The following is a 57,671-nucleotide window of genomic DNA, read 5'->3' on the forward strand; positions in this document are numbered from 1 at the left end:
CTATGGCGACCATGGCGGCGCCTGGGTCGACGAGACGGCGCAATGCCGGCCGGTGTCGAAACGCTCGGCGATGCGGGTGGCGGCCGAGCAGGATTGGCTGCGGCTTGGCCGCGAGATCGGCCGGCCGGTGGCGGTGCTGCGGCTCTCCGGCATCTACGGCCCCGGCCGCAACGCCCTGGTCAACCTGGAAAACGGCACCGCGCGGCGGCTGGTCAAGCCCGGCCAGGTGTTCAACCGCATCCACTGCGACGATATAGCCGGCGCGCTGTGGCATCTCGTCGGGGGCAACACAGCCGGCATCTTCAACGTCACCGACGATGAGCCGGCGCCGCCGCAGGACGTCGTGGCGTATGCCGCCGCGCTGATGGGCATCACACCGCCGCCTGAAATTCCCTTCGAGGCCGCCCAACTTTCGCCCATGGCGCGGTCCTTCTATGGCGAGAACAAGCGCGTCGCCAACGCGGCGCTCAAGGCGGCGGGCTACCGGTTCCGCTTCCCGGACTACCGCGCCGCCTTCGACCATATGTGGGCAAGTGGCGACTGGCGCGACGGCGCGCCGCGCAGCCCGATGAAGCGCTGACGCATGCCGTGACACGGTTTCGGGCCGGAATGCGTCGGAAAAGAAAACAGGGCGGTTGACCGGTTTGTGAAAAACGGAACCGCTCCGGCGATCGAAGCAACGTCCATTGCGTGCTATGATTCGGGCTTGGGTTTGCGGCGGGGGTTCATGGAGACAGCGATGCGGCTCGGCAAGCGTTCACAGCTGGCGGCTTTTGGCCTGCTCGCCCTCACAAGTCTCGCCGTGCGGCCGGCAATGGCCGAGGAACGGGCAAAGGACCTCTTCGGCGCCGAGAAACTGCCGGCTGCGACCGCCCCGCAATCCTTCGGCTTCTACTCCAAGGGCTGCTTTGCCGGCGGCGTCGCCATCCCCATGGACGGCCCGACCTGGCAGGTGATGCGGCCGTCGCGCAATCGCCGCTGGGGCCATCCGGCGATGATCGCGCTGGTCGAGAAACTGTCGCGCGATGCCGTCGCCGACGGCTGGCCGGGCCTTTTGATCGGCGACATCGCGCAGCCGCGCGGCGGCCCGATGCTGACGGGCCATGCCTCGCACCAGATCGGGCTCGATGCCGACATCTGGCTGACGCCGATGCCCAGCCGGCCGTTGTCGATGGCGCGGCGCGAGACGATGAGCGCGACCTTGATGGTCGACGAAAAGACGCATCTGGTGAAGGACGCGCTGTGGACGTCGGCGCATACGCGGCTTTTGAAGCGCGCGGCGAGCTATCCCGAGGTCGAGCGCATCCTGGTCAATCCCGGCATCAAGAAGAAGCTCTGCGACACCGTCAGGGGCGACCGCTCCTGGCTGCGCAAGATCAGGCCGTTCTGGGGCCACGACTATCATTTCCACATGCGCATCGGCTGCCAGCCGGGCTCGCCCAACTGCAAGGCGCAGGAAGCGACCCCTGCCGACGACGGCTGCGGCAAGCCGCTGGCCTGGTGGTTCACGCAGGAACCGTGGCGGCCCAACAAGAACCCGGATGCGCCCAAGGCGCGCGACCTGATGACCATGGCGAACCTGCCGAGAGAATGCCGCGCCGTGCTCGACGCGCCCGGGCCGGCTTCGGTCGAGGCCGCCACCTATCACGGCGGCGCCGTACCGGTCGCGGTCGCCGCGCCCGAACCCGAGGCGCCGTCGCTGCCCGCCACCGCGGCCAGCGGCACGGCCGGCCTGCCGGGCATGGTGAACGCCTTCACCGCGACGCCCGAGATCGGCGTACCGGTGCCGCGGCCACGGCCGGGAAACTGACCGCGTCAGTTGACGCCCCGGCGCTTCGCCGCCGTTCATTCGTCACCCCGCGAGCAGGAGGGCCGGCATTGCAAACGCAGGATATAGGCCTTCGCCGCGTCGTCCGGTGGGTGGCCCTTCTGAACCTGGGCTACTTCATCGTCGAGTTCGCCGTGGCATCTGCGATCGGCTCCGTGTCGCTGTTCGCGGACAGCGTCGATTTCCTGGAAGATGCCTCGCTCAATTTGCTTATTCTCGTTGCCCTTGGCTGGGGCGCACGCAGCCGCGCAAGGGTCGGCATGGCTCTGGCGGCGATTCTTCTGGTGCCTGCCTTGGCAACGCTCTGGACGGCTTGGGTCAAGTTCAACCTGCCGGTCGCGCCGTCGCCGCTGCCGCTGTCGCTTGCGGGCGCCGGGGCTTTGGCCGTGAACCTGTCTTGCGCGTTCATGCTGGCGCGCTTCCGCCATCACGGCGGCAGCCTGACAAAGGCCGCGTTCCTCTCCGCGCGGAACGACGCCTTTGCCAACGTCGCCATAATCGCCGCGGGCCTTCTCACCGCGGTGATCTGGCATTCTGCGTGGCCCGACCTGATTGTCGGCCTGGGAATTGCCGCCATGAACGCCGATGCGGCCCGCGAGGTCTGGTCCGCTGCCCGCGAGGAGCACAAGGCGGCAGCCTAGTCGCGGCCGTTCGACTTCATAAATCGGTCGTGCGCACCATCGGTTTCGAAAACCGTTTCCCTTTTCAAACTCATGCGCTAGTCAACGGGAGAACGGCAATGGGCCGTCGGGCGCCGGGGACGGACGAGAAAGCATGCCAAACACAGGCGACGACGACACGGCGCTGCGGTTCCCGATCCTGATCGGCGACATCGGCGGCACCAATGCGCGCTTCTCGGTCGTGCTCGACGCCAATTCGGAAGCCGGCGAGCCGGCGATCGTCCAGACCGCCAGCTACAACACAATCGACGAGGCGATCCAAGCGGCGGTGCTCGACCGCTCCTCGGTCCGCCCCAATTCGGCGGTGCTGGCGGTGGCCGGCCCGGTCGACGGCGACGAGATCGAGCTCACCAATTGCCCGTGGATCGTCAAGCCCCGGCAGATGTTCGCCAGCCTCGGCCTCAGCGACATCGTCGTGCTCAACGATTTCGAGGCGCAGGCGCTGGCCGTCGTGGCGCTCGGCGAAGAGCACATGGAAAAGATCGGCGGCGGCGCGCCGGAGCCCAATGCAGGCCGCGTGGTGCTCGGTCCCGGAACCGGGCTCGGCGTCGCCGGGCTGGTGCACGCGCTGCGCCACTGGATCCCGGTGCCCGGCGAGGGCGGCCATATGGACATCGGCCCGCGTTCTAGCAGGGATTTCGAGGTTTTCCCGCACATCGAGAAGATCGAGGGCCGCATTTCGGGCGAGCAGATCCTGTGCGGACGCGGTCTGGTCAACGTCTACCGGGCGGTAGCCAAGGCGGACGGCAAGCCGTCGCCCTTCACCACGCCGGCCGAGATCACCGCAGCGGCACTTGCCAGGACCGATCCGGTTGCGCAGGAAGCGCTGGAGATCTTCGTCACCTGCCTTGGGCGCACCGCCGGCGATCTCGCCTTGGTGTTCATGAGCCGTGGCGGCGTCTTTCTCACCGGCGGCATCGCGCAGAAGATCGTGCCGGCGCTGAAACAGGGCAATTTCCGCGCCGCCTTCGAGGACAAGGCCCCGCACAGCGAACTGATGCGCACCATGCCCGTCTATGTCATCACCCATCCGCTGGCGGCCCTTCTGGGCCTCGCCGCCTACGCCAGGAACCCTTCGCTGTTCGGTGTGCAGACCGCGGGCCGCCGCTGGCAGGCCTAGGCTGGGTCGCATGACGGACCAGGCGTCCGTCCGGTCCCGCGACGAAGTTAATCAGCCGCAGGCATAGGCAAGCCGGCCGCTTGGCGCTAAGAGGGGCGCCAGAAGGGATGCCGTGTGCAGCCCGTCCCACCAAGCGGAAACCACGAAGCGCTCCCGATTTGACACTCCAGGCTCCACATAAGCAGAAAGCCACCCCTGGCGAGGTCTGGGCGGTGCTGCGCCGCATCATCGCCGAGAACGGCCGCGACTATTTGTGGTCCTACATCTTTGCCGGGGCCTGCCTGCTGGCGGTGTCCGCCACGACCGCTTTCACCGCCTGGATCATGAGCCCGGTCGTCAACCAGATCTTCTATGAGCGGCGCGGCGATCTGATCGTGTGGATTTGCGCCGGCGTCATGGGCGCCTTTCTCGTGCGCGGTTTCGCCGGCTACGGCCAGGCGGTGACGCTGGCGACCGTCGGCAACAATCTGGTTGCGCGCTACCAGCGCCGCATCTTCGATCACCTGATGAAGCTCGGCGTCGGTTTCTTCAACGACACGAGATCGGGCCGGCTGGCGGCGCAGGTCAACGAGAACGTCAACGGCATTCGCGACCTGCTGTCGATGACGCTGACGTCGATCGCGCGCGACGGGGTGACGCTGTTCGGGCTGCTCGGCGTCATGATCTACCAGGATCCGGTCCTGTCGCTCAGCTCGCTGGTGATCGGGCCGCCGCTCATCTACACCGTTGTCTACCTGATGCGCCGGGTGCGCCGCATCACCCGCGAATCGGTGCAGATCAACTCCCGGCTGATCGGCGCCATGCAGGAAGCCACGCAAGGCATCGCCATCGTCAAGGCCTTCACCATGGAGGACGAGCTATCGCGACGCATCAGCCAGCTCGCCAACAGCGCCGAGCACCGCGGCAACAAGATCGCCCGGGTTTCGGAACGGCTGTCGCCGATTTCCGACATGCTGGCCGGTCTCGCCGTCACCGGCGTCATCGCCTATTCCGGCTATCGTGCGCTCGTCCTCGGGCAGCCGCCGGGCGCCGTCTTCTCCTTCATCACCGCGCTGATGCTGGCCTACGACCCGGCAAGGCGGCTGGCGCGCATGCAGGTCGGCATGGAGCGCGCTTTGGTCAATGCGCGCATGATCTACGAAATCCTCGATCTCGAGCCGCAGCAGGGCGATGCGCCGGGAGCCGCCGAGGCCAATTTCACCACGGGCGAAGTGCGGTTCAACAATGTGAGCTTCCGCTATGTCGAGGAGGCACCGGTCCTGCAGGACCTCAGTTTCGTCGCCGCCGCCGGCAAGATGACGGCCATCGTCGGCGCCTCCGGCGCCGGCAAGACGACGCTGGTGGCGCTGCTGCAGCGTTTCTACGACGTCGAGTCGGGCACGATCGAGATCGACGGCCAGGACATTTCCAAGATCACCAAGCAATCGCTGCGCAGCTCCATCGCCTATGTTTCGCAGCAGCCCTATCTGTTCGAAGGCACCATCCGCGATAACATCCGCTATGGCCGGCTCTCCGCCACAGATGCCGAGATCGAGCAGGCCGCGCGACTGGCCCAGGCCGACGGCTTCATCCGCCAGCAGCCGCTGGGCTACGACACGCCCGTCGGCGAAAACGGCGCGTCGCTGTCGGGCGGCCAGCGCCAGCGTGTGTCGATCGCCCGCGCCATCGTCCGCCAGGCGCCGATCCTGCTGCTCGACGAGGCGACCTCGGCGCTTGACAATGAGGCGGAAGCCAAGGTCCAGGAAGCGCTGACCCACGTCATGGAGGGGCGCACCACCATCGTCATCGCCCACCGGCTGTCGACGGTGGTCAATGCCGACCACATCATCGTGCTGGAACAGGGCCATCTGGTCGAACAGGGCACCCATGCCTCGCTGATGGCCGACCCGCACAGCGTCTATTCCCGCTTCCACCGGGTGCAGGGCAGGAAGGGCCTGGGGCTTGTCGATGACGGCGCGCCGATCCAAACTCCGGCGCCAGGGCCGACGCAACCTATCGAGACGCAGGGCATCGCCGGGAGCGCGAGATGAGTGAAACGCCGACAGCCGACAGACCCGCGGGCGATATGGGCCTGGTGGTGGTGGGCGCCGCCGGCCGCATGGGCCAGACGCTGATCCGCGCCATCCACACAATGCCGGGCGCACGCGTCGCCGGCGCGATCGAGCGGCAAGGATCGCCCTATCTCGGCAAGGATGCGGGCGAGCTTGCCGGCATCGGCATCATCAATGTGCCGATATCGGACGATCCGCTGCCGGCCTTCGCCGGGGCGGACGGCGTGCTCGATTTCACCGCCCCGGCTGCGACCGTCGAATTCGCCGGCTATGCGGCGCAGGCGCGCATCGTCCATGTCATCGGCACGACCGGCTGCTCGGTCGACGACAATGCCAGGATCGCCGCCGCGGCGCGCCATGCGACGATCGTCAAGTCGGGCAATATGAGCCTCGGCGTCAATCTCCTGGCGGTGCTGGTCGAACAGGCCGCGCGCGCCCTCGACGCCGGGGATTTCGACATCGAGATCCTCGAAATGCATCACAGGCACAAGGTCGACGCGCCGTCCGGCACCGCTCTGCTGCTGGGCGAAGCCGCCGCCGCGGGGCGTGGCGTGCCGCTTGCCGGCAACGATGTGCGCGTCCGCGACGGCCACACCGGCGTGCGCAAGCCGGGCTCGATAGGCTTCGCAACCCTGCGCGGCGGCTCGGTGGTCGGCGACCACAGCGTGATCCTGGCCGGCACCGGCGAACGTATCACGCTGGCCCACCATGCCGAGGACCGCACCATCTTCGCCCGCGGCGCCGTCAAGGCAGCCCTGTGGGCGCATGGCAGGAAGCCCGGCCTTTACTCGATGCGGGACGTGCTCGGGCTTGCCTGAAACGACCCCGGACCATCTTCATCCACATGCAATTCCGGACAGAAAACCGCTTCCCACTTCTGCTGGAATTGCTCAGATCCCAGAGGAGCAAAAATGTCGAGAACCCTCGTGCTCGTGCGCCATGGCCAGAGCGAATGGAATTTGAAGAACCTGTTCACCGGCTGGCGTGACGTCGACCTGACCGAACAGGGCCACGCCGAGGCCAAGGCAGCCGGGCAGAAGCTCAAGGCACGCGGCCTGAAGTTCGACATCGCCTTCACCTCGGCGCTGGTCCGGGCGCAAAAAACCTGCCAGCACATTCTTGACGCCGTCGGCCAGAGCGACCTGGAAACCGTCCGCGACCAGGCGCTGAACGAGCGCGACTATGGCGACCTCTCCGGCCTCAACAAGGACGACGCGCGCAAGAAATGGGGCGAGGAGCAGGTGCATGTCTGGCGCCGCTCCTACGACGTGCCGCCCCCCGGTGGCGAAAGCCTGAAGGACACCGGCGCCCGCGTCTGGCCTTATTACCTGCACGACCTCCAGCCGCATGTGCTGCGCGGCGGCACGGTCCTGGTCGCCGCCCACGGAAATTCGCTGCGTGCGCTGATCATGGCGCTGGACGGCAAGTCGGGCGAGGAGATCGTCAAGCTGGAGCTCGGCACCGGCGTGCCGGTCATCTACACGCTCAACGCCGATTCCACCGTGGCGTCGAAGGAAGTGCTGGAGGGCTGACCGGCAAGCGTCCCGGTCACCAAATTGTCAAAGTCGGCGCCGCCCCCCATTGTCCTGCCGGACATTTCTCCCCGTATAGTGACGGGGAGAAAGGGCTGGCCGCAACGCTGGTGATTGGCGAAACCGTTGATGAAAGCGCCCCTCTCCCCGTCACTATACGGGGAGAGGATGCCGGCAGGCAGGTGAGGGGCGGCGCCAACGCCCGAAACTGAGCCGGCGCGCGGCAGCCCTCGAAAAAAAACCGCGTTGACACACACCGCTCGCCCGCTTATTGAGCCCGCACCAGCCCAGATGGCGGAATTGGTAGACGCGCACGGTTCAGGTCCGTGTTCCGCAAGGAGTGGAGGTTCGAGTCCTCTTCTGGGCACCAAATTCCCGTCTCTGAACCGTTCGACGGTTCAGAGACTCGCAGAAAAAGCCCGGCTCGTCCGGGCTTTTTTGTTGCCTGTGCGACCGATCGCCTGGTCATTCCCGCCGACAGAAAGCCGCAGGGATTTGCCCGACATCATGCGCACGCCCGGCGGGAAACGTGCGCTGTCGATGACCGTGCCCTTATCGCACGGACCCTGTCACCGTCCGGTCGACGGCGGGAACGGATTTGCGGTCGTTGCCGGCAAGTGCGGCGATGATCAGCAGGCTGGCGACGACCGGGACGAACAGGACCGCCACGCGGGCTTGCACGTAAAGAATGGCGCGCCATTCATTGCGCTTGTCAGGGCTGTCGCTCATCATACACTCTCTGTCATGCCCCTCCCGGGCGCTGACATAGCGACGAACGGTTAAACAACCCCTTCCGAAATCGTTAATCGGCGGGAATTGCGCTGGTTCAGTTCAATCCGATCCGCTTTGCGCCTTGCCGGAACAATGCCTCCGCGTCCGCCTCGAAACGGAACGTGCCGATGAAATCGTCGGCGCGGTAGTCCGGCAGCGCCTTGCGAAGGGCGGCGGCGAAATTGCGTGCCTCGTCGAGCCGCCCGGCCAGCGCCAGGCAGTGTGCTGCGATCGCCAGGATGATGGCATGGGCATTGGGCCGCGCCGCCGCCTTCAGCGCCCATTCTGCCGCTTCCTCGAACTGGCCGAGCCGCACATGCGACATGGCGCGCGCGCCCAGCATGCCGAACAGCAGCGGGTCGAAAGGGCTGAGATGGCGCGAATGGTCGGAAGAGCCGATCGCCGCCTGCGGATCGCCTGACTGCGAGTGGACGAAGGACAGCGCATAGTGGCCGAGCGCGAAATTGGGGCTGAGCTCCACTGCCCGTTCCAATTCGAAGAGCGATCCGTCCTGTTCGCCGCGCAGCCACAGCGCCCGGCCCATCGCCCAGTGCGCGGCAGGGTTCTGTTCGTCAACCAGGAGACTGTGCCCCGCTGTCTCGTAGGCTAGCGCGCTTTCGTGGTCGCGGTCGCCCCAGCGCTGGAAAGCGCTTTGCCAATGGGTGAAGGACAGGCCGGCATGGGCGCGGGCGAAGGTCGGGTCGAGCGCCGTCGCCACGCTGAAGAAATGCTGCGCCAACTCGTTTTCCGGCTGGGTGAAGCGATACATGTGCCAGAGGCCGCGGTGATAGGCCTCCCAGGCGTTGAGCGAGTTGGGCGCCTTCAGCATGGCGCGGTTGCGCTCGACCGTCTCGATCTCGGCCGAGATAGACGAGACGATCGCGTTGCCGATATCGTCGAGCACGCCGAAGAGATCGTCGGCCCGGCGCTCGAAGCTCTCGGCCCAGACGATCCTGGCCGTGCGAACCTCGATGAGCTCGACGGCGATGATGACGCGGCCGGCCACGGTGCCCACCGTGCCGGTGGCGACATAGTCCACATTCAGCTGCCGCCCCGCTTCCTGCGGCGCGATGTTTTTCTCGGCGAGCGCGAAGACCGAGCCGCGCGCGATGACGAAGAAATCCCTGAGCTTGGCCAGACGCGTGATGATGTCATGGGTCAGGCCGTCGGCGATCCCGCCGCGCGTGCCGCAAGGGCCGGCAGTCTCGACGAACGGCATCACCGCCAGCGAGGCGTGGCTGGGCTCCACGCCCGCCGGAGCGGGCGACGGCGGCGATGCCGCGATGCCGGCGGGCTGCGCCGCAAGCCGATCTACCGCCGGCCGATCTACCGACGGCCGATCCGACGGCCGATCTTCCGCTGGCCGATCTTCCGCTGGCTTGTCGCGCAGCGCCTGCCAAGCCGCGCGCACCGGTCCGAAGTCGAGCCCTTCCGATTGGAACAATTGCGCCGTCGCCGTCAGGTGCTGCTCGGCCGCGCCGATGGCGCCGCGCCCGGCCAGATGCGTGAGCAGCGCCAGATGCGCGCGGCCGTCGAACGGCGCCAGCTCCACCCATCGGTCAAGACCGGCTGCTGCCGCCTCCGAACCGGGCGGAACCGCCGCGACAAGGTGCTCCAGCACGGCGGCGTGAGACGACTGGAAGCGGCGGCGCTGCGCGATCAGCCAACTCTCGAAAAACGGACTGCGGTCGAGCTCCAGACCGTCGAGAAAGTCGCCGGCGAACAGCTCCGACAGCGATCGCAGGCGCTCCGCGTCGAGGGAGGCGATCCCTTGCGCGGCGGCGGCGCTAACCTCCAGCGCGTCGACGAAACAGCCGTCGAGGCGCAATGCGACCGTGTCGTCCTGTGTCTCGACCCGACGGTGCCCCGGCTCGTCGAGGACGGTGCGAAGCTTGCTGAGGCACCAACGCAACTCGCCCCTGGGGTCGTTCGGAACATCCCACAAGAGCTCGCACAGCCGAGCGCGTCCCACCGGATGCGGCGCCAGCGCCAGATAGGCAAGCAGCGCGCGCAGCTTGCGCGATGCCGGCAATTCGGCCCGCACGCCATCGCGCACGACCGCGAACGGCCCGAGCAGGCGCACGGCAAGAGCGGGCTTGCCGCGATCCAGGCTCGGTCGAGCGGATTCCACGTGCATTTCCACGCTTGCTCCCACGCTTCCTCCCACGTTGGCCGGTCGGCCCTCGTTTATCACCGAACACGGCATGAACGCACCCGGTTGCGAGTTGCGCGCCGGGATGCGGGCAGCCGCATTGCCGGCACGTCGAGCGACCCTAGCGCGGCAAGGTCTCGAAACCTCGCCGCCCAAGCCGCCGGTTTGTAACCGGCCCGTGACCGCAAGGTACCAACACAGACGAGGAGACAGATATGTTGCAGCAAGCAAGAATCAGAACCACGGCCGGCCGCGGCCGCCTGTTCGACAGCATTTTGGACACGGTCGGCGACACGCCGGTCATCCGCATCAACAATCTTGGCCCGGCCCACGCGACGATCTACGTCAAGGCCGAGTTCTTCAACCCGGCTGCCTCGGTGAAGGACCGGCTGGCGCTCAACATCATCGAGGAGGGCGAGCGCAGCGGCGCGTTGAAGCCGGGCCAGACCATCGTCGAGGCGACCAGCGGCAACACCGGCATCGGGCTCGCCATGGTCTGCGCGCAGAAAGCCTATCCGCTGGTCGTCACCATGGCCGACAGTTTTTCCGTCGAGCGCCGCAAGCTGATGCGCATGCTGGGTGCCAAGGTGGTGCTGACGCCGCGCGCCGAAAAGGGGTTCGGCATGTACAAGAAGGCCGTGGAGCTGGCCGAGGCCAATGGCTGGTTCCTGGCGCGACAGTTCGAAACCAGGGCCAACGCCGCCATCCACGAGGCGACGACGGCGCGCGAGATCATCAATGATTTCGCCGGCTCGCGGCTCGATTGCTTCGTCACCGGCTACGGCACTGGCGGCACCGTGGTCGGCGTGGCGCGCGTGCTGCGCCGTGAGCGGCCGGATGTCCGTATCATCCTGTCCGAGCCGGCCAACGCCCAGCTCATCGGCAGCGGCAAGGCGCAGCAGCGCGGTGTCGACGGGGCGCCCGCCGCCAGCCACCCGGCCTTCGAGCCGCATCCGATCCAGGGCTGGACGCCTGATTTCATCCCCAACGTGCTGCAGGAAGCGGTCGATGCCGGTCTCTATGACGAGGTGATGCCGATCGCCGGGCCCGAGGGCATCAAATGGGCCAAGGCGTTGGCGCAGAAGGAAGGCATCTTCACCGGCATTTCCGGCGGCGCCACCTTCGCCGTGGCGCGGCAGGTCGCCGAGAAGGCGCCGGCCGGATCGGTGATCCTGTGCATGCTGCCCGACACAGGCGAACGCTACATGACGACGCCGCTGTTCGACGGCATCGATGCCGAGATGGACGCCGACGAGACGGCGCTGTCGCGCTCGACGCCCGGCTGCCAGTTCCCGGCGACTTGACGGGAGGCTGTCATGGACGTCGCGCAGGAAACCCCTGGCACTGTGGCCGAGGAGACGCTTGACCCCCTGGACTGGGCCGATGTGCAGGCCCTGTCGCACCGGGTCATCGACGATGCCGTCGACTATCTGCGCGACGTGCGCGACCGTCCGGTCTGGCGGGAGGTGCCGGCTGACGTGAGGGAGGTCTTCGCCGCACCCCTGCCGCGAACGCCGGCGCGGCTGGCCGCCGTCTATGGCGAGGTCTCCCGCACCGTGATGTCATACCCGATGGGCAACATCCATCCTCGCTTCTGGGCCTGGTACATGGGCTCGAGCAACTTCACCGGCGCGCTCGGCGATTTCCTGGCGGCGATCCAGGGTTCCAACCTCGGCGGCGGCAACCATGCCGCCGGGCTGATGGACTGCCAGGTCGTCAACTGGTGCAAGCAAATGCTGGGGTTTCCCGTCTCGGCCAGCGGCACGCTGGTCAGCGGCGGTTCGATGGCCAACATGATCGGGCTGACGGTGGCGCGTAACGTCAAGGCCGGCATCGACGTGCGCGAGCATGGCGTTGCCGCCATCGAGAAGCCCCTGCGCTATTATGGCTCGGACCAGCTCCATTCCTGTCACCGCAAGGCCATGGAGGCGCTCGGCCTCGGCAACCGGGCCTTGCGGCGAATACCGACCGATGCCGGGCTGCGCATCGACATCGCTGCCTTGCGGGCGGCAATTGCCGAGGACCGCCAGGCGGGCTTCAAACCGGCCTGCGTCATCGGCAATGCCGGCACCGTCAACACCGGAGCGATCGACGACCTGCGGGCGCTTGCCAAGCTGGCGCATGAGGAAGAGCTCTGGTTCCATGTCGATGGCTGCATCGGCGCCCTGGTCGCCATCGCTCCGCAGAACGCCCATCGCGTCGCCGGCATCGAATGGGCCGATTCGATCGCGCTCGATCCGCACAAATGGCTGCACGCGCCGTTCGAGGCCGGCTGCGCCCTGGTCAGGGACGCCCTCGCGCATCGCCGTACCTTCGCCGTGACGCCCGAATATCTGGAATCGACGCCGCGTGGTCTCGCCTCCGGCGAATGGCTGCACGACTATGGTTTGCAGACGTCGCGCGGCTTTCGCGCGCTCAAAGTATGGATGGCGCTGAAGGAGCATGGCATCGACAAATTCGGCCGCCTGATCGACCAGAACATCGCGCAAGCGGCCTATCTCGCCGGACTGATCGAGGACGAGCCGTCGCTGGTGCTGATGGCGCCGACCACGATCAACATCGTCTGCTTCCGGCATCGGCTTGCCGGGGCGTCCGGCGAGGAGCTTAAGCGGTTCAACACTGAGATCATGCTGCGTTTGCAGGAACAAGGCATTGCGGCACTGTCGGACACGACGGTGCAAGGCCAGCATTGCCTGCGCGTGGCGATCACCAACCACCGGACCCGGCGCGACGATCTTCACCTGCTGGTGCGGGAAACGCTGCGGCTGGGACGCCAGATCGCGGCGGAGGCGGCTTCCTAGTTCGCGGCGGCCATGCCAGTCTGCTGGCATGATTCGAAAGGTCCAATCGTGACGCTCTTTCGCGCGGCCACACTCGCGGCATTGGTCTTCGCCACCTCGGCCGGGGCGGCCGACATGGCTTTCTTCGTCAAGAACCAGCGCGGGCAGGCCGTTGCGGTCGAACTGTTCAGCCGCGACCGCGAAACGGTCTGGCCGGGCGACGACAAGGTGTTCCTGATCGATCCCGGCTCACGCAAATCGGTGCCGATTTCGTGCAATGAGGGCGAACGCATCTGCTACGGCGCGTGGGTCAACGGCAACGACGCCGTCTCGGCCGGCGTCGGCCCGGACAACGACCGGCCCTGCGACGATTGCTGTTTCATCTGCGTGCACCATTCGACCGAGACCGTCGACCTGGTCGAGTAGCGCCAATCTCCCCAAAATTAGTCCGGGATTGTCGCGGTCGACCCCTTTAGCGATCGCTCGCCCCGTGCAATGCCCGCAAGGCGGCCGGGTGGGCCGTTTATTTTTGGGGGATACCATGTTCTACGCCTATGCGCGCCGCTCGCTGGCCGCGCTGTCTCTTGCCATGCTGCTGGTGCCGTCGGCCCATGCCGGCGACGTCACCTTCGCCATCAAGAACAGCCATCCCAATGCCATGCGCCTCGAGCTCTACAGCCAGGACCGCGACTATGTGTGGCCGGGCAACGGCAAGGATTTCTACCTCGATGACGGCGAGACCAGGCAACTGCCGGTCTCTTGCGACGAGGGCGAATCGATCTGCTACGGCGCCTGGGTCGACGGCGACGAAGGCACCTATTGGGGCGTCGGCCCCGGCGACAAGGAAAAATGCGACGATTGCTGCTATACCTGCAGCGGCGGCGAGACCGAGGAGATCGAACTGGTTCCCTGACCGGCTTGCCAGCTTGACGCTTTTCCTGCCTGGGGCATAGCCTGCAAGAACAGCACCCAAAGCACGCCGCATCCAGGCGGCGTGCGTCAGGCAACAGGAGCAAGGCGATGGCAGGTCCGGTCGAGGGCGAGAAGATAGACGTCGGCTTTGCCGGCCGGCGCTGCATCCATTCGCGCAATTGCGTGCTGGGCGATCCGCATGTCTTCGTGCCGAACGCGCCGGGAGAGTGGATCCATCCCGACGCGGCCAGCGTCGAGAAGATCGTCGCCATTGCCGAAAGCTGCCCGTCAGGCGCCATTACCTATGTCAGGAAGGATGGCGGGCCGCAGGAAAGGCCGCCGGTGGTCAACACCGTGCGCATCAGGGAAAACGGCCCGCTGGCCGTCCACGCCGAGATTATGCTCGACGGCGAGACGTTACACCGCGCCACGCTCTGCCGCTGCGGCGCGTCGCAGAACAAGCCGTTCTGCGACGGCAGCCACAACAAATCAGGGTTTGCCGCCACCGGCGAGCCGGCGCTGAAGGACACGCCGGCGCTGGACGCGCGCGACGGGCCACTCAAGGTTACGCCGACGAAAGACGGGCCGCTCAAGCTCGAAGGCAATGTCGAAATCGTCACCGGCACCGGCCACACGGTCGACCGCACGCAACGCGCCTTCCTATGCCGCTGCGGCCATTCGGCGAACAAGCCGTATTGCGATGGGTCGCATAAAAAGGTTGGGTTCGTGGGGTAGGTTGACCCTGCCATTGAAGCTGCCAATCTCCCCCCTCGTGGGGGAGATCGAACCCCTCCCGTGGCCCAGCGCTCTCAGCTTTATCGTCCGGCCGCTATAGGTTAAGGGCGAGAAGCATTTTCCTATCTGCTCGGGCCATCATCAGACATGACCAAGACCAAGCCAAAACCTCTTTTCCTCGGCATCGACACCGGCGGCACCTACACCGATGCCGTGCTGTGGTCCGAAACCGAAGGCCCGCAGAGCGGGCCGAACAAGGGAAAGGTGCTGGCCAAGGCCAAGGCTCTGACCACCAGGCACGATCTCGCCGTTGGCATTTCCGGCGCCGTCGACGCGGTTCTGGAAAAAGCGGTCACCGATCCGGCCGCCATCAAGCTTGTCTCCATGTCGACGACGCTTGCCACCAACGCGCTGGTCGAGGGCCAGGGTGGCCGCGTCGCGCTGGTGATGATCGGCTTTTCCGAGGCGGACCTTGCCCGCGATGGGCTGAAGGCGGCATTGGGCACCGATCCGGTCGTGTTCTGCCCCGGAGGCCACGATGTGCACGGCAATACCGCCAAGCTCGATCTGTCCGGCCTCGAGGCGGCGCTGCCCGGACTCGGCGGCTCGGTCTCGGGCTTTGCCGTCTGCGCCTATTTCGCCACCCGCAACCCGGCGCACGAGATCGCCGCCCGCGAGCTGATCCGGGAGAAAACCGGCCTGCCGGTCACCGCGAGCCATGAATTGTCGGCCAAGCTAGGCGGTCCGCGCCGGGCGCTGACGACGCTGCTCAACGCCCGGCTGATCTCGATGATCGACCGGCTGGTGGCGGCGACCGAGGGCTTTCTCGAGGCGCGCGGCATCGCGGCGCCCCTGATGGTGGTGCGCGGCGACGGTGCGCTGGTGTCGGCGGCGTTCGCCCGCCAGCGGCCGATCGAGACCATTCTGTCCGGCCCGGCCGCCAGCCTGGTCGGGGCGCACCACATGACCGGATTGGAAAACGCGGTGGTTTCCGACATCGGCGGCACCACCACCGACGTTGCCGTGCTCGACAAGGGCCGGCCGCGGCTCGATCCGGAAGGCGCCACCGTCGGCGGCTTTCGCACCATGGTCGAAGCGGTCGCCATGCGCACCTTCGGCCTCGGCGGCGATTCCGAAGTGGCGTTGGAAGACGGCGCTCTCAACCCCAGGCTCCTGCTTGGACCGCGCCGGCTGGTGCCGCTGGCGCTGGCCGGCATGGTGCATCGCGAGGCGGTTCTGGCGGAACTCGAGCGCCAGCTGCGCGCGCCGAACACCGGCCGCATGGACGGCCGTTTCGCGGTGCGCACCGGCGTGCCCGACCGTCTTGCCGCCGGGCTGACCGCTCCGGAAGCAAGGCTCTATGAAGCGATCGGCGCAATGCCTTTGCCTCTCGACAGGCTTTTGACCTCGAATGCCCAGAACGCCACCCTGAACCGCCTGGTGTCGCGCGGGCTGGTGCACATTTCAGGGTTCACGCCGTCGGATGCGGCGCATGTGCTTGGCAAGCAGGCGAACTGGGATGCCGCGGCCGCCCGCCTCGGCGCAGAGCTGTTTGCGCGCAAGCGCGACGGCCGCGGCCAGGCGATCGCGGCCTCTCCCGAGGCGATTTCGGAGCGCGTGCTGGCGGCGCTGACGCGCTGGTCGGCCGAATATATCCTCCAAACCGCCTTCGCCGAGGACGGGCTCGACGGTGCGTCCACCGTGGCGCATGCGCTGGTGCAGCGCGCCGTCGACGCGCATCCCGGCATTGCGCGCCTGAGCGTCGCGCTCGACCGGCCGGTGGTCGGCCTCGGTGCCTCCGCGCCGCTGCACTATGCCGGACTGCCGCCATTGGTCGGCAATGACTGCGTGGTGCCTGATGACACCGATGTCGCCAACGCGCTCGGCGCCGTTGTCGGCCAGGTCCGGGTATCGGCGGAGGCGCGCGTCAGCCAACCCAAGGAAGGTCTGTTCCGTCTTGCCTCGGGCGAGACCGTGCGCGATTTCCTCGACGAGGCGGCGGCGATCGCGGCCGCCGAGGCCGATGTGCGCGCCATCGTCGCGGAGCGCGCCAGGGACGCCGGCACCGACAGCGCCGAGATCGATGTCGCGACCGAATTCCGCGTCTCCACCGTCGAAGCCCAGCGTATGTTCATCGAGGCGCATGTGGTGGCGGTGGCTTCGGGCAGGCCACGGATCGCGGTGTGATGGAGGGTGTAATCTCCCCCCTTGTGGGGGAGATGGCCGGCAGGCCAGAGGGGGGCGCTGTCCCGCCAGCGTCTCGGAGCAGCGCCCGCTCATACTCGACGTCGACCGACTGCACGAAATACCGAAACTTGCCGAGGTCGGCATTCCTTCGCGCCCCCCTCTGCCCTGCCGGGCATCTCCCCCACTTGGGGGGAGATTGGCAGCGTCGCCGCCGGCACCAAGCCTAAAAACCGCGCCTACCTGCCTTGCCTTCACCCTAAGCTGAATTGACCCTGCACTCCCAACATGCCAAAGGCCCGCGAAAGCCTTTCATCTGGAGCAGCCTGATGACCGATCGCGTCGAAATCGCCGGATTGCGGATCGCCCGCGAACTTCATGACTTCGTTGTCAACGAGGCCGCTCCGGGCACCGGCATCGATCCGGACAAATTCTGGAACGGCTTTTCGGCCATCGTCCACGACCTCGCGCCGAAGAACCGGGCACTGCTGGCAAAGCGCGACGCTATCCAGGAAAAGCTCGATGACTGGTATCGCGCCAATGGCGCGCCGGTCGACATGGAAGCCTACAAAACCTTCCTGAAGGAGATCGGCTATCTCGTCCCCGAAGGCCCGTCCTTCTCGGTGACGACCGAAAAGGTCGATCCCGAGATCGCCGTCGTCGCCGGGCCGCAGCTTGTGGTGCCGGTGATGAATGCGCGCTATGCGCTCAACGCCGCCAATGCGCGCTGGGGCTCGCTCTATGATGCGCTTTACGGCACCGACGCGATTCCCGAGACAGACGGCGCCGGGAAGGGCAACGGCTTCAACCCCGCGCGCGGTGCGAAAGTCGTCGCCTGGGCCAAGGACTTTCTCGACCAGTCGGTGCCGCTCACATCGGGCAAATGGGCCGGCGTCAACGGCCTTTCGCTGGCCAATGGCGCGCTGCGGCTCAGCGCCGGCGCCGGCTCGACCACGCTTGCCGACGTCAGGCAGTTCGTCGCCTATCGCGGCGATGCCGCCAACCCGCAAGCCGTGCTGCTGGTCAGCAACGGCCTGCATATCGAGGTCCTGATCGACCGCGACAACCAGATCGGCCGCACCGATCCGGCCGGCATCGCCGACATCATCCTGGAATCGGCGCTGACCACCATCCAGGACTGCGAGGATTCGGTCGCGGCGGTGGATGCGCAGGACAAGGTCGTCGTGTACCGCAACTGGCTCGGCTTGATGAAGGGCGACCTGGCCGAAGAGATCACCAAGGGCGGCCGGACCTTCGTCCGCAAGCTCAACCCCGATCGGTCCTATACCTCGCGCAATGGCGGTACTGTGACGCTGCCCGGCCGCTCGCTGATGCTGGTCAGGAATGTCGGCCACCTCATGACCAATCCGGCGATAACGGACCGCGACGGCAACGAGGTGCCGGAAGGCATCATGGACACGGCGATGACCGCGCTGATCGCGCTGCACGATGTCGGGCCGAACGGCCACCGCGCCAACTCCCGCGCGGGCTCGATGTATGTCGTGAAACCCAAGATGCACGGGCCCGAGGAAGTCGTCTTCGCCGTCGAGATCTTCGATCGCGTCGAGGCCCTGCTCGGCATGGCCGAAAATACCATCAAGATGGGCATCATGGACGAGGAGCGGCGCACCACCGTCAACCTCAAGGAGGCGATCCGCGCCGCCAGGGAGCGCGTCGTGTTCATCAACACAGGCTTCCTCGACCGCACCGGCGACGAGATCCACACCTCGATGGAAGCCGGCCCGATGATCCGCAAGGGCGACATGAAGCAGGCCGCCTGGATTTCCGCCTACGAGGCCTGGAATGTCGACACCGGGCTGGAATGCGGGCTTGCCGGCCATGCCCAGATCGGTAAGGGCATGTGGGCGATGCCCGATTTGATGGCGGCGATGCTCACCGAGAAGATCGCCCACCCCAAGGCCGGCGCCAACACCGCCTGGGTGCCTTCGCCCACGGCGGCGACGCTGCACGCCACCCATTATCACAAGGTCGATGTCCACGCCGTCCAGGCGGCGCTGAAGAGCCGGCCGAAGGCCAAGCTCGACGACATCCTGTCGGTGCCGGTCGCGGTGCGGCCCAACTGGTCGCCGGCCGATATCCAGGCGGAGCTCGACAACAATGCGCAAGGCATTCTGGGCTATGTCGTGCGCTGGATCGACCAGGGCGTCGGCTGCTCGAAAGTGCCAGATATCAACGATGTCGGCCTGATGGAGGACCGCGCCACGCTGCGCATCTCCTCGCAACACATCGCCAACTGGCTGCATCATGGCGTCTGCACGGCCGACCAGGTAATGGAAACGATGAAGCGCATGGCTGATATCGTCGACCAGCAGAACCAAGGCGACCCGCTCTACCGGCCGATGGCCGCCGATTTCGACGGCTCCGTCGCCTTCCAGGCCGCCTGCGACCTCGTCTTCAAGGGCCGCATCCAGCCCAACGGCTACACCGAGCCGGTGCTGCACGCGCGGAGGCTGGAACTGAAGGCGAAGGGAGCGGCCTGAACCGGAGATTTGGAGCCGCCGGCGTTTCGTTCCCCTCCTCTCGAGCGAGAGCGCGCTACGCCGCCTGTGCCACCCGCTCCGAACTCATCCGGTAGGAGATCGCTTCGGCCAAGTGAATGCGGCCGACGGTCTCGCTGGCGTCGAGATCGGCCAGTGTTCTCGCCACCTTCAGCACGCGGTGATAGGCCCGCGCCGAGAAGCCGAGCTTTTCGCTGGCGTCCTTGAGCAGCGACAGGCCCGATGCGTCGGGCATGGCGATCTCCTCGATGACCGCCGGCGCGCAATGCGCGTTTGTGGTGGCGCTGGTGACGCCGAGCCGTTCGAAGCGCTCGCGCTGGAGGGTGCGGGCACGCGCCACGCGCAGCGCCACGTCGGCGCTCTTCTCCGCCCGGTCGGGCCGGATCAGGTCGCTGGCCGAGACCGCCGGCACCTCGATCCTGAGATCGATGCGGTCGAGCAGCGGTCCCGAGATGCGCGCCTGGTAATCGGTGCGGCAGCGTTCGCCGCGCAGGCAGCGATAGCCGGGCTCGCCGGCCATGCCGCAGCGGCACGGGTTCATCGCCGCCACAAGCTGGATGCGCGCCGGATAGGTGACGCGGTGGTTGGCGCGCGCGATCATGCAGTCGCCGGTCTCGAGCGGCTGGCGCAACGCGTCGAGCGTCTGCGGCGTGAATTCGGGAAATTCGTCGAGGAACAGCACGCCGTGGTGCGCGAGCGACACCTCGCCCGGCTGCGCCCGGATGCCGCCGCCGACCATCGCCGCCATCGAGGCCGAATGGTGCGGCGCGCGGAACGGCCGCCGGTCGGTCAGCTTGCCCTCGCCAAGCTCGCCGGCGACGGAGGCGATCATCGACACTTCGAGCAATTCCTTCGGCGCCAGCGGCGGCAGGATCGACGGCAGCCGCTGCGCCAGCATCGATTTTCCCGATCCGGGCGGGCCGACCATCAGCAGGTTGTGCCCGCCGGCCGCCGCCACCTCCAGTGCCCGCTTGGCGGTTTCCTGGCCCTTGATGTCGGCAAGATCGGGCAGGTCGCGCGCCGCGGCATGGATGCCGGCCTCCGGCCGGGACAGCACCTGCGTGCCGCGGAAATGATTGGCGATGGCGATCAGGCTGCGCGGCGCGAGTATGTCAAAGTCCTTGCCGGCCCAGGCGGCTTCCGGGCCGCAGGCGAAGGGGCAGATCAGCCCCTTGCCTTCGGAATTGGCCCCAATCGCGGCCGGCAAGGCGCCGGCGACGGCGGCGATGGTGCCGTCGAGCGAGAGTTCGCCAAGCACGACATAGCCGGCCAGCATGTCGCCCGGAATGGCGCCAAGCGCCGCCATCAGGCCGAGCGCGATCGGCAAATCGTAGTGGCTGCCCTCCTTGGGCAGGTCGGCGGGCGCCAGGTTGACAGTGACCTTCTTGGACGGCATCGACAGGCCGGAAGCATGGAGTGCCGCCTGCACCCGTTCGCGGCTTTCGGCCACCGCCTTGTCGGCCAGGCCGACGATGTGCATGTTGACCTTGCCGGGCGCTATCATAACCTGCACGTCGACCGGAACGGCCTCGATGCCCTGGAAAGCAACCGTGCGAACCCGCGCCACCATGTTTTGCCCCCGGATCTGGGCTTGCCCCAAGCCTTTTGCAATCAGGCCGCGAAGGGCCTGGCCCGGAGACAATCACAATTCCTCGGCTAAATCAAGAACATTACAGGAACATGAAATCGCTGAAGTTGCAGCGCGATTGTCTCCGGTTGCAAAAACGGAACATGGTTAATACGAAATGAAAACGGTTACTTCCGCTTGGCCTCCACCGCGTCCCAGAACAGGCTGGCGATGTCGGCGCCGCCGAAGCGTTTGACTTCACGCACGCCGGTCGGCGAGGTCACGTTGATCTCGGTCATGTAGTCGCCGATGACGTCGATGCCGACGAGGATGAAGCCGCGTTCCCTCAGCGCCGGCCCGATGCGGGCGCAGATCTCGCGTTCGCGCTCGGTCAGCTCGGTCTTCTCGGCGCGGCCGCCGACATGCATGTTGGAGCGGGAATCGTGCTCGGCCGGCACCCGGTTGATGGCCCCGACCGGCTCGCCGTCGATCAGGATGATGCGCTTGTCGCCCTTGCGCACATCCTTCAGGTAACGCTGCACGATGTAGGGCTCACGGAACAACTGGCCGAACATTTCGAGCAGCGAGGCGAGGTTGCGGTCGGCCTCCAGCAGATGGAAGATACCCGCGCCGCCATTGCCGTAGAGCGGCTTGACGATGATGTCGCCGAATTCCTTGCGGAAGGCGGCGACCTCCTGGGGATCCTTGGTGATCAGCGTTTCCGGCATCAGGTCGGAAAACTCGGTGACGAAGATCTTTTCCGGGCTGTTGCGCACCCAGGCTGGGTCGTTGACCACCAGCGTCCTGGGGTGGATGCGCTCCAGTATGTGCGTGGTGGTGATGTAGTTCATGTCGAAGGGCGGATCCTGTCTCAGCAGGATCACGTCCATCTCCGACAGGTCGGTTCGCACCTTCTCGCCCAGCGAATAGTGGCTGCCCTTCTCGTCGCGCACCTGCATCTCCTCGATGCGGGCGAACACCTTGCCGTCGCGCAGCGACAGTCGGTCGGGCGTGTAGTGGTAGAGCTGATGGCCGCGCCGCTGCGCCTCCAGCGACAGCGCGAAAGAAGTGTCTCCGGCGATCGACACGGTGGAGATGTGGTCCATCTGGACGGCGATTTTCAGCTTCATGGCAGGTCCCCAGCACGGTCGATGAGAGAGCGATATAAGGGTCCCGGCGCCTTCTGCCAATCGGGCCACGCCGCTAGCGGTCGAAGACCAGCCTGGAATAGCCGAGAAAGGACAGCGCCATGGCGGCCAGCGAAGCGAAAGCAAGGGCGGCCAATGGCGGGGTTGTCGGCAGGACGACAAGGATGGCGCAGTAGACCAGATAGTTGGCGATGCTGGTGGCGATGCCGACGCTGCCATAGCGCACGCCTTCCCGCACCAAGCCGCGGCTCGACGGCGAGAAGGTCAGATGCCGGTTTGTCTGCCAGGTGACACAGAGTGCAAAGCCGATGGACAGCATGCGGGCGCTGAAAGGGCCGAGCGGCGTGACGGCAAGCAGCAACCAGAGGGCGGCCGCGTCGGCGACGAAGCCGATGCCGCCGGCAAAGACGAAGCGGACGAGACGGCTCACCGCTTCATGCGGCGCGAGGCGTCTTGCCTGGGCCGGCCTTCGCGGCAGTCGGCTCGCTGGCGCGCTCGCGCCGCTCTATGCGGCCCGAAGGCATCGACAGGTAGAAGATGCGCTTCTGTTCGGCGCGGCCGCGCGACACCGAGTCGAGGATCACCCCAGTCACACCAGCCAGCATCGAGAGCAAGAGCAGGCCGACCGACAGCACCCATGTCGGCATGCGCGGCACCAGCCCGGTCTCGGCGAATTCGACCAGCACCGGCGCCATCAGGAACAGGCTCGACGCCAGGAAGACCAGGGCGAAGGCGCCGAAGAAACGCAGCGGTTGCGTTTCCTTCATCAGCATGGCGAACATCCAAAGGATCCTGGCGCCGTCGCGAAACGTCGAAAGCTTCGACGACGAGCCGTCCGGCCGCTTGCCGTAATCGAGCGCGATCTCGCTGACGGGCAATTTGAGCTGCGAGGCATGCACCGACATTTCGGTCTCGATCTCGAAGCCGCCGGAGACGGCCGGGAAGCTCTTGACGAAGCGCCGGGTGAAGACGCGGTAGCCCGAGAAGATGTCGGTGAAATCGCTGCCGAACAGCCCTTTATAGAGGCTGTTGAAGACGCGGTTGCCGAAGGCATGGCCAGTCCTGCCGGCATCGTCGGTGACGCCGCGCCGGGTGCCCACCGCCATGTCGGAGCGCTCGGTCAGAAGCGTGTTGATCAATTGCGGCGCGTCTTCCGGCGCATAGGTGCCGTCGCCGTCGGCCATCAGGTAAATGTCGGCGTCGATGTCGGCGAACATGCGCCGCACCACATTGCCCTTGCCCTGGCGCGGTTCGCGCACCACGATGGCGCCGGCGGCGCGGGCCCTGAGCGCGGTCAGGTCGCGCGAATTGTTGTCGTAGACATAGACCGTCGCCAAAGGCAGCGTCTCGCGGAAGCGCCGCACCACCTCGGCGATCGTCAATTCCTCGTTGTAGCAAGGCAGCAGCACGGCGATGGCGGGTTCGTAGCGAAGCTCTTGCGGCATTTTCCTCTCCGGGTGCCTCGCCGCCACACGCGGTTCGCGCCGAAAGTCAGGCGCGTTCAGGCGGTTTTACTATTTATTGAAGCCGTTAAGGCTAGGTTTAAGGCCGGACCGTACGAGTGTCGATTGGCCGGAAAGGCCCGGCATTCCTGCCAGGGGCGATGGGGATGAGCACAGCCAGCAACGGCGCTTCCACCTGGAAGTCCGACATCGCGTTTGCGTTGCTTGCCGCCTTGCTGCTGCTGGCGCTCGATCTCCATGCCGGATTCCCGCAACTGGCCAACCCGGCCGGCGACAATGACAGCCTGCTGCAACTGGTGGAGGTTCGCGACCTCCTGGCCGGCCAGAGCTGGTTCGACCTGCACCAGTACAGGATGGGGCTGGAGGGTGGCTTCGTCATGCACTGGTCGCGGCTGCTCGACGCCCCGCTGGCGCTTGGCATGCTCGCCCTGTCGGCCCTGACGGGCAGTGCCGCTTTGGGCGAGCAGGTCGTGCAGGTGCTTTGGCCTCTCCTGCAATTCTGGCTCGCGCTGTTCTCCATCATGCGCGCCGCGCGCGCTTTCGCCGGCGAGCACGCGGTCCTGCCCGCTGCGGTGGTCGGCGGAGCGGCCTTGTATTATCTCGGAATCTTCTCGCCCGGCGCACTCGATCACCACAATGTCCAGCTGATGCTGACCTTGGCCGGCCTGGCTTTGCTGCTCGAAGCACCTCGCCACCGGCCCGCCGCCCTGTTTGCCGGCGCGTGCGCCACGCTGGCATTGGCGATCGGCATGGAAAGCGCCCCCTATGCTGGAACCCTGGGCGCCATCGTCGCCCTGCTGTTCCTCGTCAGCGGTGGCGGCGAAAGGCTGATCGCCAGGGATTTTGGCTTGGGCGTCACCGCCGTCTCGGCCCTTGTTTTCATCACCACCATACCGGCGTCGGCATGGGGACAGACCCAGTGCGACACCTTCTCGACCGTGCAGTTCGTGGTTGCCGCGCTTGCCGGCGCCGGCCTTGCGGTCATTGCCTCATGGGGCGCCGCCAATGCGACGTACGGCCGTCGCCTGGTCTCGCTCGGCCTGCTGGCGTTCGTGCTTGTCCTTGTCGTGATGTTTCTGTTCCCGCAATGCCTGGCTGCCCCCTATGCCGGCCTCGACCCGCGCCTCCAGCAGATGTGGCTCGGTCATATCGACGAAGCGCAGTCGATATTCCAGCTCGTCGCGGCTGACCCGGCCAGAGCGGTGGCGCGCTTCGCGACGCCGCTGGTGGCGATCGTCCTGATGGCGCTGCGTCTCGGCAAGGGCGGCTGGCGGCGGCAGGACAGTCTCGTCGGCGCGCTGCTGGTGGTGGCTTTCCTGGTCAGCGCCTGGGAGGTCCGCGGCTCGACCTTCTCCATCGCCTTCGCGGTGATCCCGCTTTGCGCCTGGATCGCCAAATGGCGGCAGCGCGCCGAAAACAGTCCCTCCGGTGGCTCCGTGCTCCGTATGGCCGCAGCCTGGCTGATCTCGGTCAATGCGGTTTGGTCCAGCGCTGCCGAGGCGGCATCGAGCGCCTTCCAGACCGGTGCGGCCGTCACCGACGCCGGCATCGATGCACCTTGCAACAGCAAGGCCTCGTTCGCCGCGCTCGCCCGCATGCCTCACACCACGGTGCTGGCCATCTCCAATCTCGGCTCGCCGATCCTGGCCTTTACCGGTCATCGCGCGCTCGCTGGGCCCTACCACCGCAACGTCGCCGGAAACCTGCTCGTATTCGATGCCTTGCTGGGCTCGGCCACTGACGCGAAAGCCGTCGTGGCAAACCATCGCGTCGGGATTGTCGCGCTCTGCCGCGGCAATCCCGAAACCAGGCTTCTCGCAACCAAGGCGCCTGACGGCTTTCTGGCCGGGTTGATGCATGGCAGCGTGCCGGATTGGCTGGAACCGGTGGCGGAGACCCAGGGCGCGCCGCTGGAGCTCTATCGCGTTCGCCCCGCCGGCTGAGAATCCGCGTGAGCGACGACGCCGTTGAGCCCGGACGGCTTTGCGGAGGGCAACGCACTCCAGCGGCGAAAAATCGATTTTTCCGATACGTTTCCTAAAGGGTTTGCTGCCAGTCTCGGAAATAAATTCCGACTTCGAGAAACAGGGACACCGATGCAAACTTCGTTTGGCACCGGTCAGGCAAACAGGGAGAGCACGGATCTGGCATTCACCGATCCGTTGACCGGGCTTGGCAACCATCGCCGCTTCTTCGACAAGGTCGATCGCCTGATCAGCGACCGTGCCGACGATCCCGCGCCCTTCACCGTCGGCATTCTCGACCTTGATGGCTTCAAGCCGATCAACGATCTGTTCGGCCACAAGGCCGGCGACGACATCCTGATCCAGGTGGCGATGCGGCTGCGCGCCTCGATGGACGGTCATTCCACCGTCTGCCGCATCGGCGCCGACGAATTCGCCTTCCTCTACCCGCTGGTGTTCAGCGAGGAGGCGGCGGCCGAAAAGTCGCGCATGCTGATCGAAATCCTGTCGGCCCCGTATGATGTCGGCGAACGCACGGCGAGGCTGTCGGCCTCCGTCGGCTGTTCGCTGTTCTATTCCGGCGACGAGACCACCGAGATCCTCATCAACAAGGCCGAAACGGCGCTTTACCATGCCAAGCGATCCGGCCGCGGCCGGGTCGTCGTCTATACCCGCGAAATGGAAGAGGCGGCCAAGCGCGTCACCCGCATCGAGCAGGCGCTGCGCCGCGCGGTCTCGGCCGGCGAGGTGGAGCCGCATTTCCAGCCGATCGTCGACCTCACCACGCGCCGCACCATCGGCTTCGAGACGCTGGCGCGCTGGACCGACCGCGATCTCGGCTCGGTGCCGCCGACCGTCTTCATTCCGATCGCCGAGGAGCGCGGCATCATCGGCCCGCTGTCGCAGCTAGTGCTGCGCAAGGCGACCGAGGCGGCGAGAAGCTGGCCGAAGGACCTGTTCCTGTCGTTCAACCTGTCGCCCTCGCAGCTCGTCGACCAGAACACCGGCCTGCACATATTGGCGATCCTCGACCGTACGGGCTTCGATCCGCGCCGGCTGGAGATCGAGATTACCGAGACCGGCCTGATGAACGATCCGGCCTCGGCCGCGCAGATCGTCGAGGACCTGCGCCGCGTCGGCATCCGCGTCTCGCTCGACGATTTCGGCACCGGCCAGTCCTCGCTCGGGCGGCTGCGCGAATTCCATTTCGACAAGTTGAAGATCGACCGCGCCTTCGTCTCCTCCATTCTCGATGACCGCCCGTCGGAGCACATCATCCGCGCCATTCTCGCAATGTGCGAAGGGCTCGGCATGGATGTCGTCGCCGAAGGCATCGAGGAAGAGGCGCAGGCCGACCGCCTCGTCCAGTTCGGCTGCGCCGGTGGGCAGGGCTATCTGTTCGGCAAGCCGGCCGATGCCGACGCCACGCTCGGCTATCTCCGCGATTCCTTCCGCGGCGCCTTGCGCGCCAAGGCAATCTGACCGGGCGATTGACCGGTCCTCGATCGAGGACCGGCCGTGCCTGTGCGTGGTCTCCAGGCTTTTTGTCAGACATAAGCCTCAAAATCCGTCTTTTCGCCCTTGCCCGCCGGATCGGTCTGGCTAGGATGCGCGCCGGTCAACCCGGGAGACGAAAACCATGATGCCATCGGCACGTTTTGCCGACCTCGAAGGCGCTTCGGTGCTGATCACCGGCGGCGGCTCCGGCATTGGCGCGGCATTGACCGAGGGTTTCATGCGCCAGGGCGCCAAGGTCGCCTTCATCGACATCGCCGACAAGCCCAGCACCGCGCTTGCCGACCGCATCGAGAAAGAGCTCGGCCGCCGGCCGCTCTACCTCAAGTCCGATCTGCGCGACATCGAAGCGCTCCGGGCGTCTGCCGCGAAGGCGGCCGAAGCGCATGGCGACGTCACCGTGCTGGTCAACAATGCCGCCTGGGACGAACGCCACGCCGTCGAAGACGTGACGGTGGAGTTTTGGGACAACAACCAGGCGATCAACCTCAGACCGCATTTCTTCACCGCGCAGGCGGTGGCGCCGGGCATGAAGCGGGCCGGCGGCGGCTCGATCATCAATTTCACCTCGACCTCCTACCTGATCAACCACCCCGACATGCCGGCCTACACCGCCGCCAAGGCGGGCATACTCGGCCTCACCAAGGGTTTGGCCGGCAAGCTCGGGCCCGACCGTATCCGCGTCAACGCCGTCGCGCCCGGCTGGGTCATCACGGAACGGCAGCAGGAACGCTGGGTGACGGAGCAGGCGCTTGCCTCTCATGTCGCCAAGCAGTGCATCAAGGACGTCATGCGGCCGGACGATTTGGTCGGCACCGTGCTGTTCCTGGCCTCGGACGCCTCGCGCATGCTGACCGCGCAAATGCTGATCGTCGACGGAGGTTTCCTGTGAGCCCCGGGTTTGCCGGCCCCCGATTTGTCGGCAATGTGCCGGCGGTCGCGGCGCTCGATTGGGGCACGACCCGGCTTCGTGCCTGGCTGATCGACGGCGGCGGCAAGGTGCTTGCCGAGCGTCGCGGCGACGACGGACTGATCACCGCGCGCGAGAAGGGCTTTTCCCGGGTTCTCGAGGGTCATCTCGCCGCCATGGGCGCGCCGGAAACGCTGCCCGTCATCATCTGCGGCATGGCAGGCTCGCGCCAGGGCTGGCTCGAAGCGCCCTATGTCACCGTGCCGGCGCCGATCGGCGCCATCCTGGCCGGCGCGGCCCGCATCCCGGGGGAGAGCCGCGACATTCGTATCGTGCCCGGCCTTGCCCAACGCCTGGCCGATGCGCCAGACGTCATGCGCGGCGAGGAGACACAGCTTGCCGGCGCCGGTTTGCCGGCAAAGGGGCGTGAAATCGTCTGCATGCCGGGCACCCATTCGAAATGGGTTCTGGTTGAGGACGGCGCCGTTGCCGGCTTCGGCACATGGCCGACCGGCGAGCTGTTCTCGGTGCTGGCCGCGCATTCGATCCTGCGCCATTCGCTCGGCGAGCATCCCAAGCCGGTCGACCCGCAGAACCCTTTCTTCCGCCGCTGGTGTGGTGCGGCGTTGACCGAAGGTGGCGACGTCACCGCAAAACTGTTCTCGATCCGCGCCGCCGGTCTGCTCCAGGACATGAAGGCCGACGATGCCGCGGCCTGCCTGTCGGGCCTGCTGATCGGCGGCGAGATCGCCTCGGCGAGGCGCCACCAGGCCGCGGGCGCCACATCGGTGGTGCTGATTGCCTCCGGCGCGCTTGCGGCGCTTTATCGGCAGGCGCTCGGCCTTGCCGGGCTTGGCGTGCGGACCGTCGACGCGGATGAGGCGGTGCGTGCCGGCCTGGTCGAGGCGGCGCGCGAAAACGGCATGATCGCCAGAACCGGAGTTGCCTGATGAACCAGACCGCTGCGTTCCCGAAGCTCAAGCGCGGGCTGGTCGCCATCCTGCGCGGCCTCAAGCCTGCCGAGGCGGTGGCGATCGGCCAGGCGGTCTTCGATGCCGGCATCGAGGCGATCGAGGTGCCGCTCAATTCACCCGATCCGTTCGCGTCCATCGCCGCCATCCTCAAGGCGCTGCCGCCGGCCGCGCTGGTCGGCGCCGGCACGGTGCTGACGCCGGCCGATGTCGATGGCTTGCACGAAGCCGGCGGCCGGCTGCTGGTCAGTCCCAATATCGATGCCGAGGTGATGGAACGCGCCATGCAATACGGCATGGTCACCATGCCCGGCGTGTTCACGCCCACGGAGGCCTTCCTGGCGATCCGGCTCGGCGCCTCGGCGCTGAAATTCTTCCCGGCAAGCGTGCTCGGCGCATCCGGTATTTCCGCCATCCGCGCGGTGCTGCCGGCTTCGACATTGGTCGGCGCGGTCGGCGGCGTCTCAGAGAAGGACTTTGCCGGCTACAAGGCGGCCGGCGTCACGGTTTTCGGGCTTGGTTCCAGCCTGTTCAAGCCGGGCATGAGCGTCGAAGACGTGGCCGCGCGGGCCCAGGCGGCGGTGACGGCCTGGGACGCGGTGTTCGGCGGAGACGCAGGATGAGCGAAGCGATCGTTTCGGTTTTTTCCGACCATGTCTGCCAGCTCGGCGAGGGGCCGAGCTACGACCCCGCCACAGACACGCTCTACTGGTTCGACATCGTCAAGGGCCATCTCCTGGAAAAGCGCCTGTCCGGCGGCGCGGCCCAGGTGCACGAGCTTGGCCGGATGGCCAGCGCTATCGCCATCATCGACGACAAGCGCCAGCTGATCGCCACCGAAACCGGGCTTTTTGTCCGCGACGTCGCCACCGGCAGGATGACGCTGCACACACCTGTCGAGGCCGACAATCCGGTCACCCGTTCCAACGATTCCCGCGTCCATCCCTGCGGCGCCCTTTGGACCGGCACGATGGGCAAGGGCGAGGAGAAGGGCGCCGGCGCGATCTACTGGTTCTTCAAGGGCGAATTGCGCAAGCTGTTCTCCGACATCACCGTGTCGAACTCGATCTGTTTTTCCGCGGACGGCGCGCTCGCTTATTACACCGACACCTCGACCGGCCTGTTGATGCGTGTTGCCTGCGATCCGGCGACCGGCCTACCGGAGGGCGAGCCGAAAGTGTTCGTTGATCACCGGTCGGCCAAGGGCTTCGTCGACGGCTCCGTGCTCGACCGCGACGGCATCCTGTGGAATGCCGTCTGGGGCGGCAAGGTGGTCAAGGGCTATGCGCCCGACGGCAAGCTGGTGCGCACGATCGCCATGCCGGTGACGCAGCCTTCCTGCCCGGCCTTTGTCGGCAAGAACGCCAGCCGGCTGGCGGTCACCTCGGCCTGGCACGGCAAGGACGAGAAGCAGCGTCAGCTTGACCCGCAGGCAGGCATGACCTTCCTCCTCGACATCGAGGTCAATGGCCGGTTCGAGCCGCGCGTGCTGATCGCCTAGGGCATCTCTATATTCAGGTGACGCCGGCCTTTTCGGCTCGGCCCGACTTGAGTCTCGGTACCCGATGCACCGCGTCTGACGGGATCATTCAGCCGGCTGTCACGCAGGCGTCCGGCCCGCGTCGGTTTCGCGAAAGCCTGGCGTCTTCGCCATGCGATGGTGTGGAATTGCACCATTGGGAATCATGTCATGTCCAGCCTAAGGCTGATCCTCGTCCACGAGCCGGAAAAGGCCTGCCTCGAGCGGCTCCTCGCCGATGGCCACCCGCCGGAGCGTGCCGCCGAAATCGCTTCTTACCTGGCGCAATCGACCGATCTCGCGCATGAGTTCGACGCCCTCGCTTCTGCCTTCAAACGACGCGATCTCGGCTTCGCGGCGGTGGAGCTGGACGATGCCGCCGATATGCTCGCCAAGGCCGACCCGGCGGCCACGCTGGTCTGGACGCTGACCGACGGCATCGCCTATTTCCGGGGCGGCGCGGCGCCTGCGCTTGCCAGGCTGAACGGCCTGAAGGCGATCGGCGCCGAGGATTCGCTGTTCGCGCTCTGCCAGGACAAGTTTCGCTCCGGCGCCGTGCTCGGCGCGCTCGGCCTGCCTGTGCCGCGGGCCGGCCTGGCGCGCAACGGACAATGGCTGGTCGAGCCGCCGGTTTCCGCCGCCGGCTGGTTCGTCAAGCCGAACCGGCTCGGCGCCAAGATCGGCATCTGGCCGGAGTCGCGCTGCGGCGATCTCGGCCACGCGCTGGAGCTTAGCCGGCGTGTTTTCGCCGCCTATCGCGACGACGTCGTCGTCCAGCCCTATGTCGCCGGCCGCAACGCGCGCGCCAGTTTCCTGGGTCTGACGCCGGACACCGGCGTCGAAGCGCTCGGCGTCGCCTTCGTCGAGTCCGGCGGCGATTTCCAGACCATGGAGGACAGCCTGGCGCTTTACGGCGAGACCGGCGAGGCGGCGAGGACAGCAGGGAAATACGCTGAGCCGCTGCTGCTTGCGGTCGCCGAAAGCCAGCCGGTCGCCGATGCAAAAGTCCGCGCGATCGCCGAACGGCTGATGAGCGGGCTCGGCCTGCGCGACGTGTTCTCCATCGATCTCCGCATCGAGCCCGACGACACCGTTCACCTCATAGAATTCGAAGTCTGCCCCGGCCTGCCCTGCTTCGATTTCCGCGCCTATTGCCGGTCGCAATGGAACCTGGAGCTCGCCGACGCCATGGCCGAAACCGCCGCCAGCCGGCTAATCGGGCCGAATCGTCGCGCCTAGAGCAATCCAACAAAAGTGTGTGCGGTTTTCCCCGCAAAAGCGCGTAGCGCTTTCCCTTGGGAATTGCGCAAAAACAAAGAGATAGAGCGGCTCGCCGCTTCCCGTGAAACGGTGAACTGCTCTAAGCGGCGCGACGGCAAATCCAACCTTACTCGGCGAAAATGGACGTCCGGCGGAATTATCCCTGCGGCATTCGCTCGAAGGTCTGCAACGATGGGTCGATCATGTCCCAGGCATGGCCGCGGATGGCATATGTGACCACCTGCGGATTGAACTGGCCGGGATCATCAAGGCTGGTCGCGTGGACCGCTATCAGGTCCGGCATCGCGACTTGCGTCAGGTAGACCGGCGTTCCACAGGTCGGGCAGAAGGCGTGGATCTTTTCGTTGCCGCTGTCGCCAGCCACCCGCCAGGTGTTCGCTTCGCCCGTTATCGTCACATCGGCTCGCCGGGGGAAGGTCAGATAGGAGCTGTGACCCGTGCCGCTTCGCTTCTGGCATTCGTGGCATTGGCAGTGGTTCTCGAAGATGGGTTCGCTGCTCGTTTCATAGCGGATCGCACCGCAGGCGCATCCGCCGGTGTAGCGTTTGGTCATTATCGTTTTCCCACAGTCGGATTTGCTGGTCAGGCCGATTTCGGCTTGGCGAAAATGTCGATGCCACTGCCGGTCTCCAGGAAGGATTTCATGCTGGACAGCACCGCCGGCCATCCCTGGCTGACGCCCTTCGCCATGCCGCTGCCGGCTTCGAGCTCGTCATGGCTGACGGTCAGCCGCACCATCGTGTCGTATTCCTCGATGGCGAACGTCACCCGGCTGTATTTCGACGCATCGTCGGCCTGCGAAGCGTTTGCCCAGGTCATCACGAGACGGGTCGGCGGCGAGATCTCGACGACCTTGCCGACCAGTTCGACGGTGCGCTCGTCATTGGCGCGGATATGTTCCCATTTCGATCCCGCCTTCCAGTCCGAGACGTTCTCGTGGCCCCAGTAACGCCGTGCGATGTCGGGCCTGGTTATGGCCTCGAACACTTTTTGCGGCGTCGAGCGGATGTAGGTCACGTAGACAAAGCTGGTCGTCTCTGCGGTCATTTGTCTTCTCCTTCGAGTTCCTGTTTCAGGTCATGCAGCAGGCTGAGCCGCTGGCGTTCGAATTTGCGCACCCAGCGCTCGTAGACCTCGTGCAGCGGCACGGGATTGATGAAATGCAGCTTCTCGCGGCCGCGTTTGACCGTGCTCACCAGATTGGCCGCCTCCAGCAGGTCGATGTGTTGGGTGGCGGATTGCCTGGCCATATCGAGATGTTCGCAAAGCTGGCCCAGCGTCTGCCCGTTCTTCTCGCACAGAAGATCAAGCAGCCTTCTGCGTGTCGGGTCGCCCAGCGCCTTGAAAACCTTGTCCGCGTCCATCGGGTTCACTCTGATGTGAAGCCATAATATGCAGGTAAATACCTGCATGTCAACCCGCGATCGGCCGGCATCAAAATTACCCCCGTGTAAGGGCTGTTCGGACGCGATTGCTAAAGGGATTATGCGTCAGCCATGTCGTGGCCGTTGTCGAACGACTGTGCCGGTTGTCGCTCAAAGACAACCGGGCGGGGCGCCGCCTGCTGGGCCAGGCTGCGGGATGTGAACCTCAGGACTCGTGCAAAGGCCGCGGCCGGCACTGATGCCGGCCGGGATAGCCTCAGACGCCCTCGACCAGCACGATCTCGCCGTCGGCGACCTTCTGGCGAATGGCGGCGGCGCGCTGGTATTCAGGTGAATGGTAGCAGTCATGCGCGGCGGCAAGCGTCTCGAACTCGATGACGACGTTGCGCGCGCGGCCGGCCCCTTCTGCCTTCTCATGCTCGCCGCCGCGCGCCAGGAATTTCGCGCCGAAGCGCTCGAAGGCCGGCTTGGCGGCGGCGACATAATCCTTGTAGCCTTCCGCGTCGCGCACATCGACGCGGGCGATCCAGTATCCCTTGGGCATCCTTCTTCTCCGAAGCCGTTCGTTGGAAATTATGCCGAGCGCATTTCGTCGAGGATGGCTTCAGCCGCCGCGCGTCTGTCCGCCGCGGCGACGATCGGGCGCCCGACGACCAGATGGCTGGAGCCGCTGCGGATGGCATCCGCCGGCGTCATCACGCGCTTCTGGTCGCCATGGTCGCTGCCGGCGGGGCGTATGCCTGGCGTTACCACCGCCATGTCGGGCCCGACGATGCGGCGCACCGCCTCTGTTTCCGCGGCCGAGCAGACGATGCCGCCCATGCCGGCATGCAGCGCCTGTTCCGCGCGCCGCAGCACCAGCGTGTGCGGGTCGTATTCGTAGCCCGCGTCGATCACGTCCTGTTCGTCCATCGAGGTCAGCACGGTGACGGCAAGCAGGCAAAGCTCGCTGCCTCTCGCCGCCTCGACCGCCGCCCGCATGGTCTTCGGGTAGGCATGCAGCGTCAGCATGGTCATGCCCATCTTGACGATGTTCTCGACCCCCTTGGCCACAGTGTTGTCGATGTCGAGCAGCTTCATGTCGAGAAAGATCTTCTTGCCCGCGCTGGCGAGCTCCCTGGCGAAATCGAGCCCGCCGGCGAAGGCGAGCTGGTAGCCGATCTTGTAGAAGGAGACGACGCCATCGAGTTCGCGTACCGCCTTCTCGGCCTCTTTCAAGCTCGGCACGTCGAGGCCGACGATCAGCCTTTCGCGCATTGTGTCGGTCTGCATGGCGTTGGCGATCACGGCTCGACCCGGGTCGACAGCATGCGCGAGGTTTCGATCAGCGTGCGGCATAGGTGCTCCATGGTTCGGTGCAGTCGTTCGTCCTTGAAACGCCCGTCCTCGTCGAAGGCGTTGCCGCCTTCCGGCACCGAGCATTCCGGCGTCACCACCTCCATCTGGCAACGCACCAGCACGGCGCGCAGATGATTGATGCAGCGTATCCCGGCGAAGTGTCCGCTGGAAGACGAACTAAGGCCGGCGACCTTGCCGGCAAACGGCCTCACCGCACGGCCGCCATCCCTGCGCACCCGGCTCACCCAGTCGATCGTGTTCTTGAGCAGCGGCGGAATGGAGCCGTTATACTCGGGCGTGGCGATCAGCAGCCCGTCATGGGCAATGATCATCCGGGCAAGTTTCAGGGCGTTTTCGGGAACGCCTTTTTCCTTCTCCAGATCCTCATCCATGATCGGCAAGGGATAGTCGCCAAGCGAGATGCGAGTGACCTCGGCGCCTTGCACCGCAAGTTCCTTCTGCGCCACGTCGGCGGTCCTGCCACTGAAGGCCCCGGCCCGGACCGAGCCGGCAAAGACGAGGATTTTTGGGATCACTGCCATTGGCCAACCTTGTTCCCGGACAGGTACAGCCAGAGCCCGCTCAAATCAATGCAGATCAGACAAAGCGTCATCCTCGGGCTTGCCCCGAGGATCTGCCAACGCATCCAAGTCAGACATTTTCGTCCCAATGCCCACCGCATCTGATACCGCTATGCGGCAGATCCTCGGGACAAGCCGCAGGATGACGACTTTCGAAGACATTCGCGGTCGGCTTCGCAATCCCTAATGCGCCTCGCGCCGGTAGATCCACAGCTGCGTCGGCGGGATGTTGCGGATGATGAAGTCGAAATGCTTGACCGTGTAGTCGCCGCGGCCGGGCGGGATCGGCGACATCGGGCCGTAGGTCAGCTGCACGATCGGGCGGCCGGCCGGAATGCGGTCGAGCAGGCTTTCGATATAGGCGATGCGCTGGGCGACCGGGAAGTTGAGCAGCGGCACGCCCGAGACCACCGAATCGAACATCATCCCGCTCTTGTCGCCAAGCGTGGCGTTGAGATTGAAGGCGTCGCCCTCAATGACGTTGACGCCGGGGTAGAGCCGGCGCAGATGGCGCACGAAGTCGGTGGAATATTCGACCGCGTAAAGGTTTTCAGGCCTCACGCCCTGGGCCAGGATGGCGCGGGTGATGACGCCGGTGCCGGGCCCGACCTCGAGCACCGGCAGACCGGACTTCGGGTCGACGATCGAAGCCATCTTGCGGGCGGTGATGGAGCTGGTCGGCACGATCGAGCCGACCGTCTTCGGCTTGTCGATCCAGCCCTTGAAGAACTTCAGCTCGTCATCGAACTTTTCGGCAAGCGCCTTCCGCAGTCCCGGACCACGTGTCATGCAAGCTCTCCTCAGCGCTCCCCTGAGAGCTACTTAACACCTAAGCCGCCCAAGGCAAGGCAGGGTCATGCCTATGTCGTGGATAAGATAGTTTTCGTCGCGTCTAAAAATGCGCGCCTACTGCGGTTTTCACGGCGCGTGTCGGCCGCCCGGCAGGTGAGGCGCAGCGCCGACACCGGCAAGGCAAGCCACACGCGCACAGGCCGTCGATCAACGCTCGCCGAACGACTCGAAAAAGTCCTTCATGCGGGCGAAAAAGCCGCTCGACTGGGGGGAATTGTCCTGTGAGGAGAGCTGTTCGAATTCCTCCAGCAGCTCGCGTTGGCGGCGCGACAGGTTCTGCGGCGTCTCGACCGCCGTCTGGATGTAGAGGTCGCCGACATTGGGCTGGCGCAGCACCGGCATGCCCTTGCCCTTGAGGCGGAACTGGCGGCCGTTCTGGGTGCCCTCCGGCACCTTCACCTTGGTCTGCGTTCCGTCCAGCGTCGTCACCTCGAACGAGCCGCCAAGGGCGGCAGTCGTCATCGAGATCGGCACCTTGCAGTAGAGGTCGGCGCCGTCGCGCTGGAAGAATTCGTGCGGCTTGACTGCGAGGAAGATGTAGAGGTCGCCCGACGGCCCGCCGCGCAAGCCGGCTTCGCCCTCATTGGCAAGCCGGATGCGGGTGCCGTCCTCGATGCCGGCTGGGATGTTGACCGACAGCGACCGCTCCTCGGTGACGCGGCCCTGGCCGGCGCATTTCGGGCACGGATCTTTGATCGTCTGGCCGCGGCCCTGGCATTGCGGGCAGGTGCGCTCGATGGAGAAGAAGCCTTGCGTGGCGCGCACCTTGCCGTGGCCGTTGCACATCGAGCACGTGACCGGCTGGGTTCCGGGCTTGGCGCCGGTTCCCGAACATTCCGAACAGGAGATCGAGGCCGGCACGCGGATCTGCGCGGTCTTGCCGGCAAACGCCTCTTCCAGTGAGATTTCCATGTTGTAGCGCAGGTCGGCGCCGCGCTCGCGGCCGCCGGAAGAGCGGCGCTGGCGGCCACCCATCATGTCGCCGAAAATGTCCTCGAAAATGTCGGCGAAGCCGCCGGCGCCGAAGCCGTGTGCGCCGCCGTTCATGCCGCCCTGCTCGAAGGCCGCGTGACCGAAACGGTCATAGGCCGCGCGCTTCTGCGGATCCTTCAGCGTCTCGTAGGCTTCGTTGATTTCCTTGAACTTGTGCTCGCAGGCATGGTCGCCCGGATTGCGGTCGGGGTGGAACTGCATGGCGAGCTTGCGGAAAGCGCTCTTCAGTTCCTTGTCGTCGGCACCCTTGTGCACGCCCAGCGTTTCGTAGAAATCAGCTTTCATTTTTTCCCGCTGTCCGGATGCTCAACGTCTTCATGCAGTGTTGCGTCGTTTGCCGGCACGTTGCCACGATTTAGGATCGGCGCAGCCCGGATGCTAGGGCCGGTGCGGAGCTGTTCGTGCTTTTCGACGATTTTTTCCGCACTTTTTCTGCCAGGGTTGCAAAAAAGCCCGGCTTTGCGCCGGGCTTTCCGCTTTATCTTGCCGTCAGCCGGTTCAGGCCGACTTCTTCTTGTCGTCGTCCTCGTCGATTTCCTCGAAATCGGCATCGACCACATCCGAGTCCTTGGCGGCGTCCGCCTTGGCATCGGCTTCCGCCGCTTCCTTCTGCGAGGCCTCGTACATGGCCTGGCCGAGCTTCATCGAAGCCTCCGCGAGCGCTTGGCTCTTGGCTTCGATTTCCGCTGCGTCGTCACCCTCGGTAGCGGTCTTCAGCGCCGCGATCGCGTCCGATATCGCCGTGCGGTCGGCTTCCGAGACCTTGTCGCCATATTCCTTCAGCGACTTCTCCGAGGAATGCACCAGCGCCTCGGCCTGGTTGCGGGCCTCGACCAGCGCGCGCCGCTTCTTGTCGGCGTCGGCATTGGCTTCGGCATCCTTCACCATCTTCTCGATGTCGGCGTCCGAAAGGCCACCCGAGGCCTGGATGCGGATCTGGTGCTCCTTGCCGGTGCCCTTGTCCTTGGCCGAAACATTGACGATGCCGTTGGCGTCGATGTCGAAGGTGACCTCGATCTGCGGCACGCCGCGCGGGGCCGGCGGAATGCCGACCAGGTCGAACTGGCCGAGCGCCTTGTTGTCGGCGGCCATTTCGCGCTCGCCCTGGAAGACCCGGATGGTCACGGCCGACTGCGAATCCTCAGCCGTCGAGAACACCTGGCTCTTCTTCGTCGGGATCGTCGTGTTGCGCTCGATCAGCCGGGTGAACACGCCGCCCAGCGTCTCGATGCCGAGCGACAGCGGGGTCACGTCGAGCAGCAGCACGTCCTTGACATCGCCCTGCAGCACGCCGGCCTGGATGGCGGCGCCGAGTGCGACGACCTCATCGGGGTTGACGCCCTTGTGCGGCTCCTTGCCGAAGAACTGCTTCACGATCTCCTGGATCTTGGGCATGCGGGTCATGCCGCCGACCAGCACCACTTCGTCGATCTCGCCAGCCTTCAGGCCGGCATCCTTGAGCGCCGCCTTGCACGGATCGATGGTGCGCTGGACGAGGTCTTCGACCAGGCTTTCGAACTTGGCGCGCGTCAGCTTCAGCGTCAGGTGCTTGGGCCCGGTGGCGTCGGCGGTGATGAAGGGCAGGTTGATCTCGGTCTGCGTCGTCGACGACAGCTCGATCTTGGCCTTCTCGGCAGCCTCCTTGAGGCGCTGCAAGGCAAGCTTGTCGTTCTTCAGGTCGATGCCCTGTTCCTTCTTGAACTCGGCCGCCAGATATTCGACCAGGCGCATGTCGAAATCCTCGCCGCCGAGGAAGGTGTCGCCATTGGTCGACTTCACCTCGAACACGCCGTCACCGATCTCGAGCACCGAAATGTCGAACGTGCCGCCGCCAAGGTCATAGACGGCGATGGTCTTGCCGTCCTTCTTGTCGAGGCCGTAGGCGAGGGCAGCCGCGGTCGGCTCGTTGATGATGCGCAGCACTTCGAGGCCGGCGATCTTGCCGGCGTCCTTGGTCGCCTGGCGCTGGGCGTCATTGAAATAGGCGGGAACGGTGATGACCGCCTTCTCGACCTTCTCGCCGAGATAGGCTTCCGCCGTTTCCTTCATCTTCTGCAGGATCATGGCCGAGATCTGGCTGGGCGACTGCTTCTTGCCGCCGGCCTCGACCCAGGCATCGCCATTGTCGCCCTTGACGATCTTGTAGGGGACAAGCTTCTTGTCCTTTTCCGTCACCGGATCGTCATAGCGGCGGCCGATCAGGCGCTTGACCGCGAAGATGGTGTTTTCAGGATTGGTGACCGCCTGGCGCTTGGCCGGCTGGCCGACGAGACGTTCGCCGTCGCCCGAGATGGCGACGATGGAAGGCGTCGTGCGCGCGCCTTCCGCATTCTCGATCACCTTCGGCTCCTTGCCGTCCATGATGGCGATGCAGGAGTTGGTGGTGCCGAGATCGATACCGATTACTTTTGCCATTTTTCTAGTCTCTCCGCTAAGCAGGCTCTCAGGACCCGTAAGGCGTTCCGACGAAAGCCCCTGTTCACAAGAAATCCCGTTCGGCAACCGCTGTTGCGGCGCTGGACGGCTTGGCGCGTATATAAGAACAGGCGGCATCGGGCGCAAGCATTCTGCGCAAGGCTTCCACCATCCTCGACAGCGGATGGCGAAACGGCCCGATTACGCCTGCGCCCGAGGCATCGCGTCCGCCCGCTTCGCGGCGTCTGAAAGAATAGCCGGGCCCCACAGTGAACCTTTCCGCCTCCGCGTGCGACTGACGCTCAGGCGCCGCATGATGCGGCCACGGGAAAGGGAGCCACCATGACCAGCACCCCAGGGACGCCATGGCCTCCCCGACCAACAGGAGCTCGGCGCGACCATCGTCTTCGCGACAGGGTCGATGCGCTTGGCTTTCCGCTGGTTCCGTTGACCCTGCACAGGAGCAGGCGTATCGTAATTATGAGGAAAGCAGACAATTCGATCGGGGACGAACGTGCTGGAACGCCGCGCCTTGCGCTGGTTTGCGCGGCAGGATCGGTTGGTTCTCCGTTAGACTTCGGGGGGAGTTCCATGTCTCGCGATCACCGCCGGTTCGCGCCCTCTCGTGCCGGCCGTTTGGGCGGCGTGGCGAAGGCCGCCAGCGCCTTTCTTGTCCTGGCGCTGATCGCCGGCCTGTGGCTTGGCGGCCCCGCGCGGGCGCAGGAAACCCGGATCATCTATCCCGGCTCGATGGCGGTCACCGGATTTTCCGGCACCGTCATTCCCGATTTCGACTCTTCAGATTCCGAAAAGGGGGGCCTGCCGCCCGGCGTCGATCCGATTGACGAGACCTTCATCGACACGGCGCGCGCCACCTTGCGCGTTTTCGACGTTTCAAGCCTGGGCGGGCCGGCCTCCGGCCAGCTCGTCTACACGCCGCCGCCTTTCGAGGTGACATCAGGCCAGATCGGCCAGGTGTTCGGCCTCACCTATGATGACGGCATGCGCGGTGGCGTCCCGTCAGGCATTCCCAATCTCTATGCCGGCGCCACCTCGCTGCACGGCATCCGCATCGTCACGCCTGACGCCGACGATGACGGGCGTCCGGAGCGGCAGCGCCGCGGCATGGCAGGCGCTGCCTTCATGGAGGGCCAGTTCGGCACCGAGAACGGCGGCGGGCCGGGCACCATCTGGAAGGTCGACGGCATCACCGGCCAGGTCGCCAAATTCGCCGACATCGACACCAACAGCGGGCCCGGCATCGGAAATCTCACCTTCGACCCCATCCACCACCAGGTCTTCGCCTCCGACCTCGATACCGGTCTGATCCATCGCATCGACCCCAATGGCGCGCTGGTCGACACGTTCGACCATGGCGTCGCCGGGCGCCCGGCGCATGGCCTGGCTCCGGTCGCCGACGATGGCGCCGTCATGGACATACAGGGCGCGGCCTTCGACACGGAAGACCCCGAGACCTGGGGCTACACCCAGGACGAGCGCCGTGTCTGGGCCGTCGCCTATCATGGCGGCCGGCTCTATTATTCCGTCGGCGAGAAGGCCGAGATCTGGTCGGTGGGCATTGCCCGCGATGGCCGCTTCGCCGGCGATCCCCGTTGGGAGCTGACGGTCAAGGCCGACAAGGACTACGCCGTCACCGACATCGCCTTCGACGATAGCGGCTTCATGTACCTGGCCCAGCGCGGCCCGGTCGAGAACCGCTACGACTACAGCCAGCTCGCCGATTCCGGCAAGGGCGAGGTCATCCGCTACTTCAGCGAAAACCCGGACGATCCGGCAACGGAGTCGGTCTGGGTGGAAGCGCCGCAGGAATATGCCGTCGGCTTCCCGCAAGGTTTCAGGCAGTCGGCCGGCGGGCTGGACCTGCAATATGGCTACGACGCCGAGGGCGATCTCGACACGTCGGCCTGCACCCGGACGCTGGTCAACACCGGCGATAAATTGCGCGACAATCCGGCTCTTGCCGAGCGGCTCGCCGCTGGCGGGCCGCTCGCCGTGCATGGCGTGCAGATCACGCCCAGGGAGCTGGTCAAGCCGGCCAATGTGCCGCCTTTCGGCTCCCGGTTCGTCGACTTCGACGGCTATTTCGAGGACCCGGAAGTGGAAGGCCATGTCGGCGACGTCGCCGTCTGGCATCCCTGCGAGGGCCGCGCCGGCTATTATGAGGAAATCCCGGGCGGCTATCTGCCACCGTTCTATCCGCCGGACTTCCAACCGCCCGGCAACCTGCCCCCTTGTCTCGATGTCGACGATGTCAGGTATTTCTGCACACCGCGCGGGCTCGAGGCGGACCTTTATCTCCATGACCATGCCGGCCTCGGGGGCGATTCGATCAAAGCCCAATCCAGGACGCCAGGCGTCGGGGTGACCTCGCCCATGTCGCATGTGCCTGGCAAGCCATACACGATCGGCATCACCGGCCACGATCCGGGCGACACGGTCGATGTCGGACTCTGCTTCTACAGGAAGTCCGACAAGGACAAGGGCGGCTACTACCCTTGCTGCAAGATGACCTTGCCGCTCAGAACGCCAGCCGTCAGCTGCGACCGTTGAGGAGGGGACGATGAACAATCTCGCACTCTCCCTGCTTGGCGTCGCCGACAAGGCAACGGTCAAGAACACGAGGCGCCTGTCTTTTGCCAGGCGCGCTGCGCGCTGGCTGGTGGCGGCCGGTATCGCGGTCGCCATGCTGCCGGCGCTGCCGGCACTTGCCGAAGACACGGCTCCGGCCAAGACCGTCCAGGCCGCCAGCCCGGATAAGGAATTCAAGCTCGACAATCTGCGCATCATCAATCCGGAGCCCGGACGAGCCGTGCCGTTCTTCACCAAGACCGGCGGCCAGCGAAGCTGCGACTATGTCTTCTACACGTTGAGCTTCGGCCTGCGCGGCGCCCCGCAAGCCTTCTCCAGTCCGGGGCTGTCGGCTTCGCTGCAGAGGGCCCGGCTCGACTTCAAGGACCAGCTCCCGCATGGCTTGCAAATCGTCGACATGCAGGTCTCCGGTGACGGCACCGATGCGTCGGGCGGACCTCTGCCTGGCGCCGTCATCAGCAATTCGGCCGGCCCCAACGACACGGCAACGGTTTCGGATTTCCGGATTTCCGCTTCCGATCTCGACGGCTCGGGCGCACCGGGCGAACGCGTCATCACTTTCCGTATCACCGCCAGGATCGACCACGCGGCGTTCCCCGCGCCGGCGACGGTCGACAATCAGGGCCTGGTCAAAGTCACCGTCGGCACCGGCACGGGAACCATCATTCCCTCACAGGATCCGGGCAAGCCGGACGACGGCAATTTTCTCACCGGCGAAAAGACCTCGATGCGGATCGACCTGACCAAGTGCAATCCGCCGCCACCGCCGCCTCCGGGCAAGGAATGCTTCAAGGTGGAGCGCGGCACGGTCGACTGCGTGCCCGGCGGCGGCGCGTTCATCTACCATATGCCTGTCGGTCCCGAGATGGGCGGCAAGTGGGTGCAGCTTTCGACCGCCACGCCAGGCATCACCATCGTCCCCGACACACAGAAGGTGCCGGCCGGCGGCGGTGTGCTGAACTGGAAGATCGTCGGCGCCTCGCCCGGCGACGTCATCCACCTCGTCGTCACCGGCATCGAGATCTATGCCGGGCCGAAAGAGGGTTGGGGGCTCTGCTGCACGCAGACCATCGACATCGTCATCCCGCGCGACCAGAGATGTCCGCCCAAGGACAGGGAACCGGACCTGAAGGTCGAGAAACGCGCCGATGTCACGCGCTGCACCATGGGCGGCGGCTGCGACTTCAGCATCCGGGTCACCAATGTCGGCGACGCGCCCTATAACGGCAAGATCGTGCTCGACGAGGTGACGCTGCCGGCGGGCTCGACGCTCGATTCGGGACCCAATCCGCCCTGGATCTGTGTGCCCGGCGCCACCCCGATGACGTGCACCCATCCGGTGACCACGCTCAATCCGGGGGCTTTCATCGACCTGGAGTTCGGCTTCAAGCCGGCTGGCGGCTGGCAAGGCAGCAGCTTGCGCAACTGTGCCGCCTATAACTATGCCGCCAGCGGCAAGCCGCTGTTCGGCAGCCAGGCCAACGACCGTGGCTGCGCCTCGATCCCGATCTGCCGGCGTGGCGATCGCGATCGCGACTGCCGGCCGCCGGTCGAGAAGAAGGCCGACCTGATCCTGAAAAAGCGTGCCCGCGCGGAAGCCTGCACCGCCGATGGCGTGTGCAGCTTCGTCATCGACATCATCAACAACGGCACCTCGACCTATAACGGGCCGCTGACCGTGGTCGACACCTATCCCGGGGGCGCGCCGGCCTCCTCGACCTTTGGCCCGAGCCCACCCTGGACATGCGGTCCGAACGGCCCCGGCCAGTTCCGTTGCGACAATGCCGGCGTCTCGCTGCCGCCGGGCGCTTTGACGGCGATCGTCGTCAAGGCGGTGGTGCCGGCCGGCTACCGGTCGGACACGGTCGAGAATTGCGCTGAGGTGAAACCGATCCCCGGCGAAACCGACTTCACCAATAACCGGGCCTGCGCCAAGCAACGCATCCCTCGTCCCAATGGCGGCCAGCCTGTCCTGCGTATCACCAAGACATGCGGCGGTTCGCTGGCGGGTGCCGCTTTCGTCTCCTGCCGCATCACCGCCAGCAATGCCGGCACGGCTGCCCCCACCGGTCCGGTGCGGGTCAACGATGCCGCCACTTTGGTGTCGGGCGGCGCGCCCGTCCAGATCCAGACCGTCACATCAGACGGCGCGGAATGGGCGTGCGGGCCGGTTCCAGCCGACACGCTGGCGTGCCAGATTCCCGGCGCCGTCATGACGCCGGGAACCAGCAGGCACTTCGACGTGACGGTTTCGGCCAACGGCGAGTTCGAGAATTGCGCGCGGGGCTCCTACGGCCCGGCGCAGGGCGAGGATGTCGTCCATCCGGTCGGCCGGGCCTGCGCCAAGGGCGGCGGGGTCTCGTCCATCCGCGTCGAGAAGACCGGCGACCGCGAGTGCCGGCCCGGAGAACCCTGCTCGTTCGAGATCACCATCACCAACGACGGCCCGGCGGAATTTTCCGGCCCGGTCCGCATCGGCGATGCGATCGGCGTCGAAGGCCTCGGCCGGCTGGAAGGCGTCGCGATCACCTCGATCGAGCCGCCCTTCGGCTGCTCGCCGGAACCGGCGGCCTTGCCTGCGTCCTGCATCGCCGACCTGACGCTTGGCGCCGGCGAAAGCCGTGTCCACAAGGTTACCGTGGTCATCCCCGACGACAGCCGCCTGGCCAATCTGCAAGGCAGCGTCAACGGCCAGAACTGCGTCGGCGTGCTCTCTCCCGACACGCGGGTGCAGGGCGGCGGAGATGTGCTTTCCCGCGACCAGGCCAATACCCAGGGCAATCGCGACAAGGCCTATGCCTGCCATCCCTTCGCCATCAGCCATGAGACGAAGAAGGAATGCTCGGCAGGCTTCGTCATGAACGACGCCGGCCGGTGCGTCTGCCCGCAAGGCACCACCTATCGCAACGGCCAGTGCTCGTCCGGCGGCGTCATCATCCCGCCGAAGGAGCCAAAGCGTTGCGTGCTGCTCGAGGGCCAGGTCCGCACAGAGGATGGACGCTGCGTCTGTCCGCGCGGGACCGAGCTGGAGAATGGCGCCTGCGTCAAGACATCCAGGCCGGGCTGCGCGATACCGGGATCGGTGCCGACATCGGACGGCGATGGCTGCACCTGCCCCAAGGGCACGCATCTCGATCGGGATGCCAACGCCTGCGTACGCGACAGGCCGAAGCCCGAGCAATGCACCATCCGTGGTCAGGTCCACGGCGCGGACGGCGACTGCGTCTGCCCACGAGGGACGGAACTGCGCAAGGGAGCCTGCCGGGCTCTCCAGCCGGAGCCTGAGCAATGCACCATCCGCGGCCAGGTCCACGACGCCAATGGCGACTGCGTCTGCCCGAGGGGGACCGAGCTGCGCAATGGAGTGTGCCGGCGCAAGCAGCCCGATGTGGAGCAGTGCGACATTCGCGGCCAGATCCACAACAAGCGCGGCGAGTGTGTCTGTCCGCGTGGAACCCGGGTGATCGACGGCGCATGCCGCCGGTCCAGGCAAGAGAGCGAATGCGCGCCGGGCTCGCAAATGGTCAACGGCCAGTGCCAGCCGATCTTCAGGCGGCGTTGCCCGGAAGGCATGATCGGCCGTTATCCAAACTGCAGGCCGGTGCGCGGGCAGCCCTCGCTGGAACTCAACCCGGGCATGCTGCTGCAGCAGGTTCTGCCACGGCGCAGGCCGCAGTCCGAACAGCAGCAGGATACGGCTCCAAACAGAATCCTGAATCTCCAGCAGCAGTAACCATCGCCTGAAGGCACATCGGAAGCCCCGCCGGAGCAATCCGGCGGGGTTCTTCGTGGCCGGGCAGGCTGAAGCTGCAACACGAAGAGGACGCCGCACTACCCCAGCTGTGGAACCGCCAAGCTCGCACCCTCGACAAGTCAGCGGCTGCGCTTTAGGCAGTGATCAGATGAAAAAGGCGCTCGGAAAGGCCCCGTCATCATGACGAAAAAAACCTTGATCGCACCTTCGGTGCTGGCTTCGGACTTTTCGAAGCTGGGCGACGAGGTCGAAGCCGTCACGGCAGCCGGCGCCGACTGGATCCATCTCGATGTGATGGACGGCCATTTTGTCCCCAACATCACCTTCGGCCCGCCGGTGATCAAGGCGATCCGCGATCGCACCAAGGCTTTCTTCGACTGCCATTTGATGATTGCGCCGGCCGATCCCTATCTGGCCGCCTTCGCCGAGGCCGGTTGCGACGGCATGACGGTGCATGCCGAGGCCGGGCCGCATCTCGACCGCTCGTTGCAGACGATCAGGAATCTCGGCAAGAAGGCCGGCGTTTCGCTCAATCCGGCAACGCCGGAAAGTGCGATCGAATACGTGCTCGACAGGCTCGACCTGATCCTGATCATGACCGTCAACCCGGGTTTCGGGGGCCAGGCCTTCATTCCGGCAATCGTCGACAAGGTGAGGCGGGTCAAGGCGCTGATCGGCGGCCGGCCGATCCGCATCGAGATCGACGGCGGCGTGTCGCCCGAAACCGCGCCGCTGGTGACCGCCGCCGGCGCCGATGTGCTGGTGGCCGGCGCCGCCATCTTCAAGGGCGGCAGCGTGGAAGCGTACCGGGCAAATATAGAGGCGATCAGGACGGCGGCCGACAAGGCAGCCGGCTAAAAGCACCGCACAAGAACCGATGGAGGCCAGGATCTCCCCACGTGGTCAACCCCGGGGGCCTGCACTGCGCGCTTCGCTGCGGCTGGCCCCGCGACAAAAGCCATGGGCAGGATAAAAGGCCTGATTCGGTCCCACTGTTCGGTGTCTTTTGCGCGCGACGGAAAAGAGGTTCGCGCGGAGGCACGGAAGAACAGGTGATCCTGCATATAAACACGTTAAATTTCCGCCGGTTGTAGCCGAACACGATTTCGTTCGACCAGATATAGGATCGTGCATATTTCTTTGTTCTAAAGTACAATGACGCGATCTCCCGCTTGAGCGCGTCGAGGCGCGCGCGGAAGGGTACGTGTACGGAAAGGGAACTGTTTCTCGGACTCGAATTGCCCAGGACCAGATTTGGGGACAAGGAGCCGATTTTGACATACGCAGCTGCCAATCTGAATGACGACGGCACAGGCTCGAAGAGTACGCTCGCCAGCACTGTCTATCATCAACTCCGTGCCGATCTTCTGCGGGGCGCCTTTGAAACCGAGAGCAAGCTGCGGGTTGAGTGGGTTGTTTCCAAATATGGCGCCGGCGCTTCCCCGGTTCGTGAGGCTCTCAATCGCCTGGCTTCGGAAGGGCTTCTCGGTCGGCATGACCAGCGAGGCTTCTTCATCATGCCGGTCAGCGCGGCAGAGCTCGAGGAATTGACACGTACCCGTTGCTGGCTCGAGGAACGGGCGCTTCGCGAATCCATCGCCCACCGCACCGCCGAATGGGAAGAACAGCTGGTTCTGGCGTTGCATCGGTTGGGGCGCACCTCACGTCTCATGCCAACGGATCTGTCGTCGCTCAATCCGGACTGGGAGAGACTGCACCGCACTTTCCACCGTGCGCTGATCTCGGCCTGCCGGTCGCGATGGCTGGTGGGGTTTTGCGACCAGCTTTCCGATCACGCCTACCGCTACCGGCGAATGGCCAGTAACGGCGAAGGCGTCCAGCGCGACGATTTTGCGGAGCACCGCCTGATCGCGGAAAATGCGCTGGACGGTAATGCCGACGCCGCGGTCGAAGCCCTGCTCAATCACTATCGCCTGACGGCAGCGATGTGCATGGAGCGCTTCAAGCAGGTCGAAGCATCAGAGCCGGCCAGCGCCAGGGCCGAGCGCACGCCACGGTAGCGCCGCATCGCGCCCCAGCCTTTTACCGCCAAAGCCTTCCGCTTTCGCCCGGCGGCATGGTCATGGCGGCCGCGTGGAGCCGCCCTTGCGGGCTTGACGGGTCGGCAAGAACCGCCAACAGTCTGGCGCCGCGCAAAGCGGCCGACCCGGAAGACAGGCCCGGCTCCGTCCGATGCATGCCTTTCTCCGCCAGACGCAGGAAGACCTCATGAGCAATCATCTGTTCGACATTTTCCGGTCCCGGATGCCGAAGCCCGGACGCCTGTTGATGCGGACGGATGACGGCCGCGTGCTGACCTATGGCGACATGCTGGCGCGCTCGGCGCAACTGGCGCACGCGCTTTTGCAACTCGGCGTAGAGCCCGGCGACCGGGTCGCGGTGCAGGTCGAGAAGAGCCCGGAAGCCATGCTGTTGTACCTCGCCTGCCTGCGCGCCGGCGCCGTCTTCCTGCCGCTCAACACCGCCTATACGCTGGCCGAACTCGCCTATTTCTTCGGCGACGCCGAGCCCCGGCTGGTCGTCTGCGATCCGGCACGGGTAGCCGACATCGACGCCCTGGCGCAAAAATGCGGAGCTCTTGCCGTCACCCTCGACGGCAAGGGGCAAGGATCGCTGGCGGACCAGGCGTCGCGGCAATCGCCCGACTTCCACGACGTCGCGCGCGGTCCCGACGATCTTGCGGCGATCCTCTACACGTCGGGAACGACCGGCCGCTCGAAAGGGGCCATGCTCAGCCACGAGAACCTCGCCTCGAATGCGCGCGTGCTGGTCGACTATTGGCGCTTCACATCGGACGATGTGCTGATCCACGCACTGCCCATCTTCCACACCCATGGGCTGTTCGTCGCCACCAACGTCATCCTGATGGCCGGCGCCTCGATGCTGTTCGAGCAGAAATTCGACGCAGGGCGCATCGTCTCGCTCTTGCCGGACGCCACGGCGCTGATGGGCGTGCCGACCTTCTATGTCCGGCTCTTGCAGCAGGACGGGTTGACCCGCGAGGCGGCAAGAAACATCCGCCTGTTCGTTTCCGGCTCCGCGCCGCTGCTGGCCGAGACGCACAGGGCCTGGCGCGAGCGCACAGGCCACGCCATTCTCGAGCGCTACGGCATGACCGAGACCAACATGAACACCTCGAACCCCTATGATGGCGAGCGCCGCGCCGGCACCGTCGGCTTTCCCTTGCCTGGCGTGTCGTTGCGCATCGCCGACCCCGACACTGGCAGGCCGCTTGCCCGGGGTGAGGTCGGCATGATCGAGGTCAAGGGCCCGAACGTCTTCTCCGGCTACTGGCGCATGCCGGAAAAGACCAAAGCGGAATTCCGCGCCGACGGCTTCTTCATCACGGGCGATCTCGGCATGATCGACCCCGACGGTTATGTCCACATCGTCGGCCGCGGCAAGGACCTGATCATCTCGGGCGGCTACAACATCTATCCCAAGGAGCTCGAGAGCGAGATCGACGCGCTTGACGGCGTCCTGGAAAGTGCCGTCATCGGCGTTGCCCATCCCGATTTCGGCGAAGGCGTAACGGCCGTCGTGGTTCGCTCGCCGGCTTCGACCGTCACCGCTGCCGAGATACTCAATGCCATTGCCGCGCGCGTGGCGAAATACAAGCATCCCAAGCGCGTGGTCTTCGTCGACGAATTGCCGCGCAACACCATGGGCAAGGTGCAAAAGAATCTGCTGCGCGATACCTACAAGGATCTTTTTTCCATAAGCAGTCCCGCCAGCTAAGTCGATCCAGGCAAGGATACCTCATCCCGCTTGTTTGGACGGGGAGCATCGCGAACAGTTTCGTGCGATCGCCTGGGCACTATCGGGGGAACAAGAGACCGACGACATGCTCGGCCAGCGCCAGGCTTGCCGTCAGGCCCGGGCTCTCTATGCCGAACAGGTTGACGATCCGGCCCGCGCCGTGGTCGGCCGGACCCTGCACCATGAAGTCGGCCGCCGGCTGGTTCGGGCCCGACAGTTTCGGCCTGATCCCGGCATAGGCCGGCAGCAGGGCGCCGTCCCTCAGATCCGGCCAATAGCGCCGGATCTCGTCATAGAAGACCGCGCTGCGGCCGGGATCCACCGTATAGTCCGCCTGGCCGATCCATTCGACGTCTGGGCCGAAGCGGGCGCTGCCGCCGAGATCGAGGGTCAGATGCACGCCCAGGCCGCCATTGACCGGCACTGGATAGATCAGCCGCGAGAATGGCGAGCGGCCCGAAAGCGAAAAGTAGTTGCCGCGCGCCAGCCAGAGCGGCGGCACGAGCTCTTGCGGGAACCCTTCGATGCGGCCGGCCAGCGCCTGCGCGTCGAGCCCTGCGGCGTTGACGAAAGCGCCGGCTTTCAACGCGAACGTCTCGCCGTCGCCATCGCGCGTGGTGATACGAATCCCGTCGGCCTCGACCGTCGCCGCTGCGACGGCGGTCAGGAAGGCGAACGACGCACCGGCCGCCTCCGCGTCGCCGCGCAGCGACAGCATCAGCCCCTGGCTGTCGACGATGCCCGTCGACGGCGACAGCAGCGCCCCGGCGCAGCTCAGCGCCGGTTCGAGGCTTTCTGCTTGCGCGGCGGTCAGCAAGTCGAGGTCGTCGACGCCGCATTGTTCCGCATTGGCCCGGATTGCATTGAGCCGAGGCAGCTGGCCCGGTCCGACGGCGACGATCAGCTTGCCGGTGCGTCGATGGCCGATGCCACGCTCGCGGCAATAGGCATAGAGCCGTTCGCGTCCTTCGACGCAGAAACGCGTCTTCAGGCTTCCGGGCGCGTAATAGAGCCCGGCATGAACGACTTCCGAATTGCGCGAGCTGGTGACGGTGCCGATCGAGGCGGCCTTTTCGATAACCAGCACTTCGCGGCCCGACAAGGCGAGCGCCCTGGCAATGGCGAGCCCGACGACGCCGGCTCCGGCGACGACGCAATCGACGTCAGGCATTGCCGGCTTTCACCGTTGCCCGCCGGCGCTGGTCGAAAAAACCTTGTCGCCGCCGATCCAGACCCTTTTGATGTCGAGATCGTCCGAAAGCGCAACGATGTCGGCGGCGGTGCCCTTGGCGAAGCGGCCGAGCCGGTGCGACTGGCCGATCGCCTGCGCCGGATAGAGAGACGCCATGCGCAAGGCCTCGGAAAGCTCCACGCCCACGCTGCGATGAGTGAAGCGCACAGCCGAGATCATGTCGAGATCCGCGCCGGCCAGCGTTCCATCGGCAAGCCGCAGGCTGCCGTCCTTGCGGTAGATGGTGCGGCCGTTGAGCGTGAAGGAGGTCATGTCGGTGCCGATCGTCGCCATGGCGTCGGTGACCAGCACGATCCTGCCCGGCCCCTGTTTGGCCCGCAGCGCTATTGCGATGGTGGCGGGATCGACATGGATGCCGTCGGCGATCAGTCCCGCGGACAGGCTGCCGACGTCGATGGCGGCGCCCGCCAGTCCCGGCTCCCGATTGCCGATCTGGCTCATGGCGTTGAACAGATGCGTGACCACGCTGGCGCCGGCCTCGGCGAAGGCTTTGGCCGTGGCGTAGCCGGTGTCGGAATGGCCGAGGCTGACGATGATGCCGGCCTTGGCCAAGGCGGCCACACGGGCCGCCTCGACGGATTCGGGTGCGATCGTGGTGAGCAGCACCGGGAGCTTGCCTCGCGCCGCGATCAGCATCGCCTCGTCCTTGTCCGTCATCGGCCGGATCAGCGCCGGGTCATGCGCGCCCTTGCGGGCGATCGACAGATGCGGACCTTCCAGATGCAGTCCGAGGAACCCCGGCACTTTCCGCAGTGCCGACGCCTCGCCGGCGGCGATCGCCGCGGTGGTGATATCCGCTGTATCGGTGATCAGCGTCGGCAGCAGTGCGGTGGTGCCAAACGGCGCATGCGCCCGGCAGATGGTCTCGATCGAGGCGACATCGGGATGATCGTTGAGCATGACGCCGCCGCCGCCATTGACCTGGATGTCGACGAAGCCCGGCGCCAGCATGCCGCCGCCGGTGTCGACGCGGCGCATATCCGCGGCAAGCGCGCCGGTGGGCAGGATGGCCTCGATCAGACCGTCGCGCACGACGAGGGCATGACCGTGATGCCAGTCGTCGCCGTCGAAGATACGGGCGCCAGTCAGGGCGAAACGGTCGCTCATACGGTCTCCGTCACCTTGCGAAGGTTGCGCGGCGTATCCGGATCGAGGCCGCGGTGGCGCGCAAGGGCCTCGACGAACACGTAGAAGGAGACGATCAGCGTCAGCGGATCGGTCAGTGGATGGCCGGTGGCGACATGCGGCAGGCGTGTGGCCTTGTTCGCCAGCATCGAGGTGACGAAGACCGGCGCCCCCTTGGCCGCCAGGCTGTCGGCGGCTTCGGCCACGGACGGTTCGGATGCGTCGCGCGCGGCCAGGGCCAGCACCGGAAAATCGGGGCCGATCAGCGCCAGCGGGCCATGCATGACTTCGGCAGCACTGTAGGCCTCGGCATGCATGCCGCAGGTTTCCTTGAATTTCAGCGCCGCTTCGTTAGCCATCGCCGCGGATGGGCCGCGGCCGAGGATGAACAGCGACTTCTGCTTTTCGATCGTTTCGACGAGCACGCTCATCCAGTCACAGGCGATCGCCTTGCCGAAATGCTCGGGCAAGCGGGCAAGCGCCTTGAGAAGCGCTTCGTCGCCGGTGGAATGCGCCATCAGAGCAAGGCCGGCGACAGCGGAATTGACGAAGGTCTTGGTCGCCGCGACGCTGCGCTCGGGCCCGGCCAGGATGTCGATCGCATGGTCCGAGGCGCGCGCCAGCGGTGAATCGGCGGTGTTGGTGACGGCGATGGTCAGCGCGCCACCTGCCCGTGCGGTTTCGGCCATGGCGACGATGTCGGGGCTCTTGCCCGACTGCGAGATGGCCAGGCAGGCGGAGCCGCCGAGCCTGAGCTTGCGGCCATAGATCGAAGCGATGGAAGGGCCGACCGAAGCCACCGCAAGACCGGCGGTGAGTTCGACCGCGTATTTCATGAAAGTAGCGGCATGGTCGGACGAGCCGCGCGCCACGGTGACGACGAAATGCGGGTCGCGCTCGCGAATGCCGCGGCCGGCCTCGGAAAGTACGGCACCGGAACCGTCGAGCAGGCGGGCGACGGCTTGCGGGATCTCCTCGATCTCGCGCCGCATATGGGTCGGCTCCGTCGATTTGTTCGGCTCGGTCGTCATGGTCGGCCCTCTTCGCTCGGCCCTGTCAGCCGCAGTTCGGCGACGAAATCATAGGCGTCGCCCCTGTAGATGGAGCGGGTGAACTCGATCACCTTGCCGCTCGCCAGATAGGAAATACGCTCGATGTGCAGGCCGGCAATGCCCGGCGGCACTTCGAGCAGGCGCGCGTCGCCGTCGCCGAGATTGGCGGCCGAGATGCGCTGCACCGCGCGCACCGGCCTGTTGCCGGTCAATTCCAGGGCTGCGTAGAGCGAGGAGCCAATTCCAGCGGGGTCCGGCAGCACGCTGGCCGACAGCGAGGCGCGCTCGATCGCCAGCGGCGTGTCGTTGGCGATGCGCAGGCGCGCCACGCGCGCCACCAATTCGTTCGACGACAGGCCAAGCACCATCATCTCGTCGGGCGAGGGCGCGTAAAGGCCGCGGTCGAGCCAGGCCGAGCGCACAACCATGCCGCGCCGCGCCATGTCCTCGGTGAAGGAGGTCAGCCGCGACAGCGACTGCTCGACCCGCTCCATGCGCGGCGCCACGAAGGTGCCGGAGCCGTGGCGCTGGACCAGGATGCCGCCCTTGACGAGGTCCTGCACCGCCTTACGCACGGTGACACGCGAAATATCGGCCTTGATGGCGATGTCGCGCTCGGAAGGCAGCGCGTCGCCGGGCCCGATCAGGCCGCGATTGACGGCATCCTCAATGCTTTTGCGCAGTTGCAGGTAGAGCGGCGCACCGCTTTGCGAGGACTGTTTCAGCGCGGCGAAGATCTGGTCGGCGGCGTCGCTCATCGAGCCGCTCCCCTCGGCGCGAACAGGCGGACCGCCATCTGCACGGCGCCGCCGAGCGCATCGTCGAGCGGCTCCCGAAGCAGCGCCCGGTAGCGTGCCGACAAGCGCGGCGCGTAGAGCGGCGCCAGCCCGCCGAGCAGGCAGAGCGGCGCGTCTGCCGCGAGATCGAGAGCGCCGAGCGAGGCCTCGACATCGGCGACCGCCTTGTCGAGGATCCAGTTGGCGACCGCGTCGCCCTTTTCGGCGTGTTCGAACACTTTGGGGGCGAAGCCGCCGAAATCGCCGGGCTTGGCATTGGTGGTGAACTCGACCACATCCTCCGGATTGTCGCGGAAGACGGCCATCATGCTATCGGTCAGCGGCGTGCGCGCGCGCACGCCATCATGGGCAAGCAGGGTCTGTTCGAGCAGGTCGCGGCCGATGCGGGCGCCGCTGCCCTGGTCGCCGACCTGGAAGCCCCAGCCACCGATGGCACGCGACTTGCCGTTCTTGCGCGCCATATAGGCGGTGCCGGTGCCGAGGATCGCCATGGCGCCGTCTCCGGAACCGACCGCGCCTTCCAGCGCGATTTCGGCATCGGTTTCGACGCGGCTGGTGCTGAACGGCAGGATCGCCTCGAGCTGCTGCCGGTAGGTGCCGACATTGGCGCCGGCGAGGCCGAGAATGGCCGGTGTTTGCGGGATCAGGTCCGGATCCTGGCCAGCCGCGACAAAGGCTTGCCGCGCCGCCTCGACGATGTTCGACCGGGCGCCGGTCAGGTCGGTGCGGATGTTGGCGGCGCCGCTTTTGGCGCGGCCGAGCACCGTGCCGTCCGCCATTGCCAGGGCCGCCCTGCAACTGGTGCCGCCGCCATCGATGCCAAGCACGAATTTCACGTGATTTCTCCTCCAGGCCGATAATACCAATAAAATACCAATAGCCAAGGGTTAATTTCCGCTGCAAAAAAGATTAGAGCGTATTTCACTGAAAAACTTGGCCATTTACCTGCGCCAGCGATTTCAATGCGGCGAATTCGTTAATGCGTGTGGACAAGTGGTATTTTTTTGGTATTGTTTTCCGAATTGGAGGAATTGGGATGGCCGAAACGCGCACCGAAGCGCTGCACAGGAATGCTGAGGGGCTGGATATCCAGGCTCCCGAAGCGATCCTTGCTTCGCTGGCCGATGCGCAGGTCGAGGCGGCGAAGATTGTGCGCAACGCCATTCCCTCCATCGCCGAAGCGGCCGAGATCATCACCGGTAGCCTGAAGGGCGGCGGCAAGCTCGCCTATGCCGCGGCCGGCAGCTCCGGCCTGATGGCGCTTGCCGATGCGCTGGAACTGCCTGGCACCTTCGGCATCCGTCGCGACCGCATCGCCATCCTGATCGCCGGCGGCGATGAGGCCTTCAGAACGCTGGCCGGCGGCCCCGAAGACGATAAAGAGGAGGCCGCGACAGCGGTCGCCAACGCCGGCATTGGCAAGGGCGACTGCCTGATCGCAATCTCGGCCAGTGGTACGACGCCCTATGCACTGCGGGCGATCGAGGAAGCCGCCCGTCGCGGTGCGGCCACCATCGGCATCGCCAACAACCGGGACTCGGCTCTGCTGCGTCTGTCTGGAACCGCCATCCTGCTCGAAACGCCGCCGGAAGTGATCGCCGGCTCGACGCGCATGGGCGCCGGCACGGCCCAGAAGATCGCCCTCAATATGCTGTCGACGCTCGCCGCCATCCATCTCGGCCATGTCCATGACGGCTACATGGTCAATCTCATGGCCGACAACAGCAAGCTGCGCGACCGCGCGGCGCGGATCGTCGCGGCCATCAGCGGCGGCAGCCGCGACGACGCGGCCCGCCTGCTCGAAAAGAGCGGCGGTGCGGTCAAGACCGCCATTCTGCTTGCCGCCGGCGCCGACAGCGCCGACACGGCGCAGAAGATACTGGAAGAGGCCGGCCAGAAGCTGCGGCCGGCCCTTTCCGCGCTGGGGCATGATCCCGAAAAGTGGAGACCGCTTTTCGGAAAAGATCGTGCTCGAACAAAGAAATAGAGCCTGTTTCATCCCGGTGTCCATCGGGGTGAAACAGGCTTGCGAGGGGAGCAAGGGGCGCAACGCCTCTGTTCTCATCAAAACCGAACCTGAAAAAGGTCAACAGGGAGACTGAGCATGACAACGAAACTACTGACGGCACTGCTTCTGGGCACCAGCATTCTCGGCTCCGCCGGGGTGGCTTACGCCGAGGACGTAACGCTCAACATCGAAAGCTGGCGCGGCGACGACCTTGCCATCTGGAAGGACAAGCTGATCCCGGCTTTCGAAGCCAAGAACCCCGGCATCAAGGTGGTGTTCGCGCCCTCGGCGCCGACCGAATATGACGCGGCTCTCGGCGCCAAGCTCGCCGCCGGTTCGGCGGGCGACCTGATCACCTGCCGCCCGTTCGACAAGTCGCTCGAGCTGTTCAAGAAGGGCAATCTCGCGGACCTCTCCTCGCTGCCGGGCATGGACAACTTCTCGCCGGTGGCCAAGTCCGCCTGGCAGACCGACGACGGCAAGGCGACCTTCTGCGTGCCGATGGCGTCGGTCATCCATGGCTTCATCTACAACAAGGACGCCTTCGACAAGCTCGGCATCAAGGTGCCGGAGACCCGTGACGAGTTCTTCGCCGCGCTCGACAAGATCAAGGCCGACGGCACTTACATCCCGATGGCGATGGGCACCAAGGATCTCTGGGAAGCCGCGACCATGGGCTACCAGAACATCGGCCCCAACTACTGGAAGGGCGAGGAAGGCCGCGCGGCCCTCATCAAGGGCGAGCAGAAGCTGACCGACAAGGACTGGGTCGCGCCCTATGAGGAACTGGCCAAGTGGAAGCCCTATCTCGGCGACGGCTTCGAGGCGCAGACCTATCCGGACAGCCAGAACCTGTTCACGCTCGGCCGCGCCGCCATTTACCCGGCCGGCTCGTGGGAAATCGGCCTGTTCAACACTCAGGCCCAGTTCAAGATGGGTGCCTTCCCGCCGCCGGTCGAGAAGGCCGGCGATACCTGCTACATCTCCGACCATACCGATATCGGCATGGGCCTGAATGCGGGCTCCAAGCATGCGGATGCGGCCAAGACCTTCTTGTCCTGGGTGGCCTCGCCGGATTTCGCCACCATCTACGCCAACGCGCTGCCGGGCTTCTTCAGCCTGAACTCCTCGCCGGTGAAGATGGAAGACCCGCTGGCGCAGGAATTCGTCTCCTGGCGCGGCAAGTGCAAGTCGACGATCCGATCGACCTACCAGATCCTGTCGCGCGGCACGCCGAACCTCGAGAACGAGACCTGGGTCGAATCGGCCAATGTCATCAACGGCACCGATACGCCGGAAGCCGCTGCCAAGAAGCTGCAGGACGGCCTCGACAGTTGGTACAAGCCCGCCAAGTAAGGCTCGGGCAATGAGCTGGGCCGTTCCAGGTGGACGGCCCAGCGTTTTTCGATAGCATCGACTGCGAAGGACGGCGCCGCCCCTTACCCGCCTGCCGGCACCTTCTCCCCGTACAGTCACGGTGAGAAAGGGAGTTGCCGCAACGCTGGCGACCTACTCTCTCCGTTCTTCACCGGGAGAGGGTAAGGATGAGGGGCACCGCTGTTGTCGAAAGCATTTTCCCAGACCTGATCGGTGGGGACCGAACTCATGGCCGCACAAGCACGACCGAAAAGACCGATCCGCTGGCATATCGCCGTCTTCCTGGCGCCGGCGGTGCTCGTCTATACGGCGATCATGATCCTGCCGCTCGCCGGCACTTTGCAGCTGTCGCTGTTCCGCAACATCGAGCAATCCCAGGTCTTCGTCGGGCTGGCAAACTTCCGCACCCTGTTCGGCGATCCAAACTGGTCGGTGAATTTCTGGAACGCGCTGCGCAACAATGTCTGGTTCTTCATCATCCACATGCTGGTGCAGAACCCGATCGGCGTACTGCTGGCCGCACTTCTGTCCAGCCCCAGGCTGCGCTTTTCGGCCTTCTACCGCACGGCGATCTTCGTGCCGACCATCCTGTCCTTCGTCATCGTCGGCTTCGCCTGGAAGCTCATCCTGTCGCCGCTATGGGGCGTGGCACCGCACATGATGGACCTGGTCGGCCTTAAAAGCCTGTTCACGCCATGGCTCGGCAAGGAGCAGTATGCGCTGACCGCGCTTAGCCTGGTCTCGGTGTGG

Annotated in this window: 49 protein-coding genes and 1 tRNA gene (2 of these 50 running past the window's edge); 30 read left to right on the plus strand and 20 right to left on the minus strand. The window is 65.7% G+C overall.

What is annotated here, in order from left to right; all coding sequences use genetic code 11:
• The 8 genes from FJ940_RS02835 to FJ940_RS02875 form a co-directional block, all read left to right on the plus strand.
• Positions 1-580, plus strand: partial view of an SDR family oxidoreductase gene (locus FJ940_RS02835; protein WP_140655165.1) — the 3' portion only. Its footprint begins 323 nt before the window's first position; only the last 580 of its 903 coding nucleotides appear in the window; the start codon falls outside the window, past its left edge; the stop codon is at positions 578-580.
• A 147-nt stretch (positions 581-727) separates the two neighbouring features.
• A complete protein-coding gene (mepA, locus tag FJ940_RS02840) occupies positions 728-1,810 on the plus strand; it encodes a penicillin-insensitive murein endopeptidase (RefSeq protein ID WP_140559123.1) in 1,083 nt (360 codons plus the stop codon).
• Between the two features lie 68 nt (positions 1,811-1,878).
• On the plus strand, positions 1,879-2,469 hold the full coding sequence (locus FJ940_RS02845) for a cation transporter (RefSeq protein ID WP_140524360.1): 591 nt from the start codon (positions 1,879-1,881) through the stop codon (positions 2,467-2,469).
• A gap of 133 nt (positions 2,470-2,602) precedes the next feature.
• A complete protein-coding gene (locus FJ940_RS02850; protein WP_140524358.1) occupies positions 2,603-3,628 on the plus strand; it encodes a glucokinase in 1,026 nt (341 codons plus the stop codon).
• A gap of 107 nt (positions 3,629-3,735) precedes the next feature.
• Entirely contained in the window at positions 3,736-5,658 is a 1,923-nt protein-coding gene (locus FJ940_RS02855; RefSeq protein WP_140524356.1) for an ABC transporter ATP-binding protein, read from the plus strand.
• A complete protein-coding gene (gene dapB, locus FJ940_RS02860; protein WP_140554689.1) occupies positions 5,655-6,497 on the plus strand; it encodes a 4-hydroxy-tetrahydrodipicolinate reductase in 843 nt (280 codons plus the stop codon). Before FJ940_RS02855 ends, dapB begins: the two co-directional genes overlap by 4 nt.
• 93 nt (positions 6,498-6,590) lie before the next feature.
• On the plus strand, positions 6,591-7,211 hold the full coding sequence (locus FJ940_RS02865; RefSeq protein WP_140491695.1) for a 2,3-bisphosphoglycerate-dependent phosphoglycerate mutase: 621 nt from the start codon (positions 6,591-6,593) through the stop codon (positions 7,209-7,211).
• A gap of 285 nt (positions 7,212-7,496) precedes the next feature.
• Positions 7,497-7,581, plus strand: a tRNA-Leu gene (locus FJ940_RS02875).
• A 182-nt stretch (positions 7,582-7,763) separates the two neighbouring features.
• Here FJ940_RS02875 and FJ940_RS02880 read toward each other — a convergent pair.
• A complete protein-coding gene (locus tag FJ940_RS02880) occupies positions 7,764-7,940 on the minus strand; it encodes a hypothetical protein (RefSeq protein ID WP_181165187.1) in 177 nt (58 codons plus the stop codon).
• A gap of 97 nt (positions 7,941-8,037) precedes the next feature.
• A complete protein-coding gene (locus FJ940_RS02885) occupies positions 8,038-10,119 on the minus strand; it encodes a transcriptional regulator (RefSeq protein WP_140655395.1) in 2,082 nt (693 codons plus the stop codon).
• A gap of 230 nt (positions 10,120-10,349) precedes the next feature.
• On the opposite strand from FJ940_RS02885, the gene FJ940_RS02890 reads away from it, so the two are divergent.
• From FJ940_RS02890 to FJ940_RS02925, 7 genes are all read left to right on the plus strand, one after another.
• A complete protein-coding gene (locus FJ940_RS02890) occupies positions 10,350-11,438 on the plus strand; it encodes a pyridoxal-phosphate dependent enzyme (RefSeq protein WP_140628504.1) in 1,089 nt (362 codons plus the stop codon).
• 12 nt (positions 11,439-11,450) lie between these two features.
• Complete coding sequence (locus FJ940_RS02895) at positions 11,451-12,935, plus strand: aspartate aminotransferase family protein (RefSeq protein WP_140655168.1); 1,485 nt, start codon at positions 11,451-11,453, stop codon at positions 12,933-12,935.
• A gap of 48 nt (positions 12,936-12,983) precedes the next feature.
• Positions 12,984-13,340 (plus strand): hypothetical protein, encoded by a 357-nt coding sequence (locus FJ940_RS02900; RefSeq protein ID WP_140514173.1) that lies wholly within the window; start codon positions 12,984-12,986, stop codon positions 13,338-13,340.
• Between the two features lie 115 nt (positions 13,341-13,455).
• A complete protein-coding gene (locus FJ940_RS02905) occupies positions 13,456-13,827 on the plus strand; it encodes a hypothetical protein (protein WP_140491675.1) in 372 nt (123 codons plus the stop codon).
• A gap of 107 nt (positions 13,828-13,934) precedes the next feature.
• A complete protein-coding gene (locus FJ940_RS02910) occupies positions 13,935-14,561 on the plus strand; it encodes a CDGSH iron-sulfur domain-containing protein (protein ID WP_140491673.1) in 627 nt (208 codons plus the stop codon).
• A 147-nt stretch (positions 14,562-14,708) separates the two neighbouring features.
• Positions 14,709-16,748 (plus strand): hydantoinase/oxoprolinase family protein, encoded by a 2,040-nt coding sequence (locus tag FJ940_RS02915; RefSeq protein WP_140655171.1) that lies wholly within the window; start codon positions 14,709-14,711, stop codon positions 16,746-16,748.
• A 326-nt stretch (positions 16,749-17,074) separates the two neighbouring features.
• On the plus strand, positions 17,075-19,246 hold the full coding sequence (locus tag FJ940_RS02925; protein WP_140655174.1) for a malate synthase G: 2,172 nt from the start codon (positions 17,075-17,077) through the stop codon (positions 19,244-19,246).
• Between the two features lie 55 nt (positions 19,247-19,301).
• On the opposite strand, the gene FJ940_RS02930 is transcribed toward FJ940_RS02925, so the two are convergent.
• The 4 genes from FJ940_RS02930 to FJ940_RS02945 form a co-directional block, all read right to left on the minus strand.
• A complete protein-coding gene (locus tag FJ940_RS02930; RefSeq protein WP_140655177.1) occupies positions 19,302-20,834 on the minus strand; it encodes a YifB family Mg chelatase-like AAA ATPase in 1,533 nt (510 codons plus the stop codon).
• A 185-nt stretch (positions 20,835-21,019) separates the two neighbouring features.
• Positions 21,020-21,961, minus strand: coding sequence for a glutathione synthase (gshB, locus tag FJ940_RS02935; RefSeq protein ID WP_140514181.1), 942 nt, complete (start codon positions 21,959-21,961; stop codon positions 21,020-21,022).
• Positions 21,962-22,034: 73 nt separating this feature from the next.
• Positions 22,035-22,409, minus strand: a complete 375-nt coding sequence (locus FJ940_RS02940; RefSeq protein ID WP_140655179.1) for a GtrA family protein — start codon at positions 22,407-22,409, stop codon at positions 22,035-22,037.
• 4 nt (positions 22,410-22,413) lie between these two features.
• On the minus strand, positions 22,414-23,424 hold the full coding sequence (locus FJ940_RS02945; RefSeq protein WP_140514184.1) for a glycosyltransferase: 1,011 nt from the start codon (positions 23,422-23,424) through the stop codon (positions 22,414-22,416).
• Between the two features lie 164 nt (positions 23,425-23,588).
• On the opposite strand from FJ940_RS02945, the gene FJ940_RS02950 reads away from it, so the two are divergent.
• From FJ940_RS02950 to FJ940_RS02980, 7 genes are all read left to right on the plus strand, one after another.
• Positions 23,589-25,385, plus strand: a complete 1,797-nt coding sequence (locus FJ940_RS02950; RefSeq protein WP_140655182.1) for a GtrA family protein — start codon at positions 23,589-23,591, stop codon at positions 25,383-25,385.
• 153 nt (positions 25,386-25,538) lie between these two features.
• The gene (locus FJ940_RS02955) at positions 25,539-26,888 is read left to right on the plus strand and encodes an EAL domain-containing protein (protein WP_140491655.1); all 1,350 of its coding nucleotides are present in this window, start codon (positions 25,539-25,541) and stop codon (positions 26,886-26,888) included.
• Between the two features lie 157 nt (positions 26,889-27,045).
• On the plus strand, positions 27,046-27,813 hold the full coding sequence (locus tag FJ940_RS02960) for an SDR family oxidoreductase (RefSeq protein WP_140491653.1): 768 nt from the start codon (positions 27,046-27,048) through the stop codon (positions 27,811-27,813).
• Complete coding sequence (locus tag FJ940_RS02965) at positions 27,810-28,781, plus strand: 2-dehydro-3-deoxygalactonokinase (RefSeq protein ID WP_140655185.1); 972 nt, start codon at positions 27,810-27,812, stop codon at positions 28,779-28,781. The genes FJ940_RS02960 and FJ940_RS02965 overlap by 4 nt, the downstream gene beginning before the upstream one ends.
• Positions 28,781-29,425 (plus strand): 2-dehydro-3-deoxy-6-phosphogalactonate aldolase, encoded by a 645-nt coding sequence (locus tag FJ940_RS02970; protein ID WP_140491649.1) that lies wholly within the window; start codon positions 28,781-28,783, stop codon positions 29,423-29,425. Before FJ940_RS02965 ends, FJ940_RS02970 begins: the two co-directional genes overlap by 1 nt.
• On the plus strand, positions 29,422-30,303 hold the full coding sequence (locus FJ940_RS02975; RefSeq protein ID WP_140625265.1) for an SMP-30/gluconolactonase/LRE family protein: 882 nt from the start codon (positions 29,422-29,424) through the stop codon (positions 30,301-30,303). Before FJ940_RS02970 ends, FJ940_RS02975 begins: the two co-directional genes overlap by 4 nt.
• 189 nt (positions 30,304-30,492) lie before the next feature.
• The gene (locus tag FJ940_RS02980; RefSeq protein WP_140524323.1) at positions 30,493-31,560 is read left to right on the plus strand and encodes a D-alanine:D-lactate ligase-like protein; all 1,068 of its coding nucleotides are present in this window, start codon (positions 30,493-30,495) and stop codon (positions 31,558-31,560) included.
• Positions 31,561-31,738: 178 nt separating this feature from the next.
• On the opposite strand, the gene FJ940_RS02985 is transcribed toward FJ940_RS02980, so the two are convergent.
• The 9 genes from FJ940_RS02985 to dnaK form a co-directional block, all read right to left on the minus strand.
• Positions 31,739-32,155, minus strand: a complete 417-nt coding sequence (locus FJ940_RS02985) for a GFA family protein (protein ID WP_140563752.1) — start codon at positions 32,153-32,155, stop codon at positions 31,739-31,741.
• Positions 32,156-32,184: 29 nt separating this feature from the next.
• Complete coding sequence (locus FJ940_RS02990) at positions 32,185-32,649, minus strand: SRPBCC family protein (RefSeq protein WP_140582720.1); 465 nt, start codon at positions 32,647-32,649, stop codon at positions 32,185-32,187.
• On the minus strand, positions 32,646-32,966 hold the full coding sequence (locus FJ940_RS02995; protein WP_140491640.1) for a helix-turn-helix domain-containing protein: 321 nt from the start codon (positions 32,964-32,966) through the stop codon (positions 32,646-32,648). Before FJ940_RS02995 ends, FJ940_RS02990 begins: the two co-directional genes overlap by 4 nt.
• A gap of 277 nt (positions 32,967-33,243) precedes the next feature.
• The gene (locus FJ940_RS03000) at positions 33,244-33,531 is read right to left on the minus strand and encodes a DUF1330 domain-containing protein (RefSeq protein ID WP_140491638.1); all 288 of its coding nucleotides are present in this window, start codon (positions 33,529-33,531) and stop codon (positions 33,244-33,246) included.
• Positions 33,532-33,560: 29 nt separating this feature from the next.
• Positions 33,561-34,274, minus strand: coding sequence for an orotidine-5'-phosphate decarboxylase (gene pyrF / locus FJ940_RS03005; RefSeq protein WP_181165186.1), 714 nt, complete (start codon positions 34,272-34,274; stop codon positions 33,561-33,563).
• Complete coding sequence (locus FJ940_RS03010) at positions 34,271-34,867, minus strand: NADPH-dependent FMN reductase (protein ID WP_140582725.1); 597 nt, start codon at positions 34,865-34,867, stop codon at positions 34,271-34,273. The genes pyrF and FJ940_RS03010 overlap by 4 nt, the downstream gene beginning before the upstream one ends.
• 222 nt (positions 34,868-35,089) lie before the next feature.
• Positions 35,090-35,695, minus strand: coding sequence for a phospholipid N-methyltransferase PmtA (pmtA, locus tag FJ940_RS03015; RefSeq protein WP_140625262.1), 606 nt, complete (start codon positions 35,693-35,695; stop codon positions 35,090-35,092).
• 210 nt (positions 35,696-35,905) lie between these two features.
• Positions 35,906-37,036, minus strand: a complete 1,131-nt coding sequence (dnaJ, locus tag FJ940_RS03020; protein WP_140491627.1) for a molecular chaperone DnaJ — start codon at positions 37,034-37,036, stop codon at positions 35,906-35,908.
• A gap of 213 nt (positions 37,037-37,249) precedes the next feature.
• A complete protein-coding gene (dnaK, locus tag FJ940_RS03025; RefSeq protein ID WP_140514198.1) occupies positions 37,250-39,166 on the minus strand; it encodes a molecular chaperone DnaK in 1,917 nt (638 codons plus the stop codon).
• Between the two features lie 342 nt (positions 39,167-39,508).
• Here dnaK and FJ940_RS03030 point away from each other — a divergent pair, with 342 nt between their 5' ends.
• The 5 genes from FJ940_RS03030 (at position 39,509) to FJ940_RS03050 (ending at position 49,289) form a co-directional block, all read left to right on the plus strand.
• Positions 39,509-41,737, plus strand: coding sequence for a hypothetical protein (locus FJ940_RS03030; protein WP_140655188.1), 2,229 nt, complete (start codon positions 39,509-39,511; stop codon positions 41,735-41,737).
• Between the two features lie 10 nt (positions 41,738-41,747).
• Entirely contained in the window at positions 41,748-45,509 is a 3,762-nt protein-coding gene (locus FJ940_RS03035) for a hypothetical protein (protein WP_140655190.1), read from the plus strand.
• Between the two features lie 201 nt (positions 45,510-45,710).
• The gene (rpe, locus tag FJ940_RS03040; protein ID WP_140491619.1) at positions 45,711-46,388 is read left to right on the plus strand and encodes a ribulose-phosphate 3-epimerase; all 678 of its coding nucleotides are present in this window, start codon (positions 45,711-45,713) and stop codon (positions 46,386-46,388) included.
• A gap of 416 nt (positions 46,389-46,804) precedes the next feature.
• Positions 46,805-47,551, plus strand: coding sequence for a GntR family transcriptional regulator (locus FJ940_RS03045; RefSeq protein ID WP_140493447.1), 747 nt, complete (start codon positions 46,805-46,807; stop codon positions 47,549-47,551).
• 208 nt (positions 47,552-47,759) lie between these two features.
• On the plus strand, positions 47,760-49,289 hold the full coding sequence (locus FJ940_RS03050) for a malonyl-CoA synthase (protein ID WP_140649584.1): 1,530 nt from the start codon (positions 47,760-47,762) through the stop codon (positions 49,287-49,289).
• 79 nt (positions 49,290-49,368) lie between these two features.
• Here the strand turns inward: FJ940_RS03050 and FJ940_RS03055 are convergent, their stop codons facing one another.
• The 5 genes from FJ940_RS03055 to FJ940_RS03075 are packed head-to-tail and all read right to left on the minus strand — an operon-like array spanning position 49,369 to position 54,372.
• On the minus strand, positions 49,369-50,481 hold the full coding sequence (locus FJ940_RS03055; RefSeq protein ID WP_140655193.1) for an NAD(P)/FAD-dependent oxidoreductase: 1,113 nt from the start codon (positions 50,479-50,481) through the stop codon (positions 49,369-49,371).
• A gap of 9 nt (positions 50,482-50,490) precedes the next feature.
• Entirely contained in the window at positions 50,491-51,669 is a 1,179-nt protein-coding gene (gene nagA, locus FJ940_RS03060; RefSeq protein WP_140655196.1) for an N-acetylglucosamine-6-phosphate deacetylase, read from the minus strand.
• A complete protein-coding gene (locus tag FJ940_RS03065) occupies positions 51,666-52,718 on the minus strand; it encodes an SIS domain-containing protein (protein WP_140491611.1) in 1,053 nt (350 codons plus the stop codon). Before FJ940_RS03065 ends, nagA begins: the two co-directional genes overlap by 4 nt.
• Positions 52,715-53,497: a GntR family transcriptional regulator gene (locus tag FJ940_RS03070; protein ID WP_140491609.1), complete on the minus strand. Its 783-nt coding sequence runs from the start codon at positions 53,495-53,497 to the stop codon at positions 52,715-52,717. The genes FJ940_RS03065 and FJ940_RS03070 overlap by 4 nt, the downstream gene beginning before the upstream one ends.
• Complete coding sequence (locus FJ940_RS03075; RefSeq protein ID WP_140554670.1) at positions 53,494-54,372, minus strand: N-acetylglucosamine kinase; 879 nt, start codon at positions 54,370-54,372, stop codon at positions 53,494-53,496. Before FJ940_RS03075 ends, FJ940_RS03070 begins: the two co-directional genes overlap by 4 nt.
• A 200-nt stretch (positions 54,373-54,572) precedes the next feature.
• Between FJ940_RS03075 and FJ940_RS03080 the strand changes: the two genes are divergently transcribed.
• From FJ940_RS03080 to FJ940_RS03090, 3 genes are all read left to right on the plus strand, one after another.
• Positions 54,573-55,523 (plus strand): N-acetylmuramic acid 6-phosphate etherase, encoded by a 951-nt coding sequence (locus FJ940_RS03080; RefSeq protein WP_140625255.1) that lies wholly within the window; start codon positions 54,573-54,575, stop codon positions 55,521-55,523.
• 117 nt (positions 55,524-55,640) lie between these two features.
• Positions 55,641-56,900 carry an ABC transporter substrate-binding protein gene (locus tag FJ940_RS03085; protein WP_140491603.1) on the plus strand — a complete coding sequence of 420 codons (1,260 nt, stop codon included), beginning with the start codon at positions 55,641-55,643 and terminating at the stop codon, positions 56,898-56,900.
• 249 nt (positions 56,901-57,149) lie between these two features.
• Positions 57,150-57,671: the 5' portion of a sugar ABC transporter permease gene (locus FJ940_RS03090; RefSeq protein ID WP_140524307.1), read on the plus strand. The gene runs 408 nt beyond the window's last position; the window shows 522 of its 930 coding nt (coding positions 1-522); its start codon is at positions 57,150-57,152; its stop codon lies beyond the right edge, outside the window.

This window comes from Mesorhizobium sp. B2-3-7, assembly GCF_006442695.1.
In the GTDB taxonomy this organism is placed as follows: Bacteria; Pseudomonadota; Alphaproteobacteria; order Rhizobiales; family Rhizobiaceae; genus Mesorhizobium.

Bases quoted from the DNA above. Each gene is read 5' to 3' on its own strand.
- mepA (WP_140559123.1), top strand. From the start codon at position 728: ATGGAGACAGCGATGCGGCTCGGCAAGCGTTCACAGCTGGCGGCTTTT.
- FJ940_RS02850 (WP_140524358.1), top strand. From the start codon at position 2,603: ATGCCAAACACAGGCGACGACGACACGGCGCTGCGGTTCCCGATCCTG.
- FJ940_RS02855 (WP_140524356.1), top strand. From the start codon at position 3,736: ATGCCGTGTGCAGCCCGTCCCACCAAGCGGAAACCACGAAGCGCTCCC.
- dapB (WP_140554689.1), top strand. From the start codon at position 5,655: ATGAGTGAAACGCCGACAGCCGACAGACCCGCGGGCGATATGGGCCTG.
- FJ940_RS02865 (WP_140491695.1), top strand. From the start codon at position 6,591: ATGTCGAGAACCCTCGTGCTCGTGCGCCATGGCCAGAGCGAATGGAAT.
- FJ940_RS02880 (WP_181165187.1), bottom strand. From the start codon at position 7,940: ATGAGCGACAGCCCTGACAAGCGCAATGAATGGCGCGCCATTCTTTAC.
- FJ940_RS02885 (WP_140655395.1), bottom strand. From the start codon at position 10,119: ATGCACGTGGAATCCGCTCGACCGAGCCTGGATCGCGGCAAGCCCGCT.
- FJ940_RS02890 (WP_140628504.1), top strand. From the start codon at position 10,350: ATGTTGCAGCAAGCAAGAATCAGAACCACGGCCGGCCGCGGCCGCCTG.
- FJ940_RS02895 (WP_140655168.1), top strand. From the start codon at position 11,451: ATGGACGTCGCGCAGGAAACCCCTGGCACTGTGGCCGAGGAGACGCTT.
- FJ940_RS02905 (WP_140491675.1), top strand. From the start codon at position 13,456: ATGTTCTACGCCTATGCGCGCCGCTCGCTGGCCGCGCTGTCTCTTGCC.
- FJ940_RS02910 (WP_140491673.1), top strand. From the start codon at position 13,935: ATGGCAGGTCCGGTCGAGGGCGAGAAGATAGACGTCGGCTTTGCCGGC.
- FJ940_RS02915 (WP_140655171.1), top strand. From the start codon at position 14,709: ATGACCAAGACCAAGCCAAAACCTCTTTTCCTCGGCATCGACACCGGC.
- FJ940_RS02925 (WP_140655174.1), top strand. From the start codon at position 17,075: ATGACCGATCGCGTCGAAATCGCCGGATTGCGGATCGCCCGCGAACTT.
- FJ940_RS02930 (WP_140655177.1), bottom strand. From the start codon at position 20,834: ATGGTGGCGCGGGTTCGCACGGTTGCTTTCCAGGGCATCGAGGCCGTT.
- gshB (WP_140514181.1), bottom strand. From the start codon at position 21,961: ATGAAGCTGAAAATCGCCGTCCAGATGGACCACATCTCCACCGTGTCG.
- FJ940_RS02945 (WP_140514184.1), bottom strand. From the start codon at position 23,424: ATGCCGCAAGAGCTTCGCTACGAACCCGCCATCGCCGTGCTGCTGCCT.
- FJ940_RS02950 (WP_140655182.1), top strand. From the start codon at position 23,589: ATGAGCACAGCCAGCAACGGCGCTTCCACCTGGAAGTCCGACATCGCG.
- FJ940_RS02955 (WP_140491655.1), top strand. From the start codon at position 25,539: ATGCAAACTTCGTTTGGCACCGGTCAGGCAAACAGGGAGAGCACGGAT.
- FJ940_RS02960 (WP_140491653.1), top strand. From the start codon at position 27,046: ATGATGCCATCGGCACGTTTTGCCGACCTCGAAGGCGCTTCGGTGCTG.
- FJ940_RS02970 (WP_140491649.1), top strand. From the start codon at position 28,781: ATGAACCAGACCGCTGCGTTCCCGAAGCTCAAGCGCGGGCTGGTCGCC.
- FJ940_RS02975 (WP_140625265.1), top strand. From the start codon at position 29,422: ATGAGCGAAGCGATCGTTTCGGTTTTTTCCGACCATGTCTGCCAGCTC.
- FJ940_RS02980 (WP_140524323.1), top strand. From the start codon at position 30,493: ATGTCCAGCCTAAGGCTGATCCTCGTCCACGAGCCGGAAAAGGCCTGC.
- FJ940_RS02985 (WP_140563752.1), bottom strand. From the start codon at position 32,155: ATGACCAAACGCTACACCGGCGGATGCGCCTGCGGTGCGATCCGCTAT.
- FJ940_RS02990 (WP_140582720.1), bottom strand. From the start codon at position 32,649: ATGACCGCAGAGACGACCAGCTTTGTCTACGTGACCTACATCCGCTCG.
- FJ940_RS02995 (WP_140491640.1), bottom strand. From the start codon at position 32,966: ATGGACGCGGACAAGGTTTTCAAGGCGCTGGGCGACCCGACACGCAGA.
- FJ940_RS03000 (WP_140491638.1), bottom strand. From the start codon at position 33,531: ATGCCCAAGGGATACTGGATCGCCCGCGTCGATGTGCGCGACGCGGAA.
- FJ940_RS03010 (WP_140582725.1), bottom strand. From the start codon at position 34,867: ATGGCAGTGATCCCAAAAATCCTCGTCTTTGCCGGCTCGGTCCGGGCC.
- pmtA (WP_140625262.1), bottom strand. From the start codon at position 35,695: ATGACACGTGGTCCGGGACTGCGGAAGGCGCTTGCCGAAAAGTTCGAT.
- dnaJ (WP_140491627.1), bottom strand. From the start codon at position 37,036: ATGAAAGCTGATTTCTACGAAACGCTGGGCGTGCACAAGGGTGCCGAC.
- dnaK (WP_140514198.1), bottom strand. From the start codon at position 39,166: ATGGCAAAAGTAATCGGTATCGATCTCGGCACCACCAACTCCTGCATC.
- FJ940_RS03030 (WP_140655188.1), top strand. From the start codon at position 39,509: ATGACCAGCACCCCAGGGACGCCATGGCCTCCCCGACCAACAGGAGCT.
- FJ940_RS03035 (WP_140655190.1), top strand. From the start codon at position 41,748: ATGAACAATCTCGCACTCTCCCTGCTTGGCGTCGCCGACAAGGCAACG.
- rpe (WP_140491619.1), top strand. From the start codon at position 45,711: ATGACGAAAAAAACCTTGATCGCACCTTCGGTGCTGGCTTCGGACTTT.
- FJ940_RS03050 (WP_140649584.1), top strand. From the start codon at position 47,760: ATGAGCAATCATCTGTTCGACATTTTCCGGTCCCGGATGCCGAAGCCC.
- FJ940_RS03055 (WP_140655193.1), bottom strand. From the start codon at position 50,481: ATGCCTGACGTCGATTGCGTCGTCGCCGGAGCCGGCGTCGTCGGGCTC.
- nagA (WP_140655196.1), bottom strand. From the start codon at position 51,669: ATGAGCGACCGTTTCGCCCTGACTGGCGCCCGTATCTTCGACGGCGAC.
- FJ940_RS03065 (WP_140491611.1), bottom strand. From the start codon at position 52,718: ATGACGACCGAGCCGAACAAATCGACGGAGCCGACCCATATGCGGCGC.
- FJ940_RS03070 (WP_140491609.1), bottom strand. From the start codon at position 53,497: ATGAGCGACGCCGCCGACCAGATCTTCGCCGCGCTGAAACAGTCCTCG.
- FJ940_RS03080 (WP_140625255.1), top strand. From the start codon at position 54,573: ATGGCCGAAACGCGCACCGAAGCGCTGCACAGGAATGCTGAGGGGCTG.
- FJ940_RS03085 (WP_140491603.1), top strand. From the start codon at position 55,641: ATGACAACGAAACTACTGACGGCACTGCTTCTGGGCACCAGCATTCTC.